Source organism: Streptomyces mashuensis (assembly GCF_014654785.1).
In the GTDB taxonomy this organism is placed as follows: domain Bacteria; phylum Actinomycetota; class Actinomycetes; order Streptomycetales; family Streptomycetaceae; genus Streptomyces; species Streptomyces mashuensis.
The window spans coordinates 225,309-281,430 of sequence record NZ_BNBD01000008.1 but is presented as its reverse complement, the minus strand read 5'-3'; the positions used below and the strand labels follow the sequence as shown (position 1 = coordinate 281,430).

The window sequence follows — 56,122 nt, the reverse complement described above, 5'->3', positions numbered from 1 at the left end:
TCGGCTTCATGACCGGCTGGGCCGTGTGGATCGCGACGGCGTCCCTGATCCCCATCGAGGCCATCGCCGGCACCCAGTACATGTCCTCGTGGAGCTTCGGCTGGGCCCGCGGCCTGGTCGCCGACGGCCGGCTGACCGGCACCGGCATCGCGACGGCGCTGTTCCTCACCGTGGCCCTGTGGCTCGCCTGCTACTGGTCGGTGGCCCTGCTGGCCCGCGCCAACAACCTGCTGACCCTGGTCAAGTTCGCCATCCCGGTGCTGGCCGTCGCCGCCCTCATCGCCTCCGGCTTCCACACCGGCAACTTCACCGCCCACGGCGGCTTCGCGCCCAACGGCTGGTCGGCCGTCCTCACCGCCGTCAGCGCCTCGGGCGTCGTCTTCGCCTTCAACGGCTTCCAGGCCGTCGTCAACCTCGGCGGCGCCGCCAAGAACCCCGGCCGGGCCATCCCCCTCGCCCTCGTCGGCGCGCTCTCCCTCGGCCTGCTGATCTACCTGGCCCTCCAGGTGGCCTTCCTCGGCGCCGTGCCGCCGGAGAAGCTGGCCGAGGCCGGCGGCTGGCACGGCGTCGACTTCGCGTCGCCCTTCGCCGACCTCGCCAAGCTGCTGATGCTGCACTGGGTGGTCACCATGCTCCAGTTCGGCGCCTTCATCTCCCCCAACGGCGCCAACATCGGCAACGTCGCCTCCGCCGCGTACCTGGCCCAGAACCTCGCCGAGACCGGCTTCTTCCCCAAGAAGATCGCCGAGGTCCACCCCCGCTACGGCGTCGCCCGCCCCGCCATGTGGCTCAACCTGGGCTTCTCCGTCCTCCTGCTGCTCACCGTCGGGCACAGCTGGGAGGCCCTGGCGAGCGTGGTCTCCGCCGCGATGGTCGTCTCCTACCTCATGGGCCCCATCGCCGTCGGCGTCTTCCGCAGGACGAAGCCCGAGCTGCCCCGGCCGTTCCGGCTGCCCGCCGCCGGCGTGCTCTGCCCCGTGACCTTCGCCTTCGCCGCCTGCGCCCTGTACTGGTCGAAGTGGCCCAACACCGGCAAGGTCGCCCTGCTCACCCTGGTGTCGGTGCCCATCGCCGCGCTCGTGCTGCGCCGCCGCGGCGAGAGCGACCTGCGCCGCCAGTTCGCGCCCGCCTGGTGGATGGCCGCCTTCCTGCTCTGGATGGCGCTGCTGTCGTCCCTCGGCAGCACCCAGTTCGGCGGCCACGGCGTGATCCCGGGCGGCTTCGACATCGCCCTGGTCGCCGTGTCGGCCCTCGGCTTCTACTTCTGGGCCGTGCGTGCCGGAGTGGCGGCCCACCGCGAGGGCCTGCCCGGCCCCGACCCCGTCCTCCAGGACGCCGCCCGCCCCGAGACGGACACGCCCCGGCCCGAGCCGGTGGGCGCCGGCGCCGCCTGACCGGTTCCCGGCCCCGCCCGGCCCTCCCGGCGGCCCCCGGGGCCGCCCCCGCCGCCCCGGCGGATACCGTGATCGTACTGATGCGCAGAGCACGGATCGTGCGTTCGGACGGGCGCCGAGGAGGAGGACACAGGTGGGGGTCGGGGAGGACGTCAGGGACGCCGGGGACGGCACGGACCGCGGCGGGGAGCGCGACGCGGCGACCGGCCGCCCGGCCTCGCCGCGGATGCCGCGCCTGCGCCTGGACGAACTGCTGGAGGAGCTCCAGGCCCGCATCGACGCGGCCCGCGGCACCCGCGACCGGGTGCACAGCCTGCTGGAGGCGGTGCTGTCCGTCGGCCGCGAGCTCGACCTCACGCAGGTACTGCAACGCATCGTCGAGGCCGCCGCCGCCCTGGTCGACGCGCGGTACGCGGCCCTCGGCGTCATCGGGCCCGACGGTAGGACGCTGGCCCAGTTCCTGACGGTCGGGCTCTCCGCGGAGGACATCGCGGCCATCGGCCCGTACCCCACGGGCAAGGGCATCCTCGGCGAACTCATCCGCCACCCCGAGCCGCTGCGGCTGCCGGACCTCGCCGCGCACACCGCCTCGTACGGCTTCCCCGCCCACCACCCGCCGATGCGGACCTTCCTGGGCGTGCCGCTGCGCGTCCGCGACGAGGTGTTCGGCAACCTCTACCTGACCGACAAGCGCGGCGGCGAGGACTTCGACGCCGAGGACGAGGCCGTGCTGTCCACGCTCGCCGTCGCCGCGGGCGTGGCCATCGACAACGCCCGGCTCTACGAGGAGGCCCGGCAGCAGCAGGCGTGGCTGCGCGCCAACGCGGAGATCACCCGCAGCCTCCTGTCCGGCAGCTCCCGCGGCGAGGTGCTGGAGCTGATCGCGCAGCGCGCCCGCGAGATCACCGGGGCCGAGGTCGCCGACCTCGCCGTGCCGCTGCCGGGAACCGACCGGCTGACCGTGGAGCTCGCCCTCGGCGGTGACACGGCCGCCCGGCGCGGGCTCACCGTCCCCATGGAGGGCACCGTCTCCGGCGCCGCCCACGCGGAGGGGGCCCCGGTGACCTCGCCCGGGCTCGACGCCGACCCGCGGTTCACGGCGGGCCCGCCGGGCCGGTTCGAGGGGCTGGGGCCCGCCGTCGCCGTACCGATGGGCGCGGCCAAGGGCAAGGTCGAGGGCGTCCTGCTGCTGGTCCGCCGGGCGGGCGGGCCCACCTTCCGGGCCGACGAGATCGGCCCGCTGCTCGGCTTCGCCGACCAGGCCGCGCTCGCCCTGGAGCTGGCCGAGCGCCGCCGCGACGCCGAGCAGCTGGCGCTGCTGGAGGACCGCGACCGGATCGCCCGCGACCTGCACGACCTGGCCATCCAGCGGCTCTTCGCCACCGGCATGACGTTGCAGAGCGCCGTCCGCTTCGTCGACCACCCCGGCGCCGAGGAACGCGTCATGCGGGCGGTCAACGACCTCGACGAGACCATCAAGATCATTCGTACGACCATCTTCGGCCTGCGGGCGCGCGAGGAGGAGACCCGGCAGAGCCTGCGCGCCCGGACGGTACGGGCGGTGGGGGAGGCCCAGCCGTTACTGGGGTTCGCGCCGCGGCTCAGCATGGAGGGGCTGCTCGACACCGACGTGCCGCCGGCCGTGGCCGACCACGTCGTCGCCGTACTGACCGAGGCCCTGAGCAACGCCGTGCGGCACGCGCGGGCGACGCGGGTGCAGGTGGCCCTGAAGGCGACCGCCACCCACGTCGTCGTCACCGTGACCGACGACGGCGTGGGCATCCCCGCCGACGGCCGGCGCAGCGGCCTGCACAACCTGGCCCGGCGCGCCGAGGAGGCCGGCGGCACGCTGGAGCTGGGCACGCCGCCGGAGGGCGGCACCCGCCTGGAGTGGACGGCCCCGCTGCGGGCGGAGGGCTGAGCCGGTCGGAGAGCTGAGCCGGGCTGCGGGGTGAGGCGGGCGCCCGGGCCGGGCGAGGGTGCCCCGGCGCCCTGGGGCGTGGGGGCGCCGATCAGGGCCGTTCAGCCCCTGGCACCACGCGGGCGGCCGTGCCTGACTGGAGCCATGGCACCGATCAGCACCCCGTACGTCCCCCGGACGCCCCGGGCGCGCGCCGCCGCCCGGCTCCCGCGTGGTGGAGGCCGCCGGCCGTGACCGCGACGTCCCCGCCGCCCGTCCGGCACACCGAGACGCTGTCCCGTCAGGAGGCCCTCCAGCTGCTGAAGGGCGCCCCGCTCGGGCGCCTGGTCTTCAGCCACCGGGCGCTTCCCGCGGTCCGGCCGGTCAACCACGTCCTGCTGGACGACCGCATCGTCATCCGCGTGCACAGCGGGGCCGCGCTGCTGGGCCCGGCGCGGGCAGGGGCGGTCGTGGCGTACGAGGCGGACGAGTTCGACCCGGAGCGGCGCACCGGGTGGAGCGTCGTGGTCACCGGCGAGGCCCGGCTGGTCGAGGACCCGGCCCTCCAGCAGCGTTACCGCGCGGCTCTCGAACCGTGGATCGGCGGTGAGATGGCCCACACGGTCGGCATCAGCCTGGACCTCGTGACGGGGTACCGCATCGGCGCGGCGGGGGAGTGAGCGGGCCGGCCGCCGCGGGTCAGGGGCGCGCGTTGTAGCGCCGGAGGTAGCCGGCGAAGCGGGCGAGGTCGTCGGCGTCCCAGTCGCCCAGGCGCTCCTGGAAGGCGGTGCGGCGGTGGTCGCTGACCTGTTCCAGGGCGCCGCGGCCGTGCGCGGTGAGGTGCAGGATGTGCGCGCGCTGGTCCCGGGGGTCGGGGCGGCGCTCCACCAGGCCCAGGTCCTCCAGGGTGGCGACCTGGCGGCTGATCGTCGACTTGTTGAGCAGGAACTGTTCCGCGAGGTCGCTGGGGCGGCAGCCGTCGCTGTCCTCCAGGTGGGCGAGCAGCGCGTACGAGACCAGGGACAGCTGCGGGTGCATGCGGGCGGCGGCTGCCCGGGCCCGGCGGGCGAAGGCCGTCAGTTCGCGCTGGATGATCTCCAGCGACTCGTCGCGGTCGGTCACGGGTGGCTTCCTTTCCCCATCTGGTTGTAGAGTACAACTTGATTCGAATAGTTGTAAAAGCCAACCAGTTATGGTTGCAAAAGCCAACCACCTCCCCGTGTCGCGCCCGGGGAGACCGAGGAACCGCCCATGAGAACCCCCGCCCCCACCGCCACTGCCACCCCCACCGCGGGCGCCCTGCGCCACGTCCTGACCCACCTGCTCACGCCGCTGCTCATGTGCGTCGGGATGGGTCTGGCCTACCTCGGCGCCTTCGCCGAGCCCCACCCCCACCACCTGCCGGTCGCCGTCGTCGGCTCCGGCCACCGCGCCGAGGCCGTGGCCGGCGCGGTGGCCGGACAGGCCGGCGACAAGCTCGACGTCCGTACCGTCGCCACCCGCGCCGAGGCCGAGCAGCTCCTCCGCCGGCAGGATGTCTTCGGCGCCTACGTCCCCGACGGGCGCGCCCCCGAACTGCTCGTCGCCACCGCCGGCTCCGACACCACCGCGGCCGTCGTGCAGAAGGTCTTCACGCCCGTCGCCGCGCACCAGCACGCGCCGCTGAAGGTCACCGACGTCGTCCCGCCGTCGCAGCACGACCCGACGGGCCAGGGCATCTTCTTCCTGCTCGTGGCGCTGAGCATCGGCTCCTACGCGTCCGTCGCCGTCATCGGCGGCGCCGGCGCCGCCCTGCCGCTGCGCCTGCGAGCCCTCCTCGCCGCCGCGACCTCCCTCGTCGTCAGCCTCGTCGGCGCGGCCCTCGCCGGCCCCGTCTTCCACCTGGTCGACCACGACCTGGCCGGCGTGTGGGCCCTGGGCTGGCTCTACTCGGCCGGCGTCCTCCTCGTCGGCACCGGCCTGCACACCTTCCTCAAGCGCTGGACCACGCTCGGCGTGATGGTCCTGTTCGTGATGCTGAACTTCACCAGCTCCGGCGGTGTCTTCCGCCCGGAGATGCAGAACGGCCTCTTCGCCGGCCTGCACGACCTCTGGAACGGCGCGGCCTTCGTCGAGGGCGTCCGCGGCCTCGTCTACTTCGGCAGCCACGGCCTGGGCGGCCACGTCCTGACGCTCACGGCCTGGCTCGCGATCGGCGTCGCGGCCATAGCCCTGGCCTGGGCGGCGGAACGCCGCGGCATCAAGGCCCAGGCGGCGGCCGAGGCGGAGGAGGAAATGGAGGAAGCGGTGGCGGTCTGACCCCACCGGGCCGGCCGGGGCGCTCCCCGGAGCGCCACCGACCGGCCACCATCGGTGATGGCCTCCGGCCGGTGGCGCACGTCTGCCCGGCCCGGGCCGCCCGTCAGTGTTCCGCGTGGCCGCCGAGGTAGAAGAGGAGCCAGATGAAGCCGGCGATCGCGTGGGTGACGAAGGCGTAGATCAGGACCCGCACGGCTATCTGGCGCTCGGCCCACTTCTCGCTCATGCCGGGCATGCTCCGTTTCTCCCAGGAAAGCGCCCGGTGTAGGCCCGGCGCACAATGGCCCTGGGGACGGGCGTCCCGTACGGAGGTCACCTTGCCCGGCAGTGTCACCGGCACCATCAGCGCCGGACTCGACGGCACCGGCCAGGGCCTCGCCGCCGCCGACTGGGCGGCCCGCGAGGCCGTGCGGCGCGGGGCCGCGCTGCGGCTCGTCCACGCCTGGGTGTGGCAGCCCCTCGACGTTCCGATCGCCGCCGACGCCACCACCCAGCGGCACTGGGCCGAGGAGGTGCTGCGCCACGCCGAACGTCGCGTGGCCATGGCGCATCCCGGGCTCACCGTCACGGCGCGGCTGCTCCCCGAGGACACCGTGACCGCCCTCGTGGCCGAGGCCGGCCGCGCCGACCTGCTCGTCCTCGGCTCCCGCGGGCACGGCGCGCTCGTCGGGCACCTGGTGGGTTCCGTCGCCCTGCACGTCCTGCGCCGCGCCACCGCACCCGTGGTCCTCGTGCGCGAGCCGCGGGAGGCGGGCGGGGAGGACACCGCGGCCGGCGAGGTCGTCGTCGGCGTGCAGGACCTGGACGCCGACAGCAACGGGCCCGTCCTGGAGTTCGCCTTCGCCGCCGCCGAGGCCCGCGGCGCACGGCTCCGGGCCGTCCGCGCCTGGACCCTCCCGCCCGTCCTGACCTGGGGCCCCGGCTCCCTCTGGCTCGCCGACGAGGCCGGCGAGATGGAACCCCTCGAACGCAAGCAGCTCGCCGACGCCGTCCGCCCCTGGCGCGACCGCCACCCGCACGTCGACGTCGCCGAGGACGTCGGGACCGGCAGCGCCGGACAGGTCCTGCTCGACCACACCGGAGCCGCCTGCCTGCTGGTGGTCGGGCGGCGCCTCCCCGGGCCGCACGGCCTCCGCCGGCTCGGCTCGGTCGCCTACGCCGCGCTCCACCACGCCCCCTGCCCGGTCGCCGTCGTCCCCCATCCCTGACATCCCGCACGCACCGGACACCCCGCTTGACCCTCCCCTTACGTCAGGCCGCACCCTGAGCGGGAACGAAAGGCGGTCCGATGAGTTACTCGGTCGGTCAGGTGTCGGGCTTCGCGGGAGTCACGGTCCGGACCCTCCACCACTACGACAAGGCCGGACTGTTGTCGCCCAGCGACCGCAGCCCGGCCGGCTACCGGCTCTACAGCGACGCCGACCTGGCACGGCTGCAACAGATCCTCTTCTACCGGGAACTCGGCTTCTCGCTCGACGAGATCGGCGGCCTCCTGGCCGGCCCCGACGCCGACGCCCTCGCCCTCCTCCGTGAACGCCACCGGCAGCTCAAGGAGCAGATCGCCCGGCTCACCCGGCTGGCCGAGGTCGCCGAACGCGCCATGGAGGTCCAGCGGACCGGCGTCGACCTGGCCCCCCACGAACGCTTCGAGGTCTTCGGCGAGGTCACCTTCGACCTCAGCTACGCCACCGACGCCCACCTCAAATGGGGCCACAGCGAGGGCCACCGCGCGGCGATGGCCCGGGCCGCCGCCCACACCAAGGAGGACTGGCGGCAGATCATGACCGAGGCCACCGCGTGGCGGCAGCGGCTCCTCGCCGCCCACGACGCCGGCGAAGCCCCCGGCAGCACCGCCGTCATGGACCTCGCCGAGGACCACCGCGCCCACATCGCCCGCTGGTTCACCCCCTGCCCACCGGAGATGCACTGCCGGATCGCCGACGAGTACGTCGAGGACCCCCGTGCCTTCGCCCTCGTCGTCCCCGCGCCCGAGCAGCGCCCCGGGCTGGCGGCCTACCTCCGCACCGCCGTCCACGCCAACGCCGAAAGAGCACGCACCGCATGAGAATCCTCATCACCGCCGCCGGGTCCCGCGGCGACGTCGACCCCTACACGGGCCTCGGGGTACGGCTGAAGGAGGCCGGCCACGAGGTCGCCCTGGCCGCCCCCGAGGTCTTCGCCGACCTCGTCGCCCGCAGCGGCCTGGACTTCCACGGACTGCCCGCCGACCCGCGCGCCGCCGGCGCACCCGCCGGCAGCGGGGGAACGGACGGCGCCGACCGCCGCGGCACCGCCGCGCTCGTCCGCGCGGCCTCCGCCTTCGTCCGCGACCTGGGCCACGGTCTCGCCGCCGCGGCCACCGCGCACGACGCCGAACTGCTGCTGCTGTCCACCACCACCGCCCCGCTCGGCCGGCACGTCGCCGAGGCCCTGGGCGTGCCGAGCCTCGGCGCCTACCTCCAGCCCGTCGCCCCCACCGGTGACTTCCCGCCCGTCGTCGGCGCGGCCCGCCCGCTCGGCCGCTGGGGCAACCGCACCGCCGGCCGCCTCGCCCTGCACGTCGTCGACCGCATCCACGCCGGCGCCGTCCAGGACCTCCGCACCGAGCTGGGCCTGCCCGCCCTCTCGGCCCGCGCGGAACGGCGCCGGGCGGAGCGCGCCGGCTGGCCCGTCCTGCACGGCTTCAGCACCGTCCTCGTCCCGCGCCCCGCCGACTGGCGCACCGGCCTCGACGTCGTCGGCAACTGGTGGCCGCACGTCCCGCCGGACGACCCGCTGCCCACCGTCGTCGAGGACTTCCTCCAGGCCGGCCCGCCCCCGGTGCTCGTCGGCTTCGGCAGCATGGCCGCCGGCGACGGCGAACGGCTCGGCGAACTCGCCGTCCAGGCCCTGCGCAGCGCCGGTGTCCGCGGCATCCTCCAGTCCGGCAGCGCCGGCCTGGCCACGGACGCCGGCGGCGACGACGTGCTGACCGTGGGCGACCTGCCGCACGCCACACTCCTGCCGCGCACGGCAGCGGTGGTGCACCACGGGGGCGCCGGCACCACCGCCGCGACGCTGCGTGCCGGCGTCCCGGCGGTGCCGGTGCCCGTCATGGCCGACCAGCCCTTCTGGGCCGGCCGCGTCGCCGGTCTCGGCGCGGCGACCGCCCCCGTCCCGTACGCGGAGCTGACGGCCGGCCGCCTCGCCGAAGCGATCCGCGCCGCGGTGACGGGGCCCGGGTACCGGGAACAGGCCGAACGCGCCGCGGCCCGCATGGCCGCGGAGGACGGCGCGGCCCGCGTCGTGGAGCGGATCGGCGAGGCGGCTGCGGGGGCTCCTCACTCCTGGTTGGTGCCGGCCTCGTAGTTGGTGAGCACGCAGCCGTCCGTCAGTGACTTCTCGAACCGGTAGCCCTTCGGCGGGAGGAAGCCCGGCACACAGTTCAGGTACAGGAACTGCTGCTGGTAGAGGCCGTGCCGGGAGGCCGGGTCGTTGCTCTCGACCACCACGTTCCGGCCGATGAGGGCCATGCTCCGCGTGGCCCGGACCCTGCCGTACTCCTTGAGCTCCTTCAGCTGGGCCGCCTTCTCGTGCGCCTCGAAGGCCCGCATGTCGTCGACCGTGCTCAGCCAGGCGAGCCCCTGCGCGCGCCGCGCCCCCGCCGTCCGGCCGCACAGTCCGCGCTCGCGGACGCCCCACGCCTTGGGGTCCCCGTCGACGGCGGGCAGGTAGTCGATGGACTGGACGGCGACCGTCTCCGGGTCGGTGGAGAAGTGCGAGCAGTCGACGCTGAAGTGCACGAGCTTCTTCAGCTCGGCGAGGCTGCCGGCGCTGGGCAGCTGGGTGTTCGCCTCCTGTACGGGAGCGGCGGCGGGGGCGGGGGCGGAGGCCGCCGCCCCGGTGGGGGACGGCGAAGCCGGGGCGGTGGCCTTCTTCGCCGAGGCGTCGCCGTCCTGACAGCCGGTCAGAGTGATGAGGGCCGGGAGGACGGCCGCGGCGGCCAGGAGTCGCGGGATGCGCATGAGGTTCGGTCTTCCGTGGAGCGTGCTGGATGGCATGCGCATGCTAATCAGTGTCCGGTGGCGGACGAGACGGGCGTGGCCCGGCACCCGGTGGGGGTGCCGGGCCACGCCCGTACGAGACACCTTGTACAGCCCGGGCGGCTCAGCGCTTCTCGGCCGCGCGCTGCCGGACGTAGCCGGTCACCGCCAGGGCGACGGCCAGGCCGCCGGTGGAGTACAGCTGGACCCGGGTGTCCGTGTCGAGGGTCATCAGCACCAGCGTGCCGGCCACGCCGGCCAGCGTGACCCAGGTGAGGACCGGGAAGGCCCACATCCGCACCACCAGCTTCCCGGGCGCCTCGCGCTCCAGGCGGCGGCGCAGCCGCAGCTGCGAGACGCCGATGAAGCCCCAGACGACGAGGACGACGGCGCCGACCATGTTGAGCAGCCACGCGAAGACGGTCGTGGGCCACCAGTAGGAGAGGAGCACGGCGAAGAAGCCGAACCCGCAGGACGCCAGCACCGCGCGGCGCGGCACCCGGCCCGCGCCCGAGACCTTGCCCAGCACCTTGGGGCCCTGGCCGCGGGTGACCAGCGAGTGGGCCATGCGCGAGGAACCGTAGATGTTGGCGTTCATGGCGGACAGCAGCGCGATCAGGACGACCACGTTCATGATCTGGCCGCCGCCGGGGACGCCCAGCCGGTCGAGCACGGCCGCATAGGGGCCGCTCTCGGTGACGGCCTTGTCGTGCCAGGGCACGAGCGTGACGATGACCAGCATCGAACCGACGTAGACGATGCCGATGCGCCACATCGTCGTCCGCACGGCCTTGGCCACGCCGCGGGCCGGGTCCTCGGACTCGGCGGCCGCGATGGTGACGGTCTCCAGCCCGCCGTAGGCGACGACGGAGGCGAGCAGCCCGGTCAGCAGCCCGTTGACGCCGGTGGGCAGGAAGCCGCCCTCGTGCAGCAGGTGCGCCGTGCCGGGGGCGTCCGTGCCGGGCAGGACGCCGAGGATCGCCAGGACGCCCAGGCCCAGGAAGAGGGCGATGGCACCGATCTTCAGCGCGGCGAACCAGAACTCGAACTCGCCGAAGCTGGACACGGCGGCGAGGTTGGTGCCGCAGAACAGCGCCATGAACAGCAGCACCCACATCCACGACGGGGTGCCGGGCAGCCAGCCCTGCACGATGTGGGCGGCGCCGATCGCCTCGATCGCCACGCCCACCACCAGCAGGATCCAGAACATCCAGCCCGCGGTGAAGCCGGCCCAGGAGCCGAGCGCGCGGTCGGCGTGGACGGAGAAGGAGCCCGAGGCCGGGTTGGCGGCGGACATCTCGCCCAGCATCCGCATGACGAACATCACCAGCAGGCCGGAGACCGCGTAGGCGAGCACGATCGAGGGCCCGGCCGCGGCGATGCCGGCGCCGGACCCCACGAAGAGGCCCGCACCGATCACGCCGCCGAGGGCGATCATCGAGAGGTGCCGCTGCTTGAGGCCGCCCGCCGGGCGGCCGTTGGGCGGCGTGTCCGGCAGCGGGGAGGTCGGCTCCGCGCTGCCCGCGGTCGGCGGCGGGGGAGAGGAGAGTGTCCGGCTCATGGTCGTGCCTGTCCAAAATACGAGATCGATGGACCACGAGTATGGACAGGGCGTCGCACTCGCGGCCGGTCCGTCCGATATGCGGACGCACCCCTCACGCAGCGTGATCACCGTGCTCCGCACGGCCCGGCGACCCGCGTACGATCACCCCTGACCGGACGACGTACGCGCGCAGGGGAGGCCGATCACAGTGACGGAGCAGCGGGAACAGCAGCAGGACGAGCGGGTGGTCATCGTCACGGGCGGCGGCACCGGCATCGGCGCGGCCACGGCACGCCTGCTGCGCGCCACCGGCCACCGCGTGGTCGTCTCCGGCCGCCGCGAGGAGCCCCTGCGCCGGATCGCCGAGGAGACGGGCGCCCTCGCGCACCCCTCGGACACCACCGACCCCGACGCCGTGCAGGGGCTCGTGGCCGCCGCGGTCGACACGTACGGCCGGCTGGACGGGCTCGTGCTGAACGCCGCCGTCGCCCGGCCCGGAGCCGTGGGCGACGTCTCCCTCGAGGACTGGGAGACCGTGCTGCGCACGAACGTCACCGGCCCCTTCCTCCTGCAGCGCGCCGCCCTTCCCCACCTGCTGCGGGCGCGCGGCGCGGTCGTCGCGGTCGCCTCCGTCTCCGCCCTGCGCAACGGCGTGGGCAGCGCCGCCTACCAGACGTCGAAGGCCGCCCTGCTCCAGCTGTGCCGCTCCCTCGCCGTGGACTACGGCCGGCAGGGGCTGCGGGCGAACATCGTGTGCCCCAGCTGGGTGCGGACCGAGATGGCCGACCGGCGGATGGAGCGGTTCGCCCGCGAGGCGGGGCTGCCCGGCGGCGCGGAGGCCGCCTACGAGGAGGCGACGCGGCTGCTGCCGGCGGGCCGGCCCGGCGAGCCGGAGGAGGTCGCGGAGGCCATCGCCTGGCTGCTGTCGCCCGCCGCGTCGTTCGTCAACGGTTCCGTCCTCACCGTCGACGGCGGCGTGACGGCCGTCGACCCGGGCACGGTCGCTTTCGACCACCGCATCGAGCCCCGCACCGCCCCCGCCCCCTTCAACTGAGGCGCAGGGGCCGCCCGGAGGCCGTCCGCCGGCCCCTGCCATACTCACCGCCATGATCACAGGGGGCAGCGCAAGGCGGGCGGGAAGCGCAGAAGAAGCCGGACACCGGGCCGTCGGTGCGGGCGTGACCTTCGGCCTGCTGGCCGCCTGGGCCGTGCACGACGCCGAGGAGCTGGCCTCGATGCCGGGCTGGGTCCGCACGGGCCTGCCCGCCCTGCGCGAACGCCACCCGCAGCTGCCCGAGCAGCTGTGGCGCCTGCTCGACGTCGACCCACGCGAGTTCGCGGCGGCCGTCGGCGTCATGGCGGTCGCCCTGGCCGCGGTGGCCGCCGAGGGCCACCGCACCGGCGGCCGGTCCGCCGCCTACCAGGCCGCCCTCAACGGCTTCGGCCTGCACGGGCTGATGCATCTGGCCCAGGCCGGGGCCGCCCGGCGGCGCACCCCCGGCGCGGCCACCTCGCCCCTCGTGGTCATCCCCTTCACGCTCTGGGCGCGCGGCCGGCTGCGGCGCGCCGGCGTACTGCGCCCCACCCGCCCGGCCGAGGCCGTGCGCGGCGTGGCGCTGGCCGCAGCCCTCACCGCGGGCGCCCACCTGACGGCCCGCCGGCTCGTGCGGTCCCGCCCCGCCACCCGCGGCTGACCACCGGCGGGACGCTCCACGACGCGCCACGACGCCGCGCGGCCGGGCCCGCCGGAAGGCCACCCGGGTGACGTGCCGCCCCGTCATACAGCGGCATGCGACAAATCAGCTCATAACATCAGCTTCTGTCGCAGCGTCATCCCCGGCAGAAGGGCGACGGCATGCCGCAGCCACCCCACCCCTCCGTCCGGCCCGCCACCGGGCCCGCACCGGCCACGGACCACCTCAGACGCCGGCTCCTCGGCCTCACCGCGGCCGCCACCGCCCTCGCGTTCACCGCCCGCGTCCCCCAGGCCGCCGCCCGCCCCCTGCGGTCCGCGGAACTCGCCGAGAACCCCTTCACCCTGGGCGTGGCCTCCGGCGACCCGCTGCCCGACGCGGTCGTCCTGTGGACCCGCCTCGCCCCCCGCCCCTTCGAACCCGGCAACGGCCTGCCGGCCCGGGGCGTCGTGGACGTCCAGTGGGAGATCTCCCGCGACGAGGACTTCCGCCGCACCGACCGGCGCGGCACCACCCGCGCCGACGCCGAGTACAACTACAGCGTCCACGTCGACGTCCAGGGCCTCGAACCCGACCGGGTCTACTGGTACCGGTTCCGCACCGGCCGCTGGATCAGCCCCACCGGCCGCACCCGCACCACACCACCCGCGGGCGCCGCCGTCCGCACCATGCGCCTGGGCCTCGCCTCCTGCCAGCAGTACGACGAGGGCTACTACACCGCCCTCGCCCACCTCGCCCGCGAGGACCTCGACGCCGTCTTCTTCGTCGGCGACTACATCTACGAGAACGCCATCAACGCCCAGGCCGGCGTCCGCCGCTACACCGGCGGCCGGCGCCTCCCCGACGTCTTCCGCCACGAGACCATGACGCTGACCGACTACCGGCTGCGCTACGCCCTCGGCAAGTCCGACCCCGACCTCCAGGCCGCCCACGCCGCCCACCCCTGGTACGTGACCTGGGACGACCACGAGGTCGAGAACAACTACGCCGGAGAGTACGCCCAGGCCGGCGACCCCGTCGACGCCTTCCTGCGCCGCCGGGCCGCCGCCTACCGCGCGTACTGGGAGAACATGCCGCTGCGCCGCTCCCAGCGCCCCTCCGGCCCCGACATGCGGCTCTACCGCCGCTTCGAGTACGGCAACCTCGCGCAGTTCGACATCCTCGACACCCGCCAGTACCGCGACGACCAGGCGTACGGCGACGGCTGGAAGTACCCCGGCCGCGAGTCCGACGACCCCGACCGCAGCATCACCGGCGACGAGCAGGAGGAGTGGCTCATCGACGGGCTGCAGACCTCCACCGCCCGCTGGAACGTCGTGCCGCAACAGCTCGCCTTCTGCCAGCGCAAGAGCACCACCGGATCCCACGCCAAGGTGTCCATGGACGCCTGGGACGGCTACCCCGCCTCCCGCGACCGCGTCCTGTCCGGCGCCCGCGACGCCGGCGTCACCAACCTCGTGGTGCTCTCCGGCGACGCCCACGTCAACTACGCCATGGACATCAAGGAGGACTTCGACGACCCCGACAGCCCCACCGTCGGCGTCGAGATCGTCGGCACGTCCCTGTCCAGCGGCTCCGACGGCACCGCCCGGCCCGGCGACACGAACGCGGTGCACGCGGCCAACCCCCACCTCAAGCACTACTCGGCCCGCCGCGGCTACGTCGTCGTCACCCTCACCCACAGCCACCTGCGCGCCGACTTCCGCGCCCTGCCCTACGTCACCCGCCCCGGCGCCCCCGTCTCCACCCTCACCAGCCTCGTCTCCGAAGCGGGCGAACCGGGCTTCGAGCGGGCCTGATAATCCGGAGGAAGTGCGGAGGGGAAGGACATACCCTCGGCCGCATGACTGCCAAGCCGCCGCTCGTGGCGATCCTCACCGGCGCCGGGATCTCGACGGACTCCGGCATCCCCGACTACCGCGGCCCCAACGGCCTGTGGCGCCGGGACCCCGAGGCCGAGAAGCTCGTCACGTACGCGTACTACATGGCCGACCCGGACGTCCGGCGCCGCTCGTGGCAGATGCGGCGGGCCACGGGCACACTGCAGGCCCGCCCCAACGCCGGGCACGACGCCATCGTCCGGCTGGAACGGTCCGGCACGCCCGTACGGGTCCTGACGCAGAACGTCGACGGGCTGCACCAGCTCGCCGGCCTGCCCGAGCGGAAGGTGCTGGAGCTGCACGGCAGCGTGCGGTCGGTGGTGTGCACCAGGTGCCACCGCCGGTCGGGCATGGCCGAGGCGCTGGAACGCGTGGCGGCCGGCGACCCCGACCCGGCGTGCGAGAAGTGCGGGGGAGTCCTCAAGCCGGCCACCGTCATGTTCGGCGAGGCGCTGGACCCGATGGTCCTGGGCGAGGCGGTGGCGGTGGCCAAGGCGTGCGAGGTGTTCATCGCCGTCGGCACGAGCCTCACCGTGCACCCGGCGGCGGCCCTCGCCGGGCTGGCCGCCGACCACGGCGCCCGCCTCGTCGTCGTCAACGCGGAGCCGACGCCGTACGACGAACGGGCCGACGAAGTGGTGCGGGAGCCCATCGGGGAGGCGCTCCCGGCGCTGCTGCGGCGCTACGAAAGTCGTAGCGACGGGTAAATGGGGCGTATCCGGCGGCGGGACGACTCGTTGTGCCCGGCATGAAGAGAACTCTCCTGGCCGGAGTCGCCGGCACCGCCACCGCCGCTGCCCTGCTCGGCCTCGCCGCCCCGGCCGCGCACGCCGACGGCAAGGTGGGCGACGCGCTCAAGCCCGTGGTCACGTCCACAGGCTCCGCGGCGTGCAGGCCGGACTACGGCTCCCTGCCCGTCGTCAGCCAGTACGCGGGGGTGGTGGCGGAGGCGTGCCGCGCCGGTGGCCTGGCGGAGTCCCGCGCCTGACCCCGCCACTCCTGACAGCGCCTCACGAAACGTCGATCCGGTAGGCGAACGCGGTCACGGACAGATCGCCGTTGGTCACCAGCTTGGCGAACGGCACGGTCAGGTGGTCGTGCGAGGCGGGCGGCGTGATGCGCAGGTAGCCCGCCTGCACCATCGTCGGGGCGTCGGCGTGCGCCCACACCAGGTCGGCCTCGGCGGAGCCGCCGGGGCGCAGGTAGAGGGTGTGCCGGCCCGGGTCCTGCACGAAGTAGGTGTCGCCCCAGGTGGTGTGTGTCTCCACCGGCTGGTGCCGGGTGTCCTCCAGCTGGAGGCCGGGGTAGCCGCGCAGGGCGCAGGTGTGGCCGGTCGTGTTGGTCAGCCTCAGCACCGTGCCCTCGTGGGACATGCCGGCCTGGTGTCCGCCCTTGTCCGTCAGGGCGGCCCGCAGCCCTGCGACGCCGCAGGTCGGCACCCCTGCCGGTGCGGCCGCGGCCGCACCGCCTCCACCCAGAACCGCTCCGGCCGCCAGCGCCACTGCTGCGGCGGTTGCGGCCGTCCTGCCCAGTGCGCTGCGTATCATCACGTGCCCCCTTACCGGGTCGGGAACCTCCCCGTGCACACGAGGATCTCTCTTCCGCCTGCCTCGTGCGAGTCGCCCCAAACGTTCCAGGCGTCTCACGGTCCCAATTAATCGGATGACCTTCCGAACCTCCGTCGCGTAATGTGCACAACCGCATTGCGTCTCTTACATCAGCATCGGGAGGTCTGACGATGATTCCGGACTTGGTGACGACGTGGGTCTCGGGGTGGGCCGTGTCCCGGGAGCGGCCGCGGCCGGCCCGGATGCCGTGGGGCTTCTACATCGACGTGGACCAGCCCGGCCAGGTCGGGCGGCATGTCCTGCCCGAGGCCCCGGGGTCGCTGATCCGCGAGGCGGCGGCCTCGGTGGCCGTTCCCGACACCTGGCTCAAGGCGCCCGTCGCACCGGACGAGGTGGCGCCGTGGCTCCCGGCGGGCTGGATCGTCGACGAGGAGGAGACGGGTCACCTCATGGCGACCGACCTCCAGGCCACGCACCCCCGGCTGCCGGAGGGTTACACGGCGACGGTCGAGGTCCGCAACGGCGTCACGTACGTCCGGGTCCACGACGGCGCCGGCGAGCGCGCGGCCGGCGGGCAGATGGCGGTGCTCGGCGACGCGACGGTCGTCGACCGCGTGGTGACCGAGGAGGCGCACCGCCGCCGCGGCCTGGGCGGCTACGTGATGCGCACGCTCGCCGACCTCGCGGTGGCGGAGGGCGCGCAACTGGGCGTGCTGGGCGCCACGGACGAGGGCCGGGCGCTGTACGAGACCCTGGGCTGGAAGACCCACGCCCCGCTGGCTGCGTGCATGTACCGGCCCTGAGCGAGGGTAGGGTGGCCGCCGGAGGTGGCCCATGTCGGAACGTATCGACGCGATCGACGCGATCAACGCGCTGATCGCAAGCCGCCCGGCCCTGCCGCCGCCCCCGGAACGCGAACGGCTGCGCAGGGCCCACGGCTTGACCCGCGACGAGGTGGCGAACGCACTCGGCGTCCGCCGCCCCACCCTCGTCAACTGGGAAACCGGCAAAACCACCCCACGCCCCCCACAGCGCGACGCGTACGCACATCTGCTGGCGGAACTGGCGAAGCTGTACCCGGCGCCGACGCCGGCGGCACCTGCGCAGTCCGGCGCCGCGGCGGCGCACGACCGCGGCAGGGCACCCCACGGCCCGGCCGACGAGCCGTCGTCGGCTGGCGGGCTGGCGGCGGTACCCGGTGAGCGTTCACCGGCCGCGTCGGCGCTCGGGCCGGCCGACGAGTCTGCTCCTGCGCTTGGTGAGTCCTCGTCGGCCGGGACGACGACCACGCGGGCTGCGACCTCGGATGTCGGCTCGGAGGTGCCTGCGCCGGCCGGGCAGGACGAGGAGGCTGCTGCGACACGTGGCGAGCCCGCGCCGGCTGGAACGACGGCCGTCACGGCAAGGTCCCCGCAGCCCACGACTGCGGCTGCCGGCGCGCCGGCGCCCGAGCCGGTGGGCGACATGGTCGCGGAGGACGAGACGCCGGCACCTGACACCGCGGCCCTGGCCGCGCCGACGCGCATGCCGGCCGATGCCGCGGCTTCGACGGGGCCCTCCCAAGCCACTGCGCCCGGCACCGTGGCTGCGCCGGCGCCCGGCCCGGTCGACACCCCGGCCGGGTCGGCCCCGGTCGGCGGCACGGCCGCGAACGCTGCGGCCGCGGCTTCGGCGCCTCGCGTGCCTGCGGTGTCGTCGGCTGCGCCGGTCGAGGGTTCGGGGGAGCCCTCCCCGGCCGCGGCGCCCGGCACCGCGTCCGTCGCCGCGGCGACGGTATCCGCGACCGGCCACCCCACCCGGGCCGACGGAGCCACGTCCGTCCCTGGCGACACATCCACCGTGCCTCCGCCCGCCGCCACGCGGGCGTCCGCGGGCCCCGAGAGCCCCGCCGAGGCCGGGCAGCCCGCATCCGTTGTTCCCGGGCCCGCTGCCGCGACGCCGACGTCCGCGCCTGGCGCTGTGCCCCAACCGATTCCCGCCGTGCCCACACCTGCCGCGGCCACGAAGATCGCCGCGTCCAGCGCGGTGCCGCAGTCGTCCTCTGCCGGGGACGAGGGCCCCGCCGAGGCCGGGCAGCCTGCATCCGCCGTGCTCACCCAGGCCGCCGTGGCATCGGTGTCCGCGCCCAGGGCAGTGCCCCGACCTGCCCCCGCGGGCCCCGCCGAGGCCGGGCAGCCCGCCCCGGCCACCCCCGCGCGGACGACCGGCCGTGCCCCTGGCCGGGCCGCCCGGCGGGGCGGGGCCACGGCCGGCGCCCCCGGCCGGCCCGTCCCGCGGGACGACGCCGAGTCCGTCGACGCCCCCGACTACCCCCACGGCCCCCTCGCCGTTCTCGACGGCGACGGGCAGGCGTACTGCGTCGGGGGGCTCGTTCTCGAGTGTCCTGCGCGGACCGTTGCCGCGGTCGTCGAGTGGGCGTTGGGGGAGGCGCGGCTCGGGGCCGGGCGGTTGCACCGGTACGGGAAGGATGCCGATCCGCTCGTCGTGCTCACCGCCGGTGCCGCCGAGCGGCTGGGGTTGCCGGCCGAGCTGGAGGACCGGCGGGGGCTGCGGCTGCCCGACGGGCACAAGGTCGTCAAGCAGCTCGCCAAGAGCAAGTGGCAGCTCACCCGCCGCGGTTTCGGGCCCTGGGCCCGCGTCTTCCGGCCCGCCGCCGGCAACCGCCGGCAGTGCGTGCAGCTCGCCGTCCTGCCGTGGGGCGCGCTCGACGCGCGGGCCTGGGGCGACGCCGACCGGCTGCCGCCGGCCGAACTCGCCGCGCTGCTCGGCGACTACGCCACGCGCGTCATCACCCCCTGCGGTTCGACCGCCGTCACCGGCCTGGAGCTGATGACCGCCCTGCGGCCGCCCACCCGCGCCGTCCGCGACGAGCGGACCGGCGCCTGGGTTCCGGGCCCCAACCCCGGGTCCCTGACCGAACCCGTCGAGTGCGCACCCCCGGAGGCGCCGGACGGCCACCCCCTCGTCACGGCCCTGTACCCGCCGTACCACCAGCGCACCCCCGACCAGGTCCTCCTGGAGGAGGCGTACCAGTGGGCGCGGCCGCTCACGGACGACGAGTGCACCCGCCGGTACGTCGTCGGCATCGACGTCAACATGGCCTTCGCCGCCGCCGCGAACCGCCTCACCGTGGGCCTGTCCGCACCCGTCCACGTCAAGGCCCCCGCCTTCGACAAGTCGCTGCCGGGCAGCTGGCTGGTGGACCTGTCCGGCGTCGACCTCGATCCCCGCCTGCCCTCCCCGTTCACGCCGACCGGCGAACGGCCGCAGGGCCCCGCCTGGTACGCCACCCCCACCGTCGCCTACGCCGCAGAACTCGGCCACGACGTCCGGCCGCTGGAGGCGTACGTGCGGTACGAGCACGGCCCGTACCTCGACCCCTGGTACGCGCGGCTGCGCGATGCCTACCTCGCCACCATGGCCCGGCTTGGCGTGACGCCCGGCATGGGCGAGGAGGAGTTCCTCGCCGCCATGGCAGTGCACCGCCAGCAGGACCCGGTGCAGGCCGCGGTCCTGACGGCGGTCAAGGCCACCGTCAAGGGCGGCATCGGCAAGCTCCGCGAGCGCCCGCGCGGCGCGTGGCGGCCCGGTGAGCCCTGGCCCGCGCTGCAACGCCCCACGTGGCGCCCCGACATCCGGGCCGCCGTCATCGCCACGGCCCGCGTCAACATGCACCGCAAGATGCTGAAACTGGCCCGGGAGGCGGACCTCTACCCGGTGGCGGTCCTGTCCGACTGCGCCGTCTACCCCTCCCACGGCCCCGGCCCCCTGGACTTCCTGCCGCGCACCCCCGACGGCCGCCCCCTGCCCGGCGGCTTCCGGCTCGGCGTCAGCCCCGGCATGGTCAAGCACGAGGGCACCCAGACGGTCCTGTGGGCCGAGGGCCTGATCGAGCAGTACGGGATCGAGGGCGTCAACATCGCCCGGTACATCAAGAGCGGCGACGTCACCGGCGCCGTGCACGACGACGGGGAGTAGGCCACGCCGATGGGCATCCTCGCGGACGGCCTCGACAAGGCCGACGAGAACACCTTCACCCGGCCGGTGCCGAAGTCGGCCGGAGCACAGATGCGCTTCCTCGTACGGCAGCACAAGGGCTCCACGCGCGCCGTCGCCCGCCTCCTGGGCATCACCCAGCGCACCGTCGAACGCTACGTCCGCGACCAGCTGCGGCACCCGCGCAAGGAGCTCGCCGAACGCCTCGCCCGCGAGGTGCGCCGCCGCTGGCAGCCCAAGGTCCGCGAGCGGGCCAGGAAGCACGCGGCCACCACCGGCGGCATCGTCATCGAGACCCGGGCCCGCTTCGGCTTCACCGCCGCGCCCGGCAGCACCGACGACGCCCGGGTCCGGCAGATCACCCAGCACCTGCCGCCCGGCTACGCCCAACGCCTGTTCGACGCCCGCGCCGCCGGCGCCGCCGAGCAGGAGCTGCGCGAGATCGCGGCCGAGGGTCTGCAGGAGGTCTACTTCAAGGACGGCGGCCGGCGCGCCGCGGGCCTGCTGGTGGAGTTCACCGACATCGACTACGCGGAGTTCGACTTCTGACAGCCCGCCTGGACTGTTGAATCGGCGACAACTGCGGTGACAAGCCCGCACCGCGCTGCGAATCTTGATCCCTCACACCGAGAACACGTTCTCGTGTCATGAGCACGTTTCAGAACAAGAGAGGGACTCGTCAGCGTGAGCACGCACACCACCGAAGGAACGGGCCGCGAGGCGGCCCCGCCGTCCCACGGCGGCGGGGGCTACCAAAGGGGGCTCGGCTCCCGGCAGATGCAGATGATCGCCATCGGCGGCACCATCGGCACCGGCCTGTTCCTCGGCGCCGGCACCGCCATATCCCAGGCCGGGCCGAGCCTCGTCCTGTGGTACGCCGTGGCGGGAGCCGTGCTCTTCCTCGTCATGCGGGCCCTCGGCGAGCTCCTGACGCACCGTACGGTCACCGGCAGCTTCGCCGACCACGCGCGGGCGTACCTCGGGCCGTTCTGGGGCTACGCCACCGCCTGGACGTACTGGATCATGTGGGTCACCACCGGCATGGCCGAGATCACGGCCGCCGGGCAGTACGTCACCTACTGGTGGCCCGGGTTCGCCCAGTGGAAGACGGCGCTGATCGCGCTCGTGGTCCTCACCTGCGCCAACCTCATCTCCGTGAAGATGTTCGGCGAGCTCGAGTTCTGGTTCGCCCTCATCAAGATCACGGCCATTGTCGGCATGATCCTCATCGGCCTGGGCGTGCTCGTCATCGGCTTCGGCGACGCGGGTGACACCGCGTCCGTGAGCCATCTGTGGGCCGACGGCGGCATCGCCCCGCACGGTGTGCGGGACTCCCTGATGACCCTGCAGATCGTGCTCTTCGCCTACCTCGGGGTCGAGCTCGTCGGTGTCACCGCGGGCGAGACGAAGGACCCGGAGAAGAACATCCCGCGCGCCATCAACAGCCTGCCGCTGCGGTTCGGCCTGTTCTACCTCGGCGCCCTGCTCGTCATCCTCTCCGTGGTGAGCTGGCGCGAGTTCCAGCCGGGCACCAGCCCGTTCGTCGCCGCGTTCACCAAGATAGGCATTCCGGCCGCGGCCGGCATCGTCAACTTCGTCGTCCTCACCTCGGCCCTCTCCTCCTGCAACGCCGGCGGCCTGTACGCCACCGCCCGCATGCTCCGCACCGCCGGGGCCAACGGCGACGGCCCCCGTACCCTGGCCCGCCTGAACGGGCGCGGCGTGCCCGTGCCCGCCGTCCTCGTCTCCGCCGTGGTCATGGCCATCGGCGTGTGGGTCAACGCCGTCGACCCCGGCCACGCCTTCACGTACATCACGGCCGTCTCCACCGGCGGCGCCATCATGGTGTGGAGCATCATCCTGCTCACCCACAGCAGCTACCGCCGCGCCGTGCGCGAGGGCCGCGCCGAGGCGTCCTCGTACCGCATGCCGGGCGCCCCGTACACCACCTGGCTGGCCCTGTCCGGCTTCGCCTTCGTCACGGTGCTCATCGCATGGGACGCCGACACGCGCGTCGCGCTGTACGCCATCGCCGTGTGGTGCGTCCTGCTGCTCCTCGGCCATCCCCTCGTACGGTCGCGGTCCCGGTCGTCCGAGCGCTCCTCCGGCGCGGCCTGACGCCCGCGCCGCACGCGTGACGGCCCGTCAGCGCCGTCACGCGTGCGGCATCGGGAACCGCAGCGCATAGGTGACCACCCGGCGCTGCCCCCAGTGGACGACGCCCAGGTAGAGCCCGGGGCCGATCCGCCGGATCTCCTCCCGCACGCGGGCCACGGGCAGGCGGCGCCGGGGCGGTGCGCCGGGGGAGGCGGGGGAGCGGTCGAGGACGATGCATTCGTGGCCGTCGAGCAGGCTCGCGTCGCGGTAGGCGCGGGCCGGGCAGACCGGTACGGCCCAGGGGGTGACGAGGTCGCGCAGCTCGCTGCCGCCGGAGTCGAAGACCTTGCCCCGCCAGATGGCGCCGCGCACCACGCGGGCCAGCACCCGGGAGACCCGTGCGCCCAGGCCCGGGAGCACCGTGCCCGCCCCCGTGCCGCGCGGGATGTCGCCGGGGGGACTGGCGCGGAACAACCGGTCGAGCTCGGGCCGTGACATGGCCGTCAGCCAGCCGGTGTCCGCCCTGCTGTCGTCGCTCATCGAGGACCTCTCACGGCCCCCCTGACGGTCACCGTGACAGATCCATTATCCCCGCGCGCGGGCGCGCCTGTCACCGTCCGCAAGGTTGATCTTCGTGCCGATTCGCGGCTTTAGGGTTTCCGGTGGCCGGCCCCCGTACGACACCTTCCGACACCACCGACCCGGAGCGATACGACGATGCACCCCACTTCCGAGACCACTGAGACCTCTGAGATCTCTGAGACGCCGGAGGCCTCCTTGACGGCCCTCGCCGCGGAGCTCGTGGCCATGGCGGAAGCCGACCACCGGGCGGCGGCCGGCGCCCACAGCGACGACGTGGCGCAGCAGCTCGCCTGGCGCCGGCTGACCGCCCGGCACGGCGACCGGCTGAACGAGATCATGGACGCGTACGGCTGGCCCACCGCGCGGCTGGTCGGCGAGGACGCCGCCCGTGCGGCCTGGCTCGTCGCCCAGCACGCCGACCGTCAGCTCGACGTGCAGCGCCGCGCCCTGGAGCTGCTCGGCGGGGCCGTGGCCGACGGCGAGGCGGCCCCGCGCGACCTGGCCTTTCTCCTCGACCGCACGCGGGTCAACGAGGGTCGCGAGCAGGTGTACGGCACCCAGATCGCCGGAATCGCCGACGGCGCGCCCGTGCCGTGGCCGTGCGAGGACCCCGAGCGCATGGACGCCCGCCGGGCCGAGGTGGGCATCGAGCCGTACGCCGCCTACGTGGCCCGCCACGCACCGGCCGGCGCACCGACGGGCCGTCAATAAGCCTTCCGACCCGGGGAATCAGCCCGGCGAACCCTGGCTTGAACGTGTTCAAAAACAGGTCTAGAGTCCTCGGTGACAGCTCTTTTGAACGTGTTCAAGAAAGGGGTGGGGTTGTGGACCTCACCGTTACCGCGTACGCCGTCTACCTGCTGGGCAGCGCGGCCCTCACCGTCTGGGTCGCCCGCACCCTCAGCCGCAACGGGCGGGTCTTTCTCGTCGACGTCCTGAACGGGAACGAGAAGCTGGCGGACGCGGTCAACCACCTGCTGGTGGTCGGGTTCTACCTGGTCAACCTCGGGTTCATCGCCCTGTACCTCCAGGACGACGGCTCGGTGACCAACGCCCGGGGCGTGGTGGAGAACCTGTCGCAGAAGCTGGGCGTCGTGCTCCTCGTGCTCGGCGCCCTGCACCTCGGCAACGTCTTCGTGCTCAGCCGGTTCCGGCGGCGCGGTGCGGTCGCGCACCGGCCGCAGCCCGCGGTCGTGCCGCCGGGGTACGGGCCGCAGGCCCCCTGGGGGCAGCCGACGCCCGGCATGTGAGTGCCGCCGGGGTCCTTCCGTGCCGGCCGGGACGCCGCGTCCCGGCCGGCACGGCCCGTGGCACCGGCCGCCGGCGTGCCGATTAGGCTCTGACCGTGCCAGCAGAGAAGGAACCCCGACCGGTCAAGAGCGAGCAGACCCGCACCCTCATCCTGGAGACCGCACTGCGGCTGTTCCAGGAGCGGGGCTACGACAAGACCACGATGCGGGCCGTCGCCAAGGAGGCCGGCGTCTCCGTCGGCAACGCCTACTACTACTTCGACGGCAAGGAGCACCTGATCCAGGGCTTCTACGACCGCATCGGCGCCGGCCACCAGGCGGCGGTGCGGGAGGTGCTGGACCGGGAGACGGACCTCCAGGCGCGGCTGTCGGGGGTGCTGCGGGCCTGGCTGGACGTCGCCGAGCCGTACCACGAGTTCGCGGCGCAGTTCTTCAAGAACGCCGCCGACCCGCAGAGCCCGCTCAGCCCCTTCTCGCCCCAGTCCGAGCACGCCCGCCGGGCGTCCATCGACATCTACCGGGAGGTGCTGACCGGCTCGCGGGCCAAGGTGCCCGAGGAACTCGCGGACGTGCTGCCCGAGCTGATGTGGCTGTCCCAGATGGGGCTCGTCCTGTACTGGGTCTTCGACCGGTCGCCCGGCTGCGAGCGCAGCCGCCGGCTCGCCGACCGCGGCGCACAACTCACCGCGCGCGGCGTGTACCTCGCGCGGTTCCGCGTGCTGCGGCCGCTCGTGCGCGAGGTGCACGAGCTGTTCGCCGACTTCCTGCCCGGCATGGCGCAGACGGCCGTGGCACGCCGCAAGGAGCCGTAAAACCCCCGAAAACCACCTCCCGAACTGAGGTGCGACACACGGGGTGATCGTGATACATCACTATCTGTCCCCGGGGGCGGTGATTTGCGGCCCCAGCACGTCACCGCAGGGAGCCTCCTCCATGGCACTGTTCCGCCGCCGTCCGTCCACCGTCCAGCTGGACCCCGACCACGGCGACCCGGCCGCCGCCGCCCTCCGGGCCGCGACCCGCGCCGGCGACTGGCGGGCGATGAACCATCAGCTGGCGGCCGTTCCCCAGGGCGAGTACTCCGACGGGCTCGTCATCGGCGCGGTGATGGAGACCAACGGCGTCGAGCAGTGGATACCCCAGGTCGTCGCCGCCGAGCCGCAGTCCGCCCTCGCCCACCTCGTCTCCGGCGCCCGGCACATCGGCTGGGCCTGGCAGGCCCGCGGCGGCGGCTACGCCTCCGACGTCTCCCGCGAGCAGTTCCAGGTGTTCTTCGAGCGGCTGCGCGTCGCCGAGGACGCCCTCTACCGGACCGCGGAGCTCCGCCCCGACTGGAGCGCCCCCTGGTACCTCCTCCAGATGAGCGGCCGCGGCCTCCAGGTCGGGCAGGAGATCCAGCGGCGCCGCTTCGAGGCCACCGTCCGCCGCTGCCCCGGCCACATGGGCGCCCACCAGCAGCAGCTCCAGCAGCTCTGCAAGAAGTGGGGCGGCTCCCACCAGGAGGCGCACGCCTTCGCCCGCTCGGCCATGCTCGCCGCCCCCCTCGGCAGCCCCTTCGGCAAACTCGTCGCCTCCGCCCACATCGAGGAGGCCCTCAGCGGCGAGGGCCGCGACCTCACCGCCCACCTGAGCCGCCCCGAGGTCCTCGCCCAGCTCCACGAGGCCGCCGACCGCTCCTTCCGCCACCCGCACTTCGCCCACCACATCACCCCCGGCGGCTGGATCCCCGTCTACAACACGTTCGCCATGGCCTTCTCGCTCGCCGGCGACGTGACCGCCGCCCGGCACTGCTTCACCGCCCTCGGCGACCACGCCACCGAATGGCCCTGGCAGTACCTCAACGGCGGCGACCCCGCCAAGGCCTTCACCACCTGGCGCGCCAAGGCCGGGCTCTGACCCCGCCCGCCCCCGGCGCACCGCCCCCACCGCCCGTTCCGGGCGCCGAACAAGAAAGCAGCTCACTGGTGTCCCACCCCGAGCCCGTCCACACCTTCCAGGTCGACCTGCGCGGCCTCGTGGACCTGCTGTCCCACCACCTGTACTCCAGCCCGCGGGTCTACCTCCGCGAACTGCTGCAGAACGCGGTGGACGCCGTCACGGCCCGGCAGGCCGCGTTCCCCGGCGCGCCCGCGCGCATCACCGTGCACACCGGCGGGACGCTGTCCGTGACCGACACCGGCATCGGCCTCACCGAGGCCGATGTGCACACCTTCCTCGCCACCATCGGCCGCAGCTCCAAGCGCACCCCCGACGGCGCCCTCGACGGCGCCGGCCTGGACGCCGCCCGCGGCGAGTTCATCGGCCAGTTCGGCATCGGCCTGCTCGCCTGCTTCGTCGTCGCCGACGAGATCACCGTGATCAGCCGGTCCGCCGCCCACCCCGGCGCCCCCGCGGTCGAGTGGCGCGGCCGCTCCGACGGCCACTACACCATCCGCACCCTGCCGCCCTCCGCCGTGCCCGAGCCCGGCACCACCGTCCGGCTCACCCCGCGCCCCGGCACCGAGGAGTGGACCGCCCCCGAGCAGGTCGCCGCCCTCGCCCGCCACTACGGCGGCCTGCTGCGCCACGAGGTCACCGTCGTCGACCCGCACGGCACGCCCTCCCGGATCAACGAGACGCCGCCGTGGGAGGCCCCGTACGCCTCCCCGCACGCCCGCCGCGAGGCCCTGGCCCGGCACTGCGCCACCACCTTCGGCTTCACCCCGCTCGACACCATCGACCTCGACCTGCCCGTCGCGGGCCTGCGCGGCGTCGCCTACGTGCTGCCCACCGCCGTCAACCCCGCGCGCCGCGCCGGCCACCGCGTCCACCTCAAGGGCATGCTGCTCTCGGACCAGGCGCCCGAACTGCTCCCCGAGTGGGCCTTCTTCGTCCGCTGCGTCGTCGACACCACCAGCCTCCGCCCCACCGCCTCCCGCGAAGGGCTCTACGAGGACGAGACGCTCGCCGCGATCCGCGACGCCCTCGGCGCCCGCATCCGCGACTGGCTCACCGGCCTCTCCGCCAGCGACCCCGGCCTGCTCCACCGCTTCCTCGGCGTCCACCACCTCGCCGTCAAGGCCCTGGCCCGGCACGACGACGAACTGCTGCGCATGCTCCTGCCCTGGCTGCCGTTCGAGACCACCGACGGCAACGTCACGCTGGAGGAGTTCACCCGCGCCCACGCCACCGTCCTGGTGACCGGCACGGTCGAGGAGTTCCGCCAGGTCGCGCCCATTGCCGCGGCCGCCGGCCTCGGCGTCGTCAACGGCGGCTACACCTACGACCGCGACCTCGTGCACCGGCTGCCCGAGATCCGGCCCGGCACCACCGTCACCGACCTCGACCCGGCCACCGTCAGCGCGCACCTCGACTCCGCCGACCCCTCCGCCGAGCTGTCCGCCTCCGCGTTCCTCAGCACCGCGCGCGACGTCGTCGGCCAGTACGGCTGCGACGTCGTCCTCCGCAGCTTCCAGCCCGTCACCGCCCCCGCCCTGCTGCTCGACAACCGCGAGGCCCGGCAGGAACGCACCCGCGCCGAGATCGCCGGCGAGAGCGACGGCCTGTGGGCCGACATCCTGGGCGCCCTGCGCAGCGAGGCACCCCGCGCCCAGCTCGTGCTCAACCACCTCAACCCGCTGGTGCGCCGCGCCCTCACCGTCACCGAGCACGGCCTGGCCGTCACCACCGCCGAGGCGCTGTACGGACAGGCGCTGCTGATGACCCGCCGCCCCCTGCGCGCCGCGGAGAGCGCCCTCCTCAACCGCGCCTTCATCGGCCTGCTCAACCACGCCATGCACGACGGCCCGCACGACGGCCCGCACCACCACGACGGCTCCGGGCCGCGGAAGGAAGCGTAATGCTGGAGACCAAGGAGGCCGTGTTCGACGCCCTCCGCGAGAACAACGACCGCCCCTACGGCCGCCGCCGCACCGTCGTCGCCGAGGAACTCGTCGAGGCCGCCGGGCAGTTCCCCGAGAACGACCTGCTGGTGACCGCGCTCCTGGAGCTCATGGAGGCGTACGAGTTCTCCGGCGAGCACCGCCACTCCCCGGTCGTCTTCGCCCGCATCCTCAAGCTGTGGGACACCGACCGCGGCGCCTTCAGCGAATGGGAGGCCAAGCAGGTCCTGTGGCGCTTCAAGTGGGTCACCACCTCGCTGCTCCAGGTGCCCGACGTGCCCCTCACCGCCATCGACGGCTGGCTCGCCCAGATGGACGAGCGCTACCGCGCCGCCGGCCAGGGCCGCCAGCCCGTCGCCGCCATGCGCTACGCCGTCGCCCGGCACACCGGCCACGGGCTGGCGCACGCCTACGACGCCTGGGCCACCCGCCCCCGCGAGGAACTGAGCGACTGCGAGGCCTGCGAAATACGCCAGCGCGCCCTCTTCCACGCCGGCACCGGCGACGACGCCCGCGCCCTGGAGACCTGGCGCCCCGTTCTGGAGGGCACCGCCGGCTGCACCGAGGAGCCCTGCACCAGCCAGGCCAAGGCCCTGCTGCCGCTCCTGCGCCTGGGCCGCACCGACGAGGCCCGCTCCCACCACCTCGCCGGCTACCGCGCAGCCCGCGGCAGGACCGCCACCGCCGACGAGATCGGCCGGCACCTGGAGTTCTGCGCCCTCACCCACAACGAGGCCCGCGGTCTGGAGATCCTCGCCGAGAACCGCGAGCTGTTCACCGTCACCGGCGCACCCCTGAACCGGCTCCACTTCCTCACCGGCACCGAGGTGCTGCTGCGCCGCCTCGCCGCGCAGGGCCACGCCGGCGCCGCCACCGCGGGCCCGGCCGGCCGCACCTGGACCGTCGGCGACCTGCTCGACCACGTCCACGCCGAGGCCGACGCCCTCGCCGCCGCCTTCGACACCCGCAACGGCAGCACCTGGGTCGGCGACCGGCGCCGCGAACGGCTCGCCCGCGAACCCCTGCTCGCCGAGCCGCTGCCCTTGGGCCTGCGCGCCACCGCCCTGCTCCTCGCCCCGGCCCCCGCGCCCGCCCCGCAGGCACCCGTACCCGACGACTTCGCGACCCTGCTGGAGCAGGCCCGCGCCATGGACGCCCAGGGCCACCCCGGCGCCAAGCGGCTCTGGCGGCGCGTCGCCGACATCGTCACCGCGCCCGGCCACGTCCACGACCCCGCCCTCGGTCCCGCCGAACGGCTGTCGGCCGAACTCGCCGAGCAGCGCGGCTTCGCCGCCTTCCACGCCGAGCGCCACGACGACGCCCGGGCCGCCATGACCGAGGCCGCCGAGCTGTTCGCCCGGGCCGGCATGCCCTGGCACGCCGTGGTGGCCCGGGCCCGCGCCGCCTGCCGGCCCGCCACCGCCTCCGGCGGCGAGCCCGACTGGGCCGCCCTCGCCACCGCGCTCCCCGAGGCGGGCGAGCTGCTGGCCGCGGGCGTCCCCGGCGTCGAGCACGACAACACCCCCCAGGAGCACTACCTGGCCGTGCTGGTGTGCCACCTCAGCGCCGCGCACACCGCGCTCCTCGCGGAACTGCCGGACGTCACGCCCGCCACCCGGGAACGGTTCGAGTCGGCGGCCGCCACCGTCCTCGCCGAGGCCGGCCGGCTGGGCGTGGCCCACACCCCGGCCGTCGCCCACCAGTACCTCGCCGACGTCGCCGCGTACACCGGCCGCTTCGACGAGGCGGAGGCCCGGCTGCGCTCCGCCGTGCAGGTCGCCGAGACCGCCGGCCGCCCGTGGCGCGCCGCCAACGCCCGGGGCCTGCTCGGCCAGGTGCTGCTCCAGCAGGACCGCCCGCAGGAGGCCGCCGACGAACTGCGGCAGGCGCTGAGCACGGCGGCGCGCCACGACGACACCGACTTCCCCGTCGCCCGCACCCACATCCTGCTCGGCCACGCCTGCGCGCACTCCGGGGACGTCGCCGGCGCGGTGCGCCACCTGTCGGAGGCGGCCGCGCGGCTGGACCGCGAGGACGAGCCGGAGAGCGCCGCCGAGACGCGGCTCCAGCTCGCCGACGTCCTCTCCCGCGCGGACCAGTGGGCCGACGCGGTGGCGGTCCTGGAGTCACTGCTCACGGACGACGCCGCGGCCTCGCTGCCGGCGCCGCTCGCGGCGCAGATCCGGCTCGACCTCGCCCGCGGCCTGACCGAGCTGGAGGAGTACCGCGCCTCCGCCGAGGAGTTCCTGCGGCTGGCCGACACCGTCGCCGGCTGGGAGGACGGCACCACGCACACCCTGGTGGCCGCCGAGGCGGCCGTCGCCCTGGCCCGCGCCGGCTCCTGGGACGCGGCCCGCACCGCGTACGAGCGCGCGGTGACGGCCCACGGCGCGGCCGCCAACCCGGGCCCGGTCCTCAGCATGATGTGCCAGTTCGCGGCCCTGACCACGGCCGCCCAGGGCCCCGACGGCCTGGACGCCGCCCTGGCCCACCTCGCCGAGGCCGACCGGCTGCGGCTGTCGGTGCCCGCCGGCGAGGAGGGCTTCGCCGCCTGGTACCACGAGGGGGCCACGCACTACCGCAGGGCCCGTACCCTCGCGGTCGCCGAGCGGTTCGCCGAGGCCCTGGCGGAGATGGAGCGCGCCGTCACGGCGTACGAGGCGGGCGGCCCCCAGGCCGAGGCGCCGCGCGCCGAGGCGGTGCGGGTGGCCGCGCTCATCGAGGGCAACGGACTGCACGCGGTCCCGGCGGCGACGGCCCGTCTGACGGCGGCCATCGCCCGGTGCGAGGCGGCGGGCCTGCCGGAGGCCGTGGCGATCCTCACCAGCCTGCGCGAGGACCTGGCGTCCCGTCAGGAGTGAGGCGCCGCGGACGGGATGACGGGTGGCTCCGCCGCGTGGGGGAAGCGGCGGTCCCTCTCCGGGTGAGGAGGGAGAACCGCAGGTCACGACCTCGGGCCGATGGGCCGGAGGGGGTGTGCGGTGAAGGATGGGTGTCGTCGGAAGGAACGACACCCACTCCACCAACTCCCCGGAGGACACCGTGATTTCCTCGCTCTCCCCCCGTGCCCGCAAGGCGTCCGCCGTCGCGGCGGCCCTGGCCGTGACCGCCGTCCTGGGTGCCACCGCCGTCGCCGCGACGGACGACCACGGGAAGGGCGGCAAGCAGGAGGTGGCCGCCGTGCGCGGCAGCGCGGAGTTCATGCTCCCGTACTACCCGGACGACGACGTCCGCTCCTTCACCTTCGACGCCGAGGCCGCGCCCTACAGCAACCCGCAGCCGGGCATCCCCACGGGCCTGCCGACGGACGCCAAGGGCACGGTGAAGATCTCCCACTACTCGGCCGAGCGGAAGGTGACCTACACCTCGGAGGCCCGGGTGGACTGCCTCGTCACCGGGCCGCACACCGCGACCCTGACCGCGGTCGTCACCAAGGTGGGCCCCGGCGGCCCGCCCAATGTGGGCAAGCGCCTGGGCTTCAGCGTCCACGACGGCGGCAAGGACGGCGGTCCCGGCCGCTCGCACGACCGCGTCGGCTTCTCCTGGAACGGCGTCAACCTCGACCCCAAGGGCAAGGGGCAGCCGGAGGAGCTCCCGGTCGGCACCTGCATGGCGCCCGCCCCGTACGCCCCGGTCACCAAGGGCGGCTACACGGTCCACCACGCGGAGCTGCCGCAGATGCCGGGGCAGGGGAAGCGGTGAGTGGTGCCGGTCAGGGCAGGGTGAGGATGCGCGGACCGTCGTCGGTGACGGCGACGGTGTGCTCGATGTGGGCGGCGCGGCTGCCGTCGGCGGTGCGGAGCGTCCAGCCGTCGGGGTCGGTGCAGTAGGCGTCGCTGCCGCCGGCCATGAGCATCGGCTCGATGGCGAGGGTCAGGCCGTGGCGCAGCGGGAAGCCGCGGCCGGGGCGGCCCCGGCCCGGCACCGAGGGGTCCTCGTGCATGCGGCGGCCGATGCCGTGTCCGCCGAAGTCGGCGGGCATCCCGCAGCGGGCGGCGTCGGCGACCGTGCCGATGGCGTGGGAGATGTCGCCGATGTGGTTGCCGGGCACGGCCGCGGCGATGCCGGCCTCCAGGGCCCGCCGGGTGGCCTCGACGAGCTCGACGTCGGCGGGGCGGGCCCGGCCCACGATGAAGGTGACGGCCGCGTCCCCGGTCCAGCCGTCGAGCTCGGCGCCGCAGTCGATGCCGACGACGTCGCCGTCGCGCAGCCGGTAGCCGTCGGGTATGCCGTGCACCACGGCGTCGTTCACCGAGGCGCAGATGACGCCGGGGAACGGGGTGGGGGCGAAGGAGGGCCGGTAGCCGAGGAAGGGCGACCGCGCCCCGGCCTCGTCGAGCACCGCACGGGCCGCCTCGTCCAGCTCCGCCAGGGAGACACCGACGCGGGCGGCCTCCTGTACGGCGGCCAGGGCGTGGGCCACCACCCGGCCCGCCTCCCGCATCGCGTCCAGCTCCGTGTCCGTCTTGAACGTCACCATGCGTCGTACCCCCTGCTCACGGCCTGCGGCCGATTCTTATACCGGTATAAGTATCCCGGTATTGATATCACGGTATTAGTATCACGGTCATGGTGCGAACTCCTTTGACCCCGTGGGAACGGCAGCGCGGCGAGCTGTTCGGCGCGCTGCTGCGTGAGGCGCGCGGCGAGCGCAGCATGGTGGAGGTGGCCGCGGCGGCGGGCGTCTCCGCGGAGACGCTGCGCAAGATCGAGACGGGCCGCGCGCCGACCCCGGCCTTCTTCACCGTGGCGGCCCTGGCCGGCGCCCTGGACCTGTCCCTGGATCAACTGGCTGTGGCCTGCGTCCCGGAGAACGGCTGGGAGGACGAGGCGTTGTCGGCCTGAGACGCCCGTTCGTGCGGGCTGTTGTCAGTGGTGGGTGCGAGGATCCTCGGTGTCGGCAGCGATGGCAGCCGCAGTGACGAGGAGGAGCATCCCCATGCGCATCGTGGTCAGCGAGTTCATGAGCCTGGACGGCGTCGTGCAGGCGCCGGGCGGGCCCGGGGAGGACACCGACGGCGGCTTCGCGCACGGCGGCTGGTCGCATCCCTTCTTCGACCCGGAGGTGGTCGGCGGGGCGTTCGCCGGGGCGCTGGACGCGGCCGAGGCGCTGCTGTTCGGGCGCCGTACGTGGCAGACGATGGCCGCGGCCTGGCCGGAACGGGCCGGCGACCCGTTCGCCGACCGGATGAACTCCATCCGCAAGTACGTCGTTTCCAGCACGCTGGACGACTCCGCGCCGGCCTGGGACAACACCACGCGCATCCCGGGTGACGAGGCCGTGGCCCGCATCCGCGAGCTGCGCGCGGCCGAGGGCGGCGACCTGCTGGTCATGGGCAGCCCCACGCTCGTGCGCACCCTGCTGGCGGAGGGCCTCGTCGACGAACTGCGGCTCATCGTCATGCCGGTGCTGCTCGGCGGCGGGAAGAGCATCTTCCCCGCGGACGGTGTGCTGCGCACGCTGGAGCTCGTCTCCACCGTCACCGGCGCGGCGGGCGCACAGGTGTGCACGTACCGGCCGGCCGCCGCGTCCTGACGGACGCCGGCCGCGGCGGCATCAGCGCATCAGCGTGCCGCCGTTGATGTCGTACGTCGCCCCGGTGACGAAGGAGCCCTCCGCGGCCAGGAACACGACCAGCCGTGCGACCTCCTCCGGCGTGGCGATGCGCCCCAGCGGCACCTGCGCGGTGAGTTCGGCGAGCTGCTCGGGGCTCACGGCGCGCACCATCGGGGTGTCGGTCATGGCCGGCGCGACCGCGTTGACGGTGATGCCGTGCGGCGCCAGCTCGGTGGCGAAGACCCGGGTCAGGGAGATCAGCCCGGCCTTGGAGCTGCCGTAGGCGGCGCCGGTGGGGCGGGGCGTCTGGCCGGCGACCGAGGCCATGTTGACGATCCGGCCCCAGCCGCGCTCGCGCATCCCGGCGGCGACGGCGCGGGTGAGGAAGAAGACGGCGCGCAGGTTGACGGCGAAGACCTCGTCCCAGTCCTCGGGGGTGATGTCCCACAGCGGTACCGCCAGGGGACGGGCGGCGTTGTTGACGAGGACGTCCACGGGCGACCAGTCCTCGGCCGCGCGGTGGGCACGCTCGATCGCGTCGAGGTCGCGGAGGTCGGCGTGGAGCGGCAGGACGCGCTGCCCGCCGGGGTCGAGCGCGCGGGCGGTGGCGCGGTTGGCCTCGTCGTCGACGTCCAGCGCCACGACGCGCGCGCCTTCCGCGAGGAAGGCCCGCACGAGGGCGGCGCCCAGCCCTTGGGCGCTGCCGGTGATCAGCGCGGTGCGGTCGCTCAGGGCGGTACCGGGCATGGTGTCTCCGTTCCGGGGGTCTTCCGAGTGGTTCAGGCAGTGCCGAAGAACAGCGGCCGCCCCACCCGGGCCTCGACCCGCAGATAACGCCACAGCCGCCCGGCCCCCACGGGGGTCTCCCGCACGATGCCGCACACCCGCGACACGGTGGCCAGGTCGGGGACGTCGGCGAGTATGTACGACATCCACGGCCAGGCCGGGGTGGCCCCCACCATCAGCTGGTCGTCGTCCAGCGTGCCCAGCACCCGTACGCCGAAGCGTTCCGCGAGCCGGCCGAACGCCGGCGGAATGGCCTCCGCCACCACCGCCCGCTCGTCGTCGTCGGCGTTGAAGAACTCCTGCGTGACGCCGATGCAGAAGAGGACGCGCAACGGGTCGGGGGTGGGGGAGCCGGGCTGGGTCTCGGAGGCGGACATGACGCGACCTCGTCGGGAATCAGGGCGGCACGGGGCCGCGCACGGCAGGGGGCCGACCGCCGAAACGATCATGAAGACGCTAACACTCACCCCTGGACACGGACGGACCGGGCCCGCCGCCTCACCCGCGCGGCACCGCCCGGGGTGCGGCGGCCGCGCGGGTGGCGGAGCAAGGTAGCGACGGGGGTGCCGTCGCCGGGGAGAAGGCCGAGGTGGAGCAGGTCATGCCGTTCGCGCCGTGCATGAGCGTGCGGGACACCGCCGCCAGCATCGCCTTCTACAAGAAGCTGGGCTTCGACGTCGACTCCAGCGCGGCCCGCCCTGGCGACGACATCCACATGCTCCTCTACCGGGGCGAGTTCTGCGGCATGCTCTACAGCAACGACGACCTGCGGAACTGGCTGCCCATCCTGGCCGACGAGCCCATCGGCATGGCCGGCATGCTCTACCTGGGCGTGGACGACTTCGAGGGTGTCCACGCCCGGGTCACCGAGCACACCCAGATCATCAAGGGCCCGCTCACCGACCACACCGGCCAGCGGGTCTTCTACTTCCGAGACATCGACGGCTACGTCATCGGCGTCAACGACAACGCGGCCCTCGCCGCAAGCGATTTCGGCACGTACGCCTGAACCCCCGCCTGCCCCGTCCGCTCAGGGTGCCGCGGCCGGGACGGGCGGCAGGATGTCGTTCAGCCCTTGCGCGCAGCCCGCGGCGGCCTTGGCCGCGCGGGGCAGCATGATGCTCTCGTAGGCCCGCACGGCCTGGCCGGGCGTGGGTTCCCGGACCAGGGCCAGCGCCAGGTCGGCGCCGTCCCGCAGGGCGAGGTTGGCGCCGACGCCCAGCGGCGGCATGAGGTGGGCGGCGTCGCCGAGCAGCGTGACGCCGGGCACGTGGTCCCAGTGGTGCGCGACGGGCAGCGCGTACAGGGGGCGGTTGACGAACTCCTCCTCGCCGTGGCGCAGCAGGTACAGCAGGTCGTCGTGCCAGCCGTCGTACATGCCCAGCAGGTGCCGGCGGACCGCCGCCGTGTCGGCGAGGTCGAGCCCGGCGGCGGCGTGCCAGTCCTCGGGCGCGCGGAACATGGCCGCCGTGTCGATGCGGCCGCCGCTGCTGCGCTGGGCGAACAGGCCCTGGCTGCCGGCCCGTGCCGACAGGGAACCGTTCCCGACCATCCGGGCCATGGCGGCGTGGCGCCTGTCGGCGTCGTCGAAACCGTTCCCGACGAACGTGACGCCTGTGTAGCGGGGTACGGCGTCCGACACCGCCGGCCGGACCCGGGACCAGGCGCCGTCGGCGCCGACGACGAGATCGAAGTCCTCGGCGGAGCCGTCCTCGAACAGCAGCCGGCAGGTGCCGTCGCCCTGCGGGAGTGCCCCGGTGACGGCCCGTCCCCAGCGCACGGTGCCGGGCGTGAGCGACTCCAGCAGCAGGTCGCGCAGCTGGCCGCGGTCGATCTCCGGGCGGTGGGACACCCCGTCGGCCGGTTCGTCCACCGTCAGGACCTCGGCGGTGAAGGGGTCGAGGGCGCGCCAGGTCTCGCCCTCGGGGCGGGCCAGTGCGTGGAACCGGTCGAGCACTCCGGCCTCGTCCAGCGCCTTCTGGCCCGTGGTGCTGTGGATGTCGAGCGTGCCGCCCTGCCTGCGGGCGCCGGCGGACGCGTCGCGCTCGAAGACGGTGACGGAGCAGCCGTGGCGTTGCAGGATGCGGGCACAGACCAGCCCGCCCGGACCGGCTCCGACGACGGCGATGTGCAAAGCCTGCATGGGGACCCCCTTGAGTGGTGTGACGGGGCGGCGACCGCGACCCGGCCCACCCCCGGTCACACAAAAGCACACCGACTCAATAAGTGCAACGACTTAACTTTTTGGGCTGCTCAACCGTGCGGTAGGGTGGCCCGGTGACCGAACCCACCGGGCGCCGCGAGCGCAAGAAGGCCCAGACCCGCAAGGCGTTGGCGGACGCCGCGCTCGAACTGTTCCTGGAGCGCGGCTACGACCAGGTCGGCGTCAAGGAGGTGGCCGACGCCGCGGACGTCTCGGTGACCACGCTGTTCAAGCACTTCCCGTGCAAAGAGGCCCTCGTCTTCGACCTGGAGCAGGACATCGAGGCGGCACTCGTCGGCGCCGTGCGCGACCGCGCCCCGGGCCGGTCGGTCCTGGAGGCCCTGCGCGAGCACCTGCTGACCGCCGTGGGGCCGCACCTGCTCTGGCCCGGCGCCGCCGAGAAGTCCGGGCTCGGGGAGTTCAGCCGCGAGCACCTGCTGACCGCGGTCGGGCCGCACACCCTCCCGCCGGGCGTCGGCGAGGGGTCCCGGCTCGAGGAGTTCAGCCGCATGGTGGAGAACACCCCGGCCCTGCGCGAGTACGCCCACCGGATGTGGCTGCGGCACGAGGCCGCCCTGGGCCGGGCGATCGCCGCCGAGACGGGGGCCCCCGAGGACGACGCCACCTGCGCCGCCCTCGCCCGCTTCGCCCTGGACATCCCCTTCCTCGCCGGCAGCCACCCGGACCCGGCGGCTGCCGCGGACGCCATGTTCACCCTGCTGGAACGCGGCTGGAACGCCACGCACCCCGGGCACTGAGAGCCGCGGTCAGCAACCGCCGCCGGCCGCCAGCCGCGTCTCCACCACCAACGCGTCCACCTGCTCCCGCGCCCCGGGCACGTCCGGCAGAGCCGTGGCCGCCTCCGCCGCGTCCAACGCCGCGTGCAGCGCCGCCACGTCCGCGGCCAGGCGCTCCTGCGACGGCGCACCGTCCAGCGCCGCCAGCGGCAAATGCTCGGCCGCCACCTTGGCCCGCACCAGCTCACCCACGTAGGCCGGTGCCGGCCCGGTCTCCGCCAGCGCCGGCAGATCCGCCAGCACCTGCCGCTCGCGCATCAGGTGGATGCCCGTCAGCAGCAAACGGAACGTGTACAGCAGCGGCTTCAGCTCACCGGTCCTCCCGAACAGCCGCCACTGCGTCGTGGCGAAGCCCCGGTAGTGACGGGCGTGGTGCCGCGTCAGCAGCTTCGGCGCGAGCTCCACCAGCGCCGCGTGCTCCGGCGTCGTGTGCACCACGAGCGGGGAGAGCAGCTGCTCCAGGACGTAGCCGTTGGGGCGCAGCAGCAGCCGCGCGAACTTGGCCAGGTCGTGCGTGACGAGGTCCAGCTCCACGCCGTCGCGGTCCCAGGTCCGGCTCAGCGTCTCCTGCCCGGGCTCCAGCCCGAGCACGTCGCGCAGCGGCAGCAGGTGCACCCCGCGCAGGTCGACGTCCGAGTCGCGGGACGGGAACCCGTACAGGTGTGCGCCGGAGACCGTGGCGAACAGCAGCGGGTGCTGCTGTTCCGCGACGACCGGCGTCAGGTCGGGCAGGCCGGCCGGGGCGGACGCCGGGGGAGTGGTGGACAGGCCGTGGGTGACGTTCATGATGCGGGGCTTTCCTGGTGGAGGGAACGGCGGCGTACGGAGACCAGCCAGTCCTCGACGCGCGGGGTGTCGGGGTCGTCGGGCAGGGGGCTGCCGGCGAGGGCCGCGTCGAGGCGGGCGGCCAGACGGTCGTGCCAGGCACAGACCTCCGCCCATGTCAGCTCGCCGCGGCGGACGGCCATGAGCCGCTCCCGGTGCGGGCCCACGTCGACCATGACGGAGCCGCTCTCCAGGAGCTCCGCGCCGCTGATCATCAGCCGCAGCAGGTGCACGACGTGCTTCCAGCGCGGCTCGCCCTCGCTCCGCCGCCGGGCGTCCGCCTTGGCGAACTGCGACCGCGCGTACCGCCCGTACGTCCGGTACGCCCTGCGGGAGAGGAACGCGGGCGCCAGCGCGCGCAGTTCGGCGCCGAGCGCCGTGCTGTGCTCGACCAGGGGGCTGTGCAGCACCTCCAGCACGTTGGGGTTGCCGGTCAGGGCCAGCTCGCAGAACCGCTCGACCTCCCAGCTGAACTGCTCGGGCAGCGGCCCGTCCAGGTGCGTGGGCGGCTTGCTCATCGGCCAGAAGTCCTCGGTGGGGGCGACGAACACGCCGCGCCGGTCGACATCGGAGGCCGCGGTGGCGAGTCCGAACGCGCGCGACCCGACGACCACCGACAGGATGGAATGCCGCTCGGCCAGGTGTTTCTCGTCCGACATGCGGATCATCGTCGTATCCCGGACCGTTCCGTGTCCAAACGCTTTTCACCGGGCGGCCGCCCCCAGGGGTGCCCTGCCGCCCCCGGCACCGGCTTGGTTAGGCTTCCGGGATGACCGGGATCAACCGCATGGACCGTGCCGCAGGAGCCGTCGTCGGATCGGCCGTGGGCGACGCCCTGGGCGCCCCCTTCGAGTTCGGGCCGTCCGGAGCGTTCTCCGCCCGCTTCCCCCGTTCCGCGCCCGGCGGCGAGATGTGCGGCGGCCGCGGCTGGGACCCGGGCGAGGCCACCGACGACACGCAGATGGCGCTGCACGTCGCCGACTCGCTCCTGGAGCGCGGGCGGCTGGACCCGGCCGACATCTTCGCCCGCTTCCAGCGCTGGGCGGCCGCCGACCTGAAGGACATCGGCATCCAGACCGAGGGCGTGCTGCACAGCGGCCTGCCCTGGGACCGCGCCGCCACGGCCTGGTTCGAGGCCGGGCACCGCTCCGCCGGCAACGGCTCCCTCATGCGGGCCACCACCGCCGCCGTGCACTTCGCGGCCCGGGGCCGCGCGGCCACCATGGACGCCGCCCGCCGCATCTCCGCCCTCACCCACGGCGACCCGGCCGCCGGCGAGGGCACCGCCGTCTTCCACGACCTGGTACGTGTCGCACTGGACGGCGGCGACCCCGTCGCGGCCCTCCCGGAGACGCTCGGCCACGTGCACCCGGACCACCGCGACCGGTACGCCGCCGTCCTCGCCCCCGACTGGCACCCCCGCCTGGCCACCGAGCCCAACGGCGCCGTCTGGCCCTGCCTGGGCTCCGCCGTCTGGGCGCTGCGCACCACGACCACGTTCGAGGACGCCCTCCGCGCCGCCGTCGACCTGGGCATGGACACCGACACCGTGGCCGCGGTCACCGGCGGCCTCGCCGGTGCCGTGTACGGGCTCGGCGCCGTCCCCGCGCGCTGGACGGAGCCCCTGCACGTACCGCTGCCCGGCGCGGGCGACCGCGTGCTGCGCCTGCCGGAACTGACCGAGGTCGCCCGGCGCCTGGTGGAGTCCGGCTGAGCCCGCCTCAGCCGCGGACCCGCACGCCGTAGCGGGTGCGCAGCACGTGCAGCTCCCAGCAGGAGACGGCGGTGACCGACAGCGGTCCGCCGAGGAACGCCGCGATCTTCACCGCCAGCGGCCCGTTCGGCAGGCCGTCGCCGAGCTGCACCAGGTTGAGCACCCACACCAGGACGACCGTGAGGACGGCCGGCAGCGAAGCGTGCACGTCGGCGGTGTTGAACGCGAACCGGGCGGCGGCACCGGAGGCGAAGAACAGGAACCCGGCGGCCCACATCAGGAACGGGAACCACACCAGGGCCATGAACACGAAGACCACCGCCTGTGGGACGGCGTAGCCGCTCAGCGACTTCCCCAGCATGCCCAGGCCGAGGAAACCACCCACCGCGACCACCGGCACACCCACGTACCAGCCGACCGCCCGCAGCGGATGCCGCAGCCGCGACCGCAGCAGCGGCCGGTGCTGCCGCGGCGCGTACCAGATGAAGCCGGCGACGACGACCGGCCCCACCAGCAGCAGCACCAGCGGTGCCGTGAACAGCTTCGTGAAGCCGTCCTCGAAGACGGCGCTCCAGCCGCCGTCCACCCCGTACACCGATATCAGCACGAAGGTCGTCAGCGCTCCGACGACCGCCCGGGCCTTCTGGACCCGGCCGATGACCGGGTCGTTCACCCGGCCCGTGCTCGGCGCGGCGAAAATGGCGGTGGCCCGGGCCCGTGCGTGCCGGAACAGACCGAACGGGCCGCACCCGCCGACGGCCATGACGTCGCGTCCAAGCGACATGTGGTGTCCCTCCCCGTGATTGACGTCCCGGCAGCTTACTCACGTCCCACCAGCACCGAACGCCACTCCCGCACCCACCCGTCCGGCGCACCGTGCGCCCCGTGGACCCGGCGCCGTGACGTCACCCGTTCGCCGCCCAGCTGGTGAGGTGCCGCCCCGGCCGGACGAGGATGAAGGGACGTGCCGGCGCAGGAGAGGGGCGACCGTGAGCGGGCCGGAGGGTGAGCAGCGGACGGCGACGGGTGCCGGCGGCGGCTCGCCGTGGAGCATGTTCGACCCCGTGCCGGTGCCCGTCGCCGTCACCCGGGGGCCGCAGCACGAACTCGTCTACACCAACCACCTCCACCGGCAGGTCTTCGGCCCCCGGCCGCTGGGCGTGCCGCTCGCCCAGGCGTTCCCCGAGCAGAAGCAGCAGAGCTACTTCGCCCTCGTCGACGAGGTGTTCCGCACCGGCGAGCCGGTGCGCCTGGCCGCCGCCCCCAGCGAGTACCGCTCGCCGCACGGCTTCACCAAGCGGTACTTCACCTTCAGCCTCTCCGTCCTCGGCATGCCCGACGGCGGGCGGGGCGTCCTCGTCGTGGCCGTCGACGTCACCGAGCAGGTCCGGTCCGCGGAACGCGACCGGAGCACCACGGAGGAGCGGCTGCGCGCCCTGCGCCGGTTCGAGAACCTGGTGGCCACCGGCACACAGATCGTCTGGGTGGCGGCCGCCAAGGGCGGCACCATCGAGCCCAGCCCCGGCTGGGAGCACGTCACCGGCCAGACGTGGGAGGAGTTCCGCGGCGACGGCTGGCTGGACGTACTGCACCCGCAGGACCGCGAACCCATGAGGGCCGCCTGGCAGCAGGCCCTGGACGAGGTGCCCGACGAGTTCACGTACGTCTACCGGCTGCGCACCGCCGACGGCACCTACCGCCACTTCCACGTCCGGGCCGTGCCCGTCCGGGACGACGACGGCCGGGTCCTGGAATGGGTGGGCACCTGCACCGACATCGAACGGGACTGGCAGGAGCAGCGCCGCAAGGACGTCCTGGCCGCGGCGGCGGCCCTGCTGGCCGAGTCCACGCAGCCCCGCACCGCGTTCGCCGCCCTCGGCGACGTCATCGTGCCCGCCCTCGCCGACAAGTGCGGCATCTACCTCTTCACCGACCCCGTCGACCAGCTCGCCGACGGCGCCGGGCTCACCGTCGAACGCATTGCCGCCCGCACCCGCGAGGGCCTGCCCGCCGACCCGCCCCGGCTGGGGACCGAGCACATCCCGGACGGCAGCGTCTTCGCTCGCGCCGTCCGGGAACGCCGCCCCGTCCTCACGACCTTCGACCCCGACACCACCCCGCCCGGCCTCGTGCCACCCGACACGCTGCCCTGGCTGCGCAGCGCCCGCGCCCACAGCGTCGCCGTCGTGCCCGTCCTCATCGACGGCACCCTCGCCGCCATCGTCGACGTCTTCGCCTGCGGCGACCGCGACCCGATCGGCGCGGCCGACCTGGCGCTGCTGCACGAACTCCTGGAACAGGCCCACGACCCGCTGCGCAACATCATGGAGTTCCAGCGCACCCAGCGCGTCGCCCTCGCCCTCCAGCACAGCCTGCTCAGCCGGCCCCCGCACTACGGCGACCTGCACATCGTCTCGCGCTACCTGCCGAGCCCCGCCGCCGCCGAGGTCGGCGGCGACTGGTACGACTCCTTCGTCCTGGGCGACGGCGCGCTGGCACTCGTCATCGGCGACGTCGCCGGGCACGACATCGCGGCCGCCGTGAACATGAGCAAGATGCGCAACATGCTGCGCAGCCTCGCCGCCGACCGGGAGGAACCGCCGGGCGACATCATCCGGCGCCTCGACCGGGCCGCCCAGCTCCTCGAACCCGACGGCTCCACCGCCACCTGCGCTCTCGTCCGCGTCGAGGACGCCCCCGACGGCGGCCGGCAGGCGTACTACAGCGTCGCCGGGCACCCCCCGCCGCTGCTGGTGACCCCGGACGGCCGCACGTCCTTCCTCACCGGGGCCATGTCACCGCTGCTCGGCCTGCCCGTACCCGACGACTGGCGCGTCAGCGCCGTGCAGCCCCTGCCCGCCGGCAGCACGCTGCTGCTCTACACCGACGGCCTGGTGGAACGCCCCGACGAGGACATCGACGACGGCCTGACCCGCCTGGCCCGCACCGCCGCCGACCTCGCCGGCACCCCCCTGGAGACGTTCTGCGACACCCTCGTCTCGTGCGCCGCCGCAAGCGGCCGCGACGACGTATGCCTCATCGCCGTCCGCCTGCCGGCGCCGCAGCACTGAGCCGGTCGGTTTCCGCTGATCGGGGACGGTTTCAAGCCGTCCGCCCAGCGCAGGTCCTCGTGAAACGTCCGTAGTCGCTCTCGGTCACCCGGCGGACCCTACGGCCTGCCACCATGGGCCCGTCCCCCATGCCGCGCACGCCTCTTGTGTGTCCCGGCACCATAGGAGCCGGGTGCCGCGGAGCCCTAGGGTCTGCCGCCATGACGAGCGAACTCCCCACCCCGCCGCCGCACACGGCGGGCCCGGACCTGCGTGGCCGCACGGCACTGGTGACCGGAGCGGGCAGCGGCATCGGGCGGGCCTGCGCCGCGCACCTGGCCCGGGCCGGGGCCACCGTGCACGTCGTCGACGTGGACGCCGGCTCCGCGACGGCGGTCGCGCAGGCGATCGGCGGTCTGCCCCACATCGCCGACCTCGCTGACCCGGCCGCCCTCGACACGCTGCCCGCCGCCGTCGACATCCTCGTGAACAACGCCGGCTTGCAGCATGTGGCGCCCCTCACCGCCTTCCCGCCGGAGCGCTTCGCCCTCATCCAACAGGTCATGGTCACCGCGCCGTTCCTGCTGATGCGGCGGACGCTGCCGCACATGTACGCCTCCGGCTGGGGGCGCGTCATCAACATCTCCAGCGTCCACGGGCGCCGCGCGAGCGCCTTCAAGTGCGCGTACGTCGCGGCCAAGCACGCCCTGGAGGGCCTGAGCAAGGTGGCCGCCGTCGAGGGCGCGCCGCACGGCGTCACCAGCAACTGCGTCAGCCCCGGCTACGTCCGCACCCCGCTGGTGGAGGACCAGGTCCGCGCCCAGGCCGCCGCCCACGGCATCACGGCGGACGCGGTGCTCGACGACGTCCTGCTGGCCCGCTCGCCCCTGGGCCGCCTGCTCGAACCCGACGAGGTCGCGGCCGCCGTGGTGTGGCTGTGCGGCCCGGCCGCCGGCGGCATCAACGGCGCCTCGATCGCCCTCGACGGCGGCTGGACCGCGACCTGACCCCTTCCCCCGAAGACTGGTGACCCACCCCATGACCCGTCCCACGACCCACCCCCCGACCGGCGGCATCACCCGCGTCGTCGCCGCGAGCCTGATCGGCACCACCGTCGAGTGGTACGACTTCTTCCTGTACGGCTCGGCCGCCGCGCTGGTGTTCAACACCCTCTTCTTCCCCGCCGACGACCCCCTCGTGGGCACCCTGATCGCCTTCGTCACGTACGCGATCGGCTTTGCCGCCAGGCCGCTCGGCGGCATCGTCTTCGGGCACTTCGGCGACCGGACCGGCCGCAAGAAACTGCTCGTCGTCAGCCTGCTGATGATGGGCGGCGCGACCTTCGCCATGGGTCTGCTGCCCACCTACGACACCATCGGCGTCGCCGCGCCGATCCTGCTGACCGTGCTGCGGCTCGTCCAGGGCTTCGCGCTCGGCGGCGAGTGGGGCGGCGCGGTGCTGCTGGTCTCGGAGCACGGCGGCGCCGACCGCCGCGGCTTCTGGGCGTCCTGGCCGCAGTGCGGTGCCCCCGGCGGCAACCTGCTGGCCACCGGCGTCCTGGCCCTGCTGGCGGCCGTCCAGTCCGAGGCGGACTTCCGGGCCTGGGGCTGGCGCATACCCTTCCTGCTCTCCGGCGTCCTGGTCCTCATCGGCCTGTGGGTGCGTGTCTCCGTCACCGAATCCCCCGTCTTCCTGCAGGCCCGGGCGGCGGCCGAGGCCGGGGCCGCGCCGGAACACGCGCCGCGCACCCCCGTCACCGATGTGCTGCGCAGGAACTGGCGCGAGGTGCTCACCGCCATGGGAACACGCTTCGGCGAGAACGTCTCCTACTACGTCCTCACCTCCTTCCTCCTGGTCTACGTCACCACCCACCTGCACCTTTCCAAGAGCACCGCCCTCAACGCCGTCCTCATCGGCTCCGCCGCGCACTTCGTCACCATCCCGCTGTGGGGTGCACTGTCCGACAGGGCCGGCCGCAGACCGGTCACCCTCATCGGCTCGGCCGGCATGGCCCTGTGGGCCTTCGCGTTCTTCGCGCTGCTGGACACCCGCTCCTTCGCCGCGATCACCGCGTCCGTGACCGTGGGACTGGTGCTGCACGGCGCCATGTACGGGCCCCAGGCCGCCTTCGTCTCCGAGATGTTCGACACCCGCGTCCGCTACTCCGGCGCCTCCCTGGGCTCCCAGCTCTCCTCCATCGCCGCCGGCGCCTTGGCCCCCGTCATTGCCGTCGAACTCCTCAAGACCTACCGCTCGCCGACCCCGATCGCCCTGTACCTGTGCCTGGCGGCCGTGGTCACCTCCGTCACGGTCGCCCTCGCCCGCGAGACCCGCGGACGCGACCTCGCCCGCTCCGCACCCCAGGGGGCCGCAGGAGGCGACCGGGCCCCGCTGACCGGCGCCGAACCCACCTGAGAACGGCCCGGCACGAAGGACCACCATGGTGACCATGAACGAGGACCGCGCCGTGCGCCCCGCCCGGCCCGCCACGGCCGCACTGCTGAATCTGCTCCGCCACCTCGCCGCCGGAGCCCCCGCCGAGATGCTCGCCCCCGCGGCCGCCGCCGACCGCGCCGCCCTCGACGACCCGGCCGAACAGGCCGCGCTCGACGCGGCCCTGGACGCCGCCCTCGACATCCGGCACACCCTCGACCAGCACCGGCGCCGCGAAGCCGAACTCGCCGCGCTCTTCGACACCGCGAGCGACCTGGCCGCCCTGCGCGACACGGACGCCGTCCTGCGCGCCATCGTCCACCGGGCCCGCACCCTCCTCGGCACCGACGTCGCCTACCTGACCCTGCACGACCCCGCCGCCGGCGACACCTTCATGCGCGTCACCGACGGCTCGGCGTCCGCCGGCTTCCAGCAACTGCGCCTGGGCATGGGCGAGGGCCTCGGCGGCCTGGTGGCCCAGACCGCCCGCCCCTACACCAGCACCGACTACCGCACCGACCGCCGCTTCCAGCACACCGACGCCATCGACACCGCCGTCACCGACGAAGGACTGCGCGGCATCCTCGGCGTCCCGCTGCGCGTGGGCGCCCGCGTCATCGGCGTCCTCTTCGCCGCCGACCGCCGCCCGCGCACCTTCACCCCCGACGCCGTCGCCCTGCTCGCCTCCCTCGCCGACCACGCCGCCGTCGCCCTCGACAACGCCCGCCTGCTGGAGGAGACCCGCACCGCCCTGGCCGGCCTCGACACCGCCAACCGCACCGCCCGCGCCCACGGCGAGGCCCTGCGCCGCGCCGCCGACGCACACGACCGCCTCACCGCACTCGTCCTGCGCGGCGCCACCGTCGGCGAGGTCGCCGCCCAGATCGCCGCCCTGCTCGGCGGCGACCTGGGCGTCCACGACGCCGACGGCACCCCGCTGGCCCGCGTCGGCACAGCACCCGCCACCCCACCGGCCGACGCCGTCGCCGCCTCCGCCACCAGCGGCCGGGCCGTGCCCGCGGACGGCATATGGGTGTGCGCGGTCCCGGCCGGCTCCGAACTCCTCGGCAGCCTCACCCTCACCGGCCGTACCGACCTGACCGACGCCGACCGGCGCCTGTTCGAGCGCGCCGCCCTCGTCACCGCCCTGCTGCTGCTTCTGCGCCGCTCCGTCGCCGAAGCGGAGGACCGCGTACGCGGCGAACTCCTCGACGACCTCCTGACCCCCCGGGCGCCCGGCACCCGCCACGACACGGGCCGGCTCGCCCTGCGGGCCCGCCGCCTCGGCGTCGACCTCGCCCACCCCCACGCCGTCCTCGCTCTCGACTGCGACGCCGAAACGCGCCCGCGCCTGGTGGCCGAGGCCGCCCGGCACGCCCGCCGGCACGGCGGCCTCGCCGGCACCCGCGACGGCCACGTGCTCCTGCTGCTCCCCGCCGGCGAATGCGCCCGCCTCGCCCGGGACCTGGCCCAGGCCCTCGGCCGGCGCCTGGGCACCCCCGTCACCGCGGGCGCCGCCGGGCCGGCCACCGGGCCCGAGCACCTGCCCGCCGCCCTCGCCGAGGCGCTGCGTTGCCTGGCCGCCCTGCACGCCCTCGGCCGCACCGGCGACGGCGCCGACCTGCCCGCGCTCGGGTTCCTCGGCGTCCTGCTCGCCGACCGCGGCGACGTACCGGGCTTCGTCCGCCGCGTCCTCGGCCCCGTCCTGGACTACGACGACCAACGCGGCACCGAACTGACCCGCACCCTCGACGCGTACTTCGCCTGCGGCACGAGCCCCGCCCGGACCAAGGACGACCTCCACGTCCACGTCAACACCGTCGTGCAGCGCCTGGACCGCGTCGGCCGCCTGCTGGGCCCCGACTGGAACACGCCCGCCCGCGCCCTCGAACTCCAGCTGGCCCTCCAACTCCACCGCCTCACCCGCCGCGCCTGACCGCGGCCAGCCCGCCAACGCCCGGAACGCGGCCCGGCGGGCATCCCGACCGCCGCCGTGCTGCTCAGTTCTTGCCTCGGGCGGTACGGCGCTTCGCGCCGCTGGTGCCCCTGGTCCTCCCACCTCACCCGCGAGGCCCACCCGTCCCGACCGGGCGCAGGCTCGGCCCATGCGCACCTGGGCGACGGCCGGCTGACGCTGCCCGAGGAGACCCTGGCCCGGCACGGTGTGTCCAGGGCCGACCTGGAACAGGCCCGCGACACACCCGGTACGCGCGCCCTGCTCACCGCGGAACTGACCCGGGCCCGGGCCGCCCTGCAGGCCGCCCGGGCCCTGCCGGGACTCGTCGTCCCGGGCTGCCGCGCGTTCGTCCGGGCCTTCGTGGAACTGGAGGTGCTCACCGCCGACGCGGCCCTCCGCGCCGTCCCGGAGGTCCTGCGGGCGCCGGTGCGTCCCGCCACGGGCGCCGCTCTGCGCGTCCTCCTCGGGGAGTGGGGCCGCCGCGGCAGGTAGCGGGCCGGTCAGTCGCCCGGCGTGCCCAGCTGCGCCGTCGTGTTCGCGCCGTCCAGGGACTCGCGGAGGATGTCGGCGTGACCCGCGTGCTGCGCGGTTTCGCGCAGGAGGTGGAGGAGGATCCGGTGCCCCGACCAGTGGTGGACCTCGTCCGGGGCCCACGGGGCCTCCGGGAGCCGGGCGGTGGTCTCCAGCGAAGGAAGGGCCATGACGGCCTCGTCCGTGGCCTTGGCCGCGGCACGGTACGCCGCGACCAGGTCGGCCACCGCGGCCCCCTCGGGCATGCGGTACTGGTCCATGTCCCACATGCCCTCGGGTGTGCTGCCGTCGCCCGTCGTCAGGATGTGGGCCCACACGCGCTCGCCGGACGTCAGGTGGCGGACCAGGCCGCCGAGCGTCAGCTCACTGGCCGTACTGCGGTGCGCGGCCTGCGCGTCGGTGATGCCGCGCAGGGTGATGAGGAAGGTCTCCCGCTGCTCCTGGAGGGCGCGGAGCAGGTCGGTACGGTCGTCGTTCACGGACGAGTGCTGGGTCATGACGGAGACTTTAGGGACCGTACCGGTCAGTTCCTGACCTGATTCAGAACTTTTTGAGCGGCCGTCAGTCGCTGGACGTCACCCGGCTCGTCAGGCGCTCGTGACGCTGACGCGCCGCCTGCGGCGTGCCCAGGCCGAGGCCGAACGCGATCTCCTGCCAGGTCATGCCGCGCCCCCGGGCCATGTCCATGAGTCCGGCCTCGATCTGGTCCATCTCCCCACGCGCCAGCGGCACCAGGCTCAGCGCCGCGGTGATGTCCGCCCGGTCGACCTCCGGTTCGCCGTCCTCCCGCTGCGCCGCGCCGCTGAGCAGGAACGCCACCAGCCGCACCGCCTCATGCGGGGCGATGACGTACGGGTGCGTCTGGCGGCGGCGCTGCTCGTCGGTGGCGGCGTGCCGCTCGGCGATGCGGAAGAGCGAGGCGTGGGCACGGCGGTCCCGTGCCTCGTCGGGGCGGGGCGGGGTGAAGGGGTCGGTGGGCTGTCCCGAAGTGGTGTCCATACGAGAAGAGTGGCCGTTTCCTCGCTGCGTTGTCAACGCATTATGTTGAACATACCGTTCAAGCGTCGGGTGCCTTCGCGGCGGGAACGCTTGTGCCATGACCGGACGCACCCGGCGCACCGATCCTGCGCTGATCGATTTCGCCACCGCGCGCCGCATGTTCCCGCGCGGCACCTCTTCCGCCGCCCTGGAGCAGGCGCTCAAGCCCGTTCTCGTGAAGGCCCATGCCGGTCTCTACAGCACCGGCGTCGACCGGTACCCGGCCGCCGCCGTCCGCGACCTGGCGCACCGCGTGGCGGACGGGACGGCGGCCGTTCCGCCCGTGTCGGCCGCCCGGCGCGCCCTGTACGGCGGCCGGACGGCTCTCGGTGTCCTGCTGGGCATCGCCGTCCTCGGCGGGTTCCTCGGCGTCGTCGTCTACGCGATCGTCTGGCTGGCCATGGGGGCGCCGGCCCGCTGAGCCCGCCCGGTGCCCCCGCCGTCGGCGGCCCGCCGTCAGCGGCCGGCCGTCACTTGGTGACCGTCCACTCGCCGGTGTCCTTGCCGAAGCCCGAGTCCGTGGCGAACCGCACGCTGCGCGGCTTGGCGTTCTCCGGCACCGCGACCACCACGTAGCCGAGGGTCTTCTCGCCGGGGGCGAGCTTCACCGACGCGGGCATGTTGGGGCCGGCCGTGATCTCTCCCATCGAGTGCGTGAAGGTCTCGCCCTTCTCGTCGACGACCTTCACGCCGTTGGCCGGGCTGTCGCTGTAGGCGGCCTTGCCGGTGTTCACGATCTCGAGCTGGGCGGCGACCCACCGCTTGCCGGGCGCAGGCTTCATGAACTTGTTCGCGCTCTGCGCCGGGTCCACCCAGCTCTTGAGCGTGACGCCGACCTGCACGCCCTCGCCCTTCCCCTTCAGCGTGGCGGTGCCGCCCACGGACAGGGCCCCGCCCTGGGACGCGGCGGGCGCCGGGGCGGCGCTCGTGGCAGCGCCCGGCCCGCCCGAGGCGTCCGCGTCGTTGTTGCAGGCGGTGGCGGTGGCGGCGATGGCCACGACGATGAGTGCGGTGCCGAGCTGACGACGCATGGTGTCCCCCGTGAGGTGTGAAGAGCGTTTGACGTGCACATTCTTATGTCGCCCGGCGGGTGGGAGCGGCCCTCGGAGGCCTCCGGGGCCACCTCCGGACGATCTTGTGACAGTCGGGGGATCAATCCGCGGCAATGTCCGCAGGCACAGGAACGGGAACGGAAGCGGCGCCGGCCGGGCGGTGGGTTATGTTGAGCGCGAGTGGCGAGAAGGGGGCACACCGGTGCCATCACGGCAGCAGCAGGCGCGCGCACAGGCATCCGCGATCACGCCGGGCGGGCCGCCCCCGGACGTGGAACCGGCCCCCGCGGACCGGGTCCGGGCCCTGTTCGGCAGTCACCGGCTGTCGCCCGCCCAGCGGCGCATCGCGCAGTACATCACCGACCACCTCACCGAGGCCGCGTTCCTCTCCATCACGGATCTGGCCGAACGCGTCGGCGTCAGCCAGCCCTCCGTGACTCGCTTCGCCTCCTCGCTCGGCTTCAGCGGCTACCCCGCGCTGCGCGAGGCGCTCCAGCCCCTGGCGCTGAGCGCGGTCGCCGGCGCCCCCGAAGCGGAGGCCGCCGAGGGGCGCGGCAACGAGCTGCAGGCGGCGGTGGACGCCGAGATCGCCAACCTGGAGAGCCTGCGCCGGGCCTTCGCCGACACCGGCCACGTGCTGCGCGTCGGCCGCGAGCTGGCCCGGTCCGTGCCCCTCACGGTGCTCGGGCTGCGCATCTCCGTCTCGCTGGCCGAGTACTTCGCGTACGCGGCCAAGCGCATCCACCCCGACGTGCGCCTCGTCTCCCGGGGCGGCAGCGTCGCCTACGACGCGCTGCTCCAGTCGCGGGAGGCGGGCGGCACGTGGGTGCTGGCCTTCGCCATGCCCCGGCACGCCAACGAGATCCTCGGTGCGCTCCGGGCGGCCCGCGCCACGGGCCTGCGCGTCGCGCTGATCACCGACGCGACGCTCGGCCCGCTGGTGGAGGAGGCCGACGTGGTGTTCACCGCGCCCACCGGCTCCCGCCTGGTCTTCGACTCGTACGCGGCGCCCGGCGTGGTCGCCGCCGCCCTGCTCCAGGCCATGGCCGACGCCGACCCCGAGCGCACCCAGCTGCGGCTGGAGAAGTACGAGCAGGCGGCCGACCAGCACGACTTCTTTCTCGAACCCTGACCAGCAGGACATTTGCCGCGACACCTGAACGTTTCGTGTCGACATCTGCCCGTTGAAGGAATGAAAATTTTCATACCCTTGCGTACTTGCCGGTAAATATATTTACTACGGGTGCACCCCGGCTTCGGCTCCCGAGGCCGAGCGCCGACCACGCGCGGAGGGCCGGGGGCGCGTGGAAGAACACCAGGGGCGTTACCCTCCTCGACGCCCTCGGCGTGTTCCGTGGGCATTCACTCCCCTCGAATGCCCCCGGCGGCCCCGGCCGGCCCCTGGGCCGGGCCGCCGGACACCACGTCAGGGCAGGACATCCGGGCAGGACGTCAGGGTGGTCAGTCCAGCAGGGCCACCGCCTCCGCCAGCAGCTCGTACTGCTTCCGCCAGTCGCTGTCGTACGTGCTGAGCACGATGTGGTCCGCCCCCGCCGCGGCGAACTCCGCCAGCCGTTCCGCCGCCTGCCGCGGGCCGCCCCGTACGACCGCCCCCGTCACGCGCTCCTCCGGGAAGCCGTACACCCGTGCCAGCGCCGCCGCGTCGGCCGGCGTCCCCGGGAACGCCCCGTCGCCGCCCAGGGCGAAGGGCTGGGCCACCGCCACACCGGGCACCGCCCGGCCCGCCGCGGCCGCGCGCTCCCGCAGCCCGGCGACCGCACCCGCCAGCCAGTCCGGCGAGGCCAGCGCGGGGAACCAGTGGTCGCCGAACCGGACGGCGCGGTCCAGCGCCGCCTCGTTCTCGCCGCCGACGAACAGGGGCGGCACGTCCGCCGGCACGGACAGGGCCACGTCCGGCCGCGCCGGGTCCAGCAGGCCGGGCTCGCCCCGCAGCAGCGCCGGGAGGTCCGTCAGCGCCATGTCCAGCCGGGCGTCACGCTCCTCGTACGGCACGCCCGCCGCACGCCAGGCCGCCCCGGCCGCTCCGTCGCCGGACCCGCCCCGCCACCGGGCCCACGCGCTGTCCCCGGCGTCGCAGCCGAGCAGCAGACGGCCGCCCGACAGGTACTGCACCGTCGCCAGCCGCTGCGCCAGCCCGGGCAGCCGTTCCAGCGCGGGGAACAGCGTGGCCGTGCCGAGCAGCAGCCGCGACGTCGTGGCCGCCGCCGTGGCCAGCACCGTCAGCGGGTCGAGCATGGGACAGCGGCCCGTGAGGTGGCCACTGGTCCACAGCGACGCGAAACCGAACTCCTCGGCCAGGCGGGCGGCTTCCGCCGTCTCCCGCGGCGCGGCCTGCGGATCGAGGGTGAGGGCCGGGACGAACACACCGATCTTCGTGCGACTCATGGGACAGAACGTAGTCTTCCCTGGTCGGAGGCGAATCCGTAGGACTACCAGGACTACGGGGACAAGGGAGGGCGGACGGCGTGGTGCTCCACGGACGGGAGGCCGAAGAGGCGGCGGTCGCAGGGCTGCTGGCCCGCGCGTGGGCGGGCCACGGAGGCGCCCTGCTGCTCCGCGGCCCGGCCGGCATCGGCAAGACCGAACTGCTCGACGAGGCCGCGCGCCGCGCCCGCACCGCCGGCAGCGACGTACGGGTCCTGCGGGCCACCGGGACGGAGGCGGAGGCCGTCCTGCCGTTCGCCGCCCTGCACCTGCTGCTCCGCCCGGTCCTGACCGCGGCCCGCCTCGCCGCCCTCCCCGCGCCCCAGGCGCGCGCACTGCGCGGCGCGTTCGGCCTGGACGAGGCGTCGCCCGACGACCGGTTCCGCACCGGGCTCGCGGTGCTCACCCTGCTCTCCGACCTGGCCGCCGAACAGCCCGTGCTGTGCCTGGTCGACGACGTGCAGTGGCTCGACCCCTCCTCGGCCGAGGCCCTGCTGTTCGTGGCGCGCCGGCTCGGCGACGAACCGGTCGCGCTCCTCCTCGCCGCCCGCGACGGCCTGCCCGGCGCCCCGGCGGCGGACCCCGCCCCGGGCCTGCCCGACCCGCTCGACCTGCCCGGCGTGCCCCAGGTGCGGCCGGCCGCCCTCACCCCCGACGCGGCGGGGCGGCTGCTGGACGACCGCGCGCCCGGCCTGGACCCGGCCGTCCGCACCCGCCTCCTCGACCAGTCCGCCGGGCACCCCCTCTCCCTCGTCGAGTCGGTCCGCGCGCTCACCGCCGACCAGCGCGCCGGCCGCGCGCCCCTGCCCTGCGAACTCCCCGTCCCCGGCCGCCTCCTGGCCGCCTACCGGGCCCGTATCGAGGACCTGCCGGAGGCCCGTACCGCCCTGCTCGTCGCGGCCGCCGCGGGCGGCGGTCACCCCGGCGAGATACGGGAGGCGGCCCGTGCCCTCGGCGCCGGCGACGACGCGCTGCCCGCCGCGGAACGCGCCGGTCTCGTCACCCTCACCAGCACCGCCGTCCACTTCCGGCACCCCCTGGTCCGCGCGGCCGCCTACCAGGGAGCCGACCCCCGCGACCGCGTCGCCGCCCACCAGGCGCTGGCCCGCGTCCAGGAGGAGGCGGGCGGCGAACCCGACCGTGCCGCATGGCACCGGGCCGCCGCCGCCCCCGGACCGGACGAGGACGTGGCCGCCCGCCTCGAAGCAGCCGCCGAATCGGCCTGGCGGCGCGGCGCGTTCGCCGCGTCCGCGGCCGCCGCCCGGCGCGCCGCCGGGCTCAGCCCGCGCCCCGCCGACCGCGCCCGCCGGCTGCTGTCGGCCGCCCAGGTGGCCGTGACCACCGGCCGGGTCGCCGAGGCCGGGCAGCTGGCACGCCAGGCCGCGGAACTGACCGAGGACCCCGGGGTACGCGGCCTGCTCGCCATGGTGCGGGCCGCCGTCGAGGACGTCGGCGGCCACCCCCGTACGGCGGCCTGCCTGCTGCTCGACCACGCCGAACCCCTCCTGGAGCACGACACGCCCACCGCCGTGTCGCTGCTGGTGCTCGCCGCCCGCAGCGCGTGGTCCGCCGGCGACGCCGTGCTCGTCCACCGGGTCGCGGACGTCGCCGGCCGGGTCCGGCCGGCCCGGCGGGAGACAACGGCGCCCGGCGCCATGGCACAGCTGGCCGCCGCACTGCGCACAGCGGAGGAGACCGGCGGCACCGCCGTACCGGCCCCCGTACCGGACGGACTCGCCGCGTCCCTCGCGGCCCTGCGCGCCTTCGTGACGGACGTACTGCACCACAACCCCGGCTCCCACCTCGTGCGGCTGCTGGCGGCCGACTGCGCCGTCCTGCTCGGCGACGACGACGCCGTGCTCGCCCTCGCCACGGCCGAAGCGGCCCGCTGCCGCGAGCGCAGCACCGTGCTGTCGCTACCCGAAGTGCTCCACACCCTCGCCCAGGCCCACCTCACCCGAGGCCGCCCCGACGCCGCCGCCGCGATCGCCGCCGAGGCCGAGGCCACCGCCGGTTCCCTGGCCGGCGTCGCGGCCGCCACCGGCCCCCACCCCGCCCGCCGGCTCACGGCCGTCGCCGCCCGGATCGCGGCCCGTACGGCCGCCCTGGCGGGCGACGACGAGGGCTGCCGGGCCGCGCTGGACCGGGCGGCCGGCGTCACCGGCGACCCCACGGGCGCGTCGGGCCCGGCCACGCTCGCCCTCCTCGACCTCGGACAGGGCCGCCACGAGCGCGCGCTGCTCCGGCTGGAGGACGCCCGCCGGGCCGGCGCCCCCGCCGCGGCCGCCCTGCTGCCCGCCACCGGGGACCTCGTGGAAGCCGCCGTCCGCGCCGGCGTCCCGGAACGGGCCACGGCACCCCTGGCAGCCTTCACCGCCTGGGCCGGGGCGACCGGACAGCCCTGGGCGCAGGCCGTCGCCCTCCGCTGCGCCGCCCTGACCGGGCCCGGGGAACGGGCCGGCGAACGGTTCGCGGCGGCCCTCGGCCACCACCGCGCCGCCGCCCGGCCGTTCGAGGAGGCACGGACGCAGCTGTTGTACGGCGAGTGGCTGCGGCGCGCCCGTCGGCGCACCGAGGCCCGCCCGCTGCTGCGGCACGCCCACGAGACGTTCGAGCGCCTGGGCGCCGCGCCGTGGGCCGAGCGGGCCCGCGCCGAGCTGCGGGCGGTGGGCGACACCGCGCCGTCGGCGCCCGCCGCGCCCGCGGACCCGTTCGCGGTGCTCACCGCGCAGGAACGCGCGGTGGTCCGCCTGGCCGCGGCCGGCACCACGAACCGGGACATCGCCGCGCGCCTGTTCCTCAGCCCCCGCACGGTCGAGTACCACCTCTACAAGGCGTACCCGAAGCTCGGCATCGGCTCGCGCCGCGAACTCGCCACGCTGAAGGACCAGGGAACCCCGTAGCGCTACGGATTCCCCGCCGCCCGCAGCCGCCTAGCGTCGTCACCGTGCACACGGCACGACACGGCGGCTACGGAAGGAGCTGACAGACCATGGCGCGAGCGGTGCTGTTCCACGAGCCCGGGGGCCCGGAGGTCCTGCGGCTGGAGGAGATCGGGGAGCCCCAGCCGGGCCCGGGACAGGTGCGGGTCAGGGTGCGGGCGGCGGGCGTGCAGCCGTACGACGTGGCGATCCGCGCCGGCTGGACGCCGCCCGGCGCGGGCCCGCTGCCCCGCATCCCCGGCAACGAGATCGCGGGCGTCGTCGACCAGGTGGGGCCGGACGTCACCGCGTGGGCGCCGGGCGACGAGGTACTGGGCTTCGGGCAGCTCGGCGGGTACGCGGAACTGGCGATATGGCCGGCGGACCAGCTCGCCCGCAAGCCGGCCGCCATGCCGTGGGAGGTCGCGGGCGGTTTCACGGCGGGCATGCAGACGGCGCACATCGCCCTGGGCGAGCTGGCCCCCGGCCCCGGCGAGGTCCTCCTCGTGCACGGCGCCGCCGGTTCGGTGGGCACCGCGGCCGTCCAGCTGGCACGGGCGGCCGGGGCCACCGTCATCGGCACCGCCCGCGAGGAGAACCACGCCCACCTCGCCGCGCTGGGCGCCCTGCCCGTCGCCTACGGGGAGGGGCTGCGCGAACGCATCGAGGCGCTGGCGCCGGACGGGGTCGACGCGGTGCTGGACGGTG

Annotated in this window: 54 protein-coding genes (2 of these 54 only partly in view); 37 read left to right on the top strand and 17 right to left on the bottom strand. The window is 74.7% G+C overall.

The annotated features are described in order from the left end of the window. The 3 genes from IE305_RS20660 to IE305_RS20650 form a co-directional block, all read left to right on the top strand. Positions 1-1,394 carry the 3' portion of an APC family permease gene (locus tag IE305_RS20660; protein WP_229891271.1) on the top strand. Its footprint begins 259 nt before the window's first position, so the window shows 1,394 of its 1,653 coding nt (coding positions 260-1,653); the start codon falls outside the window, past its left edge; its stop codon occupies positions 1,392-1,394. 226 nt (positions 1,395-1,620) lie between these two features. Beyond that, positions 1,621-3,315 carry a sensor histidine kinase gene (locus IE305_RS20655; protein WP_190131192.1) on the top strand — a complete coding sequence of 565 codons (1,695 nt, stop codon included), beginning with the start codon at positions 1,621-1,623 and terminating at the stop codon, positions 3,313-3,315. Positions 3,316-3,545: 230 nt separating this feature from the next. Further along, positions 3,546-3,974 carry a pyridoxamine 5'-phosphate oxidase family protein gene (locus tag IE305_RS20650; RefSeq protein WP_190131148.1) on the top strand — a complete coding sequence of 143 codons (429 nt, stop codon included), beginning with the start codon at positions 3,546-3,548 and terminating at the stop codon, positions 3,972-3,974. Positions 3,975-3,993: 19 nt separating this feature from the next. Here the strand turns inward: IE305_RS20650 and IE305_RS20645 are convergent, their stop codons facing one another. Beyond that, complete coding sequence (locus IE305_RS20645) at positions 3,994-4,416, bottom strand: MarR family winged helix-turn-helix transcriptional regulator (protein WP_229891268.1); 423 nt, start codon at positions 4,414-4,416, stop codon at positions 3,994-3,996. A gap of 129 nt (positions 4,417-4,545) precedes the next feature. Between IE305_RS20645 and IE305_RS20640 the strand changes: the two genes are divergently transcribed. Next, positions 4,546-5,592: a hypothetical protein gene (locus tag IE305_RS20640; protein WP_190131147.1), complete on the top strand. Its 1,047-nt coding sequence runs from the start codon at positions 4,546-4,548 to the stop codon at positions 5,590-5,592. 103 nt (positions 5,593-5,695) lie between these two features. Here the strand turns inward: IE305_RS20640 and IE305_RS33145 are convergent, their stop codons facing one another. Beyond that, positions 5,696-5,818, bottom strand: coding sequence for a DUF6126 family protein (locus IE305_RS33145; protein WP_229891265.1), 123 nt, complete (start codon positions 5,816-5,818; stop codon positions 5,696-5,698). Positions 5,819-5,909: 91 nt separating this feature from the next. Here IE305_RS33145 and IE305_RS20635 point away from each other — a divergent pair, with 91 nt between their 5' ends. From IE305_RS20635 to IE305_RS20625, 3 genes are all read left to right on the top strand, one after another. Further along, positions 5,910-6,800 carry a universal stress protein gene (locus IE305_RS20635; protein WP_229891264.1) on the top strand — a complete coding sequence of 297 codons (891 nt, stop codon included), beginning with the start codon at positions 5,910-5,912 and terminating at the stop codon, positions 6,798-6,800. Positions 6,801-6,880: 80 nt separating this feature from the next. Beyond that, complete coding sequence (locus IE305_RS20630; RefSeq protein WP_190131145.1) at positions 6,881-7,657, top strand: MerR family transcriptional regulator; 777 nt, start codon at positions 6,881-6,883, stop codon at positions 7,655-7,657. Next, positions 7,654-8,940 (top strand): glycosyltransferase, encoded by a 1,287-nt coding sequence (locus IE305_RS20625; protein ID WP_190131144.1) that lies wholly within the window; start codon positions 7,654-7,656, stop codon positions 8,938-8,940. The genes IE305_RS20630 and IE305_RS20625 overlap by 4 nt, the downstream gene beginning before the upstream one ends. Here IE305_RS20625 and IE305_RS20620 read toward each other — a convergent pair. Both IE305_RS20620 and IE305_RS20615 read right to left on the bottom strand, forming a co-directional pair. Then, entirely contained in the window at positions 8,913-9,596 is a 684-nt protein-coding gene (locus IE305_RS20620; protein ID WP_190131143.1) for a hypothetical protein, read from the bottom strand. The genes IE305_RS20625 and IE305_RS20620 overlap by 28 nt on opposite strands. A 142-nt stretch (positions 9,597-9,738) precedes the next feature. Next, positions 9,739-11,175 (bottom strand): amino acid permease, encoded by a 1,437-nt coding sequence (locus IE305_RS20615; protein WP_190131142.1) that lies wholly within the window; start codon positions 11,173-11,175, stop codon positions 9,739-9,741. Positions 11,176-11,365: 190 nt separating this feature from the next. Here IE305_RS20615 and IE305_RS20610 point away from each other — a divergent pair, with 190 nt between their 5' ends. The 5 genes from IE305_RS20610 to IE305_RS20590 all read left to right on the top strand — a co-directional run bounded on the left by IE305_RS20610 (position 11,366) and on the right by IE305_RS20590 (position 15,719). Then, positions 11,366-12,211, top strand: coding sequence for an SDR family NAD(P)-dependent oxidoreductase (locus IE305_RS20610; RefSeq protein ID WP_190131141.1), 846 nt, complete (start codon positions 11,366-11,368; stop codon positions 12,209-12,211). Positions 12,212-12,263: 52 nt separating this feature from the next. After that, on the top strand, positions 12,264-12,851 hold the full coding sequence (locus IE305_RS20605; protein ID WP_190131140.1) for an HXXEE domain-containing protein: 588 nt from the start codon (positions 12,264-12,266) through the stop codon (positions 12,849-12,851). Between the two features lie 161 nt (positions 12,852-13,012). After that, a complete protein-coding gene (locus IE305_RS20600) occupies positions 13,013-14,650 on the top strand; it encodes an alkaline phosphatase D family protein (RefSeq protein ID WP_190131139.1) in 1,638 nt (545 codons plus the stop codon). A 44-nt stretch (positions 14,651-14,694) separates the two neighbouring features. Next, positions 14,695-15,438 (top strand): SIR2 family NAD-dependent protein deacylase, encoded by a 744-nt coding sequence (locus tag IE305_RS20595; protein WP_190131138.1) that lies wholly within the window; start codon positions 14,695-14,697, stop codon positions 15,436-15,438. 41 nt (positions 15,439-15,479) lie between these two features. Beyond that, complete coding sequence (locus IE305_RS20590; RefSeq protein WP_190131137.1) at positions 15,480-15,719, top strand: hypothetical protein; 240 nt, start codon at positions 15,480-15,482, stop codon at positions 15,717-15,719. A gap of 22 nt (positions 15,720-15,741) precedes the next feature. On the opposite strand, the gene IE305_RS20585 is transcribed toward IE305_RS20590, so the two are convergent. Continuing rightward, complete coding sequence (locus tag IE305_RS20585; protein ID WP_190131136.1) at positions 15,742-16,278, bottom strand: DUF4232 domain-containing protein; 537 nt, start codon at positions 16,276-16,278, stop codon at positions 15,742-15,744. Positions 16,279-16,484: 206 nt separating this feature from the next. Here IE305_RS20585 and IE305_RS20580 point away from each other — a divergent pair, with 206 nt between their 5' ends. From IE305_RS20580 to IE305_RS20560, 4 genes are all read left to right on the top strand, one after another. Next, positions 16,485-17,102, top strand: coding sequence for a GNAT family N-acetyltransferase (locus IE305_RS20580; protein ID WP_308440262.1), 618 nt, complete (start codon positions 16,485-16,487; stop codon positions 17,100-17,102). Positions 17,103-17,133: 31 nt separating this feature from the next. Continuing rightward, complete coding sequence (tap, locus tag IE305_RS33895; RefSeq protein WP_444546169.1) at positions 17,134-20,277, top strand: telomere-associated protein Tap; 3,144 nt, start codon at positions 17,134-17,136, stop codon at positions 20,275-20,277. Between the two features lie 9 nt (positions 20,278-20,286). Further along, on the top strand, positions 20,287-20,844 hold the full coding sequence (tpg, locus tag IE305_RS20565) for a telomere-protecting terminal protein Tpg (protein ID WP_190131134.1): 558 nt from the start codon (positions 20,287-20,289) through the stop codon (positions 20,842-20,844). Positions 20,845-20,979: 135 nt separating this feature from the next. Further along, positions 20,980-22,413 carry an amino acid permease gene (locus IE305_RS20560; RefSeq protein ID WP_373311690.1) on the top strand — a complete coding sequence of 478 codons (1,434 nt, stop codon included), beginning with the start codon at positions 20,980-20,982 and terminating at the stop codon, positions 22,411-22,413. A 36-nt stretch (positions 22,414-22,449) separates the two neighbouring features. Here IE305_RS20560 and IE305_RS20555 read toward each other — a convergent pair whose 3' ends face one another. Continuing rightward, positions 22,450-22,932 carry a hypothetical protein gene (locus IE305_RS20555; RefSeq protein WP_190131133.1) on the bottom strand — a complete coding sequence of 161 codons (483 nt, stop codon included), beginning with the start codon at positions 22,930-22,932 and terminating at the stop codon, positions 22,450-22,452. 177 nt (positions 22,933-23,109) lie between these two features. On the opposite strand from IE305_RS20555, the gene IE305_RS20550 reads away from it, so the two are divergent. The 7 genes from IE305_RS20550 to IE305_RS20520 all read left to right on the top strand — a co-directional run bounded on the left by IE305_RS20550 (position 23,110) and on the right by IE305_RS20520 (position 31,807). Then, complete coding sequence (locus IE305_RS20550; protein ID WP_308440260.1) at positions 23,110-23,685, top strand: DUF6624 domain-containing protein; 576 nt, start codon at positions 23,110-23,112, stop codon at positions 23,683-23,685. 113 nt (positions 23,686-23,798) lie between these two features. Further along, positions 23,799-24,224: a hypothetical protein gene (locus IE305_RS20545; RefSeq protein WP_190131132.1), complete on the top strand. Its 426-nt coding sequence runs from the start codon at positions 23,799-23,801 to the stop codon at positions 24,222-24,224. A gap of 95 nt (positions 24,225-24,319) precedes the next feature. Next, the gene (locus tag IE305_RS20540) at positions 24,320-25,036 is read left to right on the top strand and encodes a TetR/AcrR family transcriptional regulator (protein WP_190131131.1); all 717 of its coding nucleotides are present in this window, start codon (positions 24,320-24,322) and stop codon (positions 25,034-25,036) included. A 121-nt stretch (positions 25,037-25,157) separates the two neighbouring features. Next, entirely contained in the window at positions 25,158-26,120 is a 963-nt protein-coding gene (locus IE305_RS20535) for a hypothetical protein (RefSeq protein ID WP_229891261.1), read from the top strand. A 68-nt stretch (positions 26,121-26,188) separates the two neighbouring features. Next, positions 26,189-28,063 carry an HSP90 family protein gene (locus tag IE305_RS20530; protein ID WP_229891260.1) on the top strand — a complete coding sequence of 625 codons (1,875 nt, stop codon included), beginning with the start codon at positions 26,189-26,191 and terminating at the stop codon, positions 28,061-28,063. Next, positions 28,063-30,966 (top strand): tetratricopeptide repeat protein, encoded by a 2,904-nt coding sequence (locus IE305_RS20525; protein WP_190131129.1) that lies wholly within the window; start codon positions 28,063-28,065, stop codon positions 30,964-30,966. Before IE305_RS20530 ends, IE305_RS20525 begins: the two co-directional genes overlap by 1 nt. A gap of 127 nt (positions 30,967-31,093) precedes the next feature. Next, positions 31,094-31,807 (top strand): hypothetical protein, encoded by a 714-nt coding sequence (locus IE305_RS20520; protein WP_229891258.1) that lies wholly within the window; start codon positions 31,094-31,096, stop codon positions 31,805-31,807. Positions 31,808-31,817: 10 nt separating this feature from the next. Here the strand turns inward: IE305_RS20520 and map are convergent, their stop codons facing one another. Next, a complete protein-coding gene (map, locus tag IE305_RS20515; protein WP_190131128.1) occupies positions 31,818-32,585 on the bottom strand; it encodes a type I methionyl aminopeptidase in 768 nt (255 codons plus the stop codon). Between the two features lie 89 nt (positions 32,586-32,674). On the opposite strand from map, the gene IE305_RS20510 reads away from it, so the two are divergent. Both IE305_RS20510 and IE305_RS20505 read left to right on the top strand, forming a co-directional pair. Continuing rightward, positions 32,675-32,950 carry a helix-turn-helix domain-containing protein gene (locus IE305_RS20510; RefSeq protein WP_190131127.1) on the top strand — a complete coding sequence of 92 codons (276 nt, stop codon included), beginning with the start codon at positions 32,675-32,677 and terminating at the stop codon, positions 32,948-32,950. Positions 32,951-33,044: 94 nt separating this feature from the next. Then, entirely contained in the window at positions 33,045-33,641 is a 597-nt protein-coding gene (locus tag IE305_RS20505; protein ID WP_190131126.1) for a dihydrofolate reductase family protein, read from the top strand. Between the two features lie 21 nt (positions 33,642-33,662). Here IE305_RS20505 and IE305_RS20500 read toward each other — a convergent pair whose 3' ends face one another. Next, the gene (locus tag IE305_RS20500) at positions 33,663-34,409 is read right to left on the bottom strand and encodes an SDR family NAD(P)-dependent oxidoreductase (protein ID WP_190131125.1); all 747 of its coding nucleotides are present in this window, start codon (positions 34,407-34,409) and stop codon (positions 33,663-33,665) included. A 32-nt stretch (positions 34,410-34,441) separates the two neighbouring features. After that, positions 34,442-34,825, bottom strand: a complete 384-nt coding sequence (locus IE305_RS20495) for a hypothetical protein (RefSeq protein WP_190131124.1) — start codon at positions 34,823-34,825, stop codon at positions 34,442-34,444. Between the two features lie 161 nt (positions 34,826-34,986). Between IE305_RS20495 and IE305_RS20490 the strand changes: the two genes are divergently transcribed. Beyond that, the gene (locus IE305_RS20490) at positions 34,987-35,457 is read left to right on the top strand and encodes a VOC family protein (RefSeq protein WP_229891256.1); all 471 of its coding nucleotides are present in this window, start codon (positions 34,987-34,989) and stop codon (positions 35,455-35,457) included. A 21-nt stretch (positions 35,458-35,478) separates the two neighbouring features. Here IE305_RS20490 and IE305_RS20485 read toward each other — a convergent pair whose 3' ends face one another. Further along, a complete protein-coding gene (locus IE305_RS20485) occupies positions 35,479-36,591 on the bottom strand; it encodes an FAD-dependent oxidoreductase (protein WP_190131123.1) in 1,113 nt (370 codons plus the stop codon). 134 nt (positions 36,592-36,725) lie between these two features. Between IE305_RS20485 and IE305_RS20480 the strand changes: the two genes are divergently transcribed. Continuing rightward, entirely contained in the window at positions 36,726-37,409 is a 684-nt protein-coding gene (locus IE305_RS20480) for a TetR/AcrR family transcriptional regulator (RefSeq protein ID WP_190131122.1), read from the top strand. A gap of 9 nt (positions 37,410-37,418) precedes the next feature. Here IE305_RS20480 and IE305_RS20475 read toward each other — a convergent pair whose 3' ends face one another. After that, the gene (locus tag IE305_RS20475) at positions 37,419-38,234 is read right to left on the bottom strand and encodes a nucleotidyltransferase domain-containing protein (protein WP_190131121.1); all 816 of its coding nucleotides are present in this window, start codon (positions 38,232-38,234) and stop codon (positions 37,419-37,421) included. Next, complete coding sequence (locus IE305_RS20470; RefSeq protein ID WP_190131120.1) at positions 38,231-38,932, bottom strand: nucleotidyltransferase domain-containing protein; 702 nt, start codon at positions 38,930-38,932, stop codon at positions 38,231-38,233. Before IE305_RS20470 ends, IE305_RS20475 begins: the two co-directional genes overlap by 4 nt. 110 nt (positions 38,933-39,042) lie before the next feature. On the opposite strand from IE305_RS20470, the gene IE305_RS20465 reads away from it, so the two are divergent. Continuing rightward, positions 39,043-39,987, top strand: coding sequence for an ADP-ribosylglycohydrolase family protein (locus IE305_RS20465; protein ID WP_373311689.1), 945 nt, complete (start codon positions 39,043-39,045; stop codon positions 39,985-39,987). Positions 39,988-39,994: 7 nt separating this feature from the next. Here IE305_RS20465 and IE305_RS20460 read toward each other — a convergent pair whose 3' ends face one another. Beyond that, the gene (locus IE305_RS20460) at positions 39,995-40,771 is read right to left on the bottom strand and encodes a hypothetical protein (RefSeq protein WP_190131119.1); all 777 of its coding nucleotides are present in this window, start codon (positions 40,769-40,771) and stop codon (positions 39,995-39,997) included. A 205-nt stretch (positions 40,772-40,976) separates the two neighbouring features. On the opposite strand from IE305_RS20460, the gene IE305_RS20455 reads away from it, so the two are divergent. The 5 genes from IE305_RS20455 (at position 40,977) to IE305_RS20435 (ending at position 47,919) form a co-directional block, all read left to right on the top strand. Continuing rightward, entirely contained in the window at positions 40,977-43,058 is a 2,082-nt protein-coding gene (locus IE305_RS20455) for a SpoIIE family protein phosphatase (protein ID WP_229891255.1), read from the top strand. A 200-nt stretch (positions 43,059-43,258) separates the two neighbouring features. Next, complete coding sequence (locus tag IE305_RS20450) at positions 43,259-44,044, top strand: 3-hydroxybutyrate dehydrogenase (protein ID WP_190131118.1); 786 nt, start codon at positions 43,259-43,261, stop codon at positions 44,042-44,044. Between the two features lie 31 nt (positions 44,045-44,075). Then, entirely contained in the window at positions 44,076-45,452 is a 1,377-nt protein-coding gene (locus tag IE305_RS20445) for an MFS transporter (protein WP_190131117.1), read from the top strand. Positions 45,453-45,486: 34 nt separating this feature from the next. After that, positions 45,487-47,406 carry a helix-turn-helix domain-containing protein gene (locus tag IE305_RS20440; RefSeq protein WP_190131116.1) on the top strand — a complete coding sequence of 640 codons (1,920 nt, stop codon included), beginning with the start codon at positions 45,487-45,489 and terminating at the stop codon, positions 47,404-47,406. A gap of 57 nt (positions 47,407-47,463) precedes the next feature. Further along, positions 47,464-47,919, top strand: coding sequence for a squalene/phytoene synthase family protein (locus tag IE305_RS20435; RefSeq protein ID WP_190131115.1), 456 nt, complete (start codon positions 47,464-47,466; stop codon positions 47,917-47,919). Positions 47,920-47,927: 8 nt separating this feature from the next. Here the strand turns inward: IE305_RS20435 and IE305_RS20430 are convergent, their stop codons facing one another. Both IE305_RS20430 and IE305_RS20425 read right to left on the bottom strand, forming a co-directional pair. Then, positions 47,928-48,455, bottom strand: a complete 528-nt coding sequence (locus IE305_RS20430; protein WP_190131114.1) for a DinB family protein — start codon at positions 48,453-48,455, stop codon at positions 47,928-47,930. A gap of 64 nt (positions 48,456-48,519) precedes the next feature. Next, positions 48,520-48,957: a DNA-binding protein gene (locus tag IE305_RS20425; protein ID WP_190131113.1), complete on the bottom strand. Its 438-nt coding sequence runs from the start codon at positions 48,955-48,957 to the stop codon at positions 48,520-48,522. Positions 48,958-49,054: 97 nt separating this feature from the next. On the opposite strand from IE305_RS20425, the gene IE305_RS20420 reads away from it, so the two are divergent. Further along, positions 49,055-49,417: a hypothetical protein gene (locus IE305_RS20420; RefSeq protein ID WP_190131112.1), complete on the top strand. Its 363-nt coding sequence runs from the start codon at positions 49,055-49,057 to the stop codon at positions 49,415-49,417. Positions 49,418-49,466: 49 nt separating this feature from the next. Here the strand turns inward: IE305_RS20420 and IE305_RS20415 are convergent, their stop codons facing one another. After that, positions 49,467-50,027: a DUF4352 domain-containing protein gene (locus IE305_RS20415; protein WP_190131111.1), complete on the bottom strand. Its 561-nt coding sequence runs from the start codon at positions 50,025-50,027 to the stop codon at positions 49,467-49,469. 223 nt (positions 50,028-50,250) lie between these two features. On the opposite strand from IE305_RS20415, the gene IE305_RS20410 reads away from it, so the two are divergent. Beyond that, positions 50,251-51,180: a MurR/RpiR family transcriptional regulator gene (locus tag IE305_RS20410; RefSeq protein WP_190131110.1), complete on the top strand. Its 930-nt coding sequence runs from the start codon at positions 50,251-50,253 to the stop codon at positions 51,178-51,180. A gap of 329 nt (positions 51,181-51,509) precedes the next feature. Here IE305_RS20410 and IE305_RS20405 read toward each other — a convergent pair whose 3' ends face one another. Beyond that, on the bottom strand, positions 51,510-52,454 hold the full coding sequence (locus tag IE305_RS20405; protein ID WP_190131109.1) for an LLM class flavin-dependent oxidoreductase: 945 nt from the start codon (positions 52,452-52,454) through the stop codon (positions 51,510-51,512). Positions 52,455-52,534: 80 nt separating this feature from the next. Here IE305_RS20405 and IE305_RS20400 point away from each other — a divergent pair, with 80 nt between their 5' ends. Both IE305_RS20400 and IE305_RS20395 read left to right on the top strand, forming a co-directional pair. Next, entirely contained in the window at positions 52,535-55,396 is a 2,862-nt protein-coding gene (locus IE305_RS20400; protein ID WP_229891254.1) for an ATP-binding protein, read from the top strand. A gap of 89 nt (positions 55,397-55,485) precedes the next feature. Next, a protein-coding gene (locus tag IE305_RS20395) for an NADP-dependent oxidoreductase (RefSeq protein ID WP_190131108.1) crosses the window boundary here: on the top strand, positions 55,486-56,122 show its 5' portion. The gene runs 278 nt beyond the window's last position; 637 of the gene's 915 nt are visible here — the first part of the coding sequence; it begins with the start codon at positions 55,486-55,488; the stop codon falls past the right edge of the window.

Excerpts from the sequence above, each read along its gene's own strand:
- IE305_RS20475 (WP_190131121.1), bottom strand. The coding sequence starts at position 38,234 with ATGAACGTCACCCACGGCCTGTCCACCACTCCCCCGGCGTCCGCCCCG.
- IE305_RS33145 (WP_229891265.1), bottom strand. The coding sequence starts at position 5,818 with ATGAGCGAGAAGTGGGCCGAGCGCCAGATAGCCGTGCGGGTCCTGATC.
- IE305_RS20605 (WP_190131140.1), top strand. The coding sequence starts at position 12,264 with ATGATCACAGGGGGCAGCGCAAGGCGGGCGGGAAGCGCAGAAGAAGCC.
- IE305_RS20425 (WP_190131113.1), bottom strand. The coding sequence starts at position 48,957 with ATGGACACCACTTCGGGACAGCCCACCGACCCCTTCACCCCGCCCCGC.
- IE305_RS20510 (WP_190131127.1), top strand. The coding sequence starts at position 32,675 with ATGGTGCGAACTCCTTTGACCCCGTGGGAACGGCAGCGCGGCGAGCTG.
- IE305_RS20445 (WP_190131117.1), top strand. The coding sequence starts at position 44,076 with ATGACCCGTCCCACGACCCACCCCCCGACCGGCGGCATCACCCGCGTC.
- IE305_RS20625 (WP_190131144.1), top strand. The coding sequence starts at position 7,654 with ATGAGAATCCTCATCACCGCCGCCGGGTCCCGCGGCGACGTCGACCCC.
- IE305_RS20550 (WP_308440260.1), top strand. The coding sequence starts at position 23,110 with ATGCACCCCACTTCCGAGACCACTGAGACCTCTGAGATCTCTGAGACG.
- IE305_RS20535 (WP_229891261.1), top strand. The coding sequence starts at position 25,158 with ATGGCACTGTTCCGCCGCCGTCCGTCCACCGTCCAGCTGGACCCCGAC.
- IE305_RS20440 (WP_190131116.1), top strand. The coding sequence starts at position 45,487 with ATGAACGAGGACCGCGCCGTGCGCCCCGCCCGGCCCGCCACGGCCGCA.
- IE305_RS20460 (WP_190131119.1), bottom strand. The coding sequence starts at position 40,771 with ATGTCGCTTGGACGCGACGTCATGGCCGTCGGCGGGTGCGGCCCGTTC.
- IE305_RS20525 (WP_190131129.1), top strand. The coding sequence starts at position 28,063 with ATGCTGGAGACCAAGGAGGCCGTGTTCGACGCCCTCCGCGAGAACAAC.
- IE305_RS20600 (WP_190131139.1), top strand. The coding sequence starts at position 13,013 with ATGCCGCAGCCACCCCACCCCTCCGTCCGGCCCGCCACCGGGCCCGCA.
- map (WP_190131128.1), bottom strand. The coding sequence starts at position 32,585 with ATGGTGACGTTCAAGACGGACACGGAGCTGGACGCGATGCGGGAGGCG.
- IE305_RS20620 (WP_190131143.1), bottom strand. The coding sequence starts at position 9,596 with ATGCGCATCCCGCGACTCCTGGCCGCCGCGGCCGTCCTCCCGGCCCTC.
- IE305_RS20430 (WP_190131114.1), bottom strand. The coding sequence starts at position 48,455 with ATGACCCAGCACTCGTCCGTGAACGACGACCGTACCGACCTGCTCCGC.
- IE305_RS20505 (WP_190131126.1), top strand. The coding sequence starts at position 33,045 with ATGCGCATCGTGGTCAGCGAGTTCATGAGCCTGGACGGCGTCGTGCAG.
- tpg (WP_190131134.1), top strand. The coding sequence starts at position 20,287 with ATGGGCATCCTCGCGGACGGCCTCGACAAGGCCGACGAGAACACCTTC.
- IE305_RS20465 (WP_373311689.1), top strand. The coding sequence starts at position 39,043 with ATGACCGGGATCAACCGCATGGACCGTGCCGCAGGAGCCGTCGTCGGA.
- IE305_RS20420 (WP_190131112.1), top strand. The coding sequence starts at position 49,055 with ATGACCGGACGCACCCGGCGCACCGATCCTGCGCTGATCGATTTCGCC.
- tap (WP_444546169.1), top strand. The coding sequence starts at position 17,134 with ATGTCGGAACGTATCGACGCGATCGACGCGATCAACGCGCTGATCGCA.
- IE305_RS20590 (WP_190131137.1), top strand. The coding sequence starts at position 15,480 with ATGAAGAGAACTCTCCTGGCCGGAGTCGCCGGCACCGCCACCGCCGCT.
- IE305_RS20450 (WP_190131118.1), top strand. The coding sequence starts at position 43,259 with ATGACGAGCGAACTCCCCACCCCGCCGCCGCACACGGCGGGCCCGGAC.
- IE305_RS20585 (WP_190131136.1), bottom strand. The coding sequence starts at position 16,278 with ATGATACGCAGCGCACTGGGCAGGACGGCCGCAACCGCCGCAGCAGTG.
- IE305_RS20485 (WP_190131123.1), bottom strand. The coding sequence starts at position 36,591 with ATGCAGGCTTTGCACATCGCCGTCGTCGGAGCCGGTCCGGGCGGGCTG.
- IE305_RS20405 (WP_190131109.1), bottom strand. The coding sequence starts at position 52,454 with ATGAGTCGCACGAAGATCGGTGTGTTCGTCCCGGCCCTCACCCTCGAT.
- IE305_RS20640 (WP_190131147.1), top strand. The coding sequence starts at position 4,546 with ATGAGAACCCCCGCCCCCACCGCCACTGCCACCCCCACCGCGGGCGCC.
- IE305_RS20615 (WP_190131142.1), bottom strand. The coding sequence starts at position 11,175 with ATGAGCCGGACACTCTCCTCTCCCCCGCCGCCGACCGCGGGCAGCGCG.
- IE305_RS20500 (WP_190131125.1), bottom strand. The coding sequence starts at position 34,409 with ATGCCCGGTACCGCCCTGAGCGACCGCACCGCGCTGATCACCGGCAGC.
- IE305_RS20655 (WP_190131192.1), top strand. The coding sequence starts at position 1,621 with ATGCCGCGCCTGCGCCTGGACGAACTGCTGGAGGAGCTCCAGGCCCGC.
- IE305_RS20555 (WP_190131133.1), bottom strand. The coding sequence starts at position 22,932 with ATGAGCGACGACAGCAGGGCGGACACCGGCTGGCTGACGGCCATGTCA.
- IE305_RS20595 (WP_190131138.1), top strand. The coding sequence starts at position 14,695 with ATGACTGCCAAGCCGCCGCTCGTGGCGATCCTCACCGGCGCCGGGATC.
- IE305_RS20495 (WP_190131124.1), bottom strand. The coding sequence starts at position 34,825 with ATGTCCGCCTCCGAGACCCAGCCCGGCTCCCCCACCCCCGACCCGTTG.
- IE305_RS20470 (WP_190131120.1), bottom strand. The coding sequence starts at position 38,932 with ATGTCGGACGAGAAACACCTGGCCGAGCGGCATTCCATCCTGTCGGTG.
- IE305_RS20415 (WP_190131111.1), bottom strand. The coding sequence starts at position 50,027 with ATGCGTCGTCAGCTCGGCACCGCACTCATCGTCGTGGCCATCGCCGCC.
- IE305_RS20630 (WP_190131145.1), top strand. The coding sequence starts at position 6,881 with ATGAGTTACTCGGTCGGTCAGGTGTCGGGCTTCGCGGGAGTCACGGTC.
- IE305_RS20520 (WP_229891258.1), top strand. The coding sequence starts at position 31,094 with ATGGGTGTCGTCGGAAGGAACGACACCCACTCCACCAACTCCCCGGAG.